The organism is Mesorhizobium sp. ORM8.1, assembly GCF_053005525.2.
In genome coordinates this window covers 5750951-5805516 of the sequence record NZ_CM132600.1, presented here as the reverse complement: position 1 = coordinate 5805516, position 54566 = coordinate 5750951, and the positions used below count along the sequence as shown (strand labels likewise).

The window sequence follows — 54566 nt, the reverse complement described above, 5'->3', positions numbered from 1 at the left end:
CTCCGCGTCATCAAATGACTGACCTCAATCCGATCAGGCACAGGGCGGCTCAGTGCCGCCTTTTTTGTTGGGCCCATAATGGGCCCAAAACGTTTTGGGCCGAGGGCACTTTTTCTCAATGAAATCAAAAGTCATGGTGGGCCCGGAGGGACTCGAACCCCCAACCAAGCGGTTATGAGCCGCCGGCTCTAACCATTGAGCTACAGGCCCCACGCGGGCTGGCTTAGTGTTTTTCGCTTCGCCGCACAAGACTTTCGAAAGCGCTGGCGGCAAATGCCAAAATCAGCCCATATTCGCACCGTAGAGCGGCCTGCGCCCATAAGGCGCAGACCAGGTCCGGGCTCTCGCGCCGTGCTGCCGGCGAACGGCCGTTTTCAGGTCGAGGCAGATGGCAGGGTGGCGGATCGCAGACATCGAGGAGTTTTCATGACCAGACATCTTTTGCCCATCGCGCTCGCTGCCGCGGTCGCGTTTCCAGCGCTGGCTAGCGCTGCCGACACGCAGCCCCCGCCCCGCATCATCGTCTCGGGCGAAGGCGAAGCGACTGTGGCGCCCGACATGGCGATCCTGTCGCTTAGCGTCATGCGCGAGGCAAAGACTGCGCGCGCGGCGCTCGATGCCAACAACGACGCCATGGCGGCGGTGATCGCGGCGATGAAGGCGGCCGGCATCGCCGACAAGGACCTGCAGACCGCCGGCATCCAGATCAACCCGCGCTACAACTACACCAACAAGGCCGACGGCAGCCAGGAAGCCGAGCTCGTCGCCTATCAGGTGACGAACACGCTGTCGGTGCGCGTACGCAATGTCGACAAAACCGGCGACATCCTCGACAAGGCCGTCTCGCTCGGTGTCAACCAGGGCGGCGGCATCGCCTTCACCAATGACGATCCGAAGGCGACGATCACCGAGGCGCGCAAGAAGGCTGTGGCCGACGCCATCGCCAAGGCCAAGACGCTCGCCGAGGCCGCCGGCGTCAGCCTTGGCAAGGTGCTCGAGATCACCGATCAGAACATTTCGCCGGCGCCAATGCCGATGAACGCCAAGGCATTCGACGGCGCCCGCGCGGCGGTGCCGGTCCAGGCCGGCGAAAATTCCTACAATGTGCAGGTCACCGTCACTTTCGAGCTGAAGTGACCCTTGGCCCCGCCGGTCAGCAACAAAAACCCCGGAGGTCCGGGGTTTTTCGAGCCGCACGCTTCAATTGCTTGAGGGGGCTCAACTAGTCAGGATTGATCTTCGCAGAAGATCATATCCATAGGCGATCCTCGCAGAAGATCGTCCTTTCTTGTGATCTTCGCAGAAGATCACATCCATAGGCGATCCTTGCAGAGGATCATCCCTCTTGCCGATTGAGCTCAGCGATAGATGATCGGGCAGCCGCGCTCGTTGGCGAACACCACCACGACGCGGTCGCCATCCTGGCGGCCGGCCACCTTTACGGTGCGGCGGTTGATGTCGACGATGCGGGCGCGATGCAGGCCCATACGCTCGGCCTTGTCGAGAGCGCGGTCCGGCGAGCAACCGCGCCAGTCGCGATCACGGTCGCGACGCCAGTCGCGGCGATAACCGTCGTCGTCGCCGGTGTAGACACCGAAGCGCGGATCATGCTTGTCGCCAAAGCCGAGATAGAGGCTGTCCGCATGGGCCGCGGTGAGCGTGCCAAGCCCGACAAGAGCCGAAAGGGCCGCCGTCTTGATCGTGTTCAACATCGTCTTCTCTCTCTTGTTGCGGGCTCTCGCCCTTCGAACCAATGGTCTGGAGAATGCCCTTTCCTGTCTGAACTATTTGCGAACCGGCCGTTCATGTCCGGTTCATCCGGCAGGAAAATGAAAATTCCCCGCGCCCATTCGCTTCAAACTTCGACTGCCTAACGCGGCAAACACGCTGACGCTTTCCGTAAGAGCTCGCTGTCAAAATGCGAGCCGGCCATGATTCGTTATCAAAATGCGAGCCCGTCTCGGTCGTCGTCAAAATGCGAACCGGTTACGGTTCGTCGTCAGGATGCGAACCGTTACGGTTCGTCATCCAATATATAGTCAAAATAGTCGTCCGGCTCGGCGAGATCGGTTTCCTTGGCCTTCACGCGGCCTTGCATCGAAATTCCGGCTTCGTGCACGGTCTGCGCGCTTCCCGAGACCAGCTTGTGCCACCAATATAGATCGTGGCCCTCGGCAACCAGCCGGTAGGCGCAGGTCTTGGGCAGCCAGGTGATAGTGCGCACATTCTGCGGCGTCAGCCCGACGCAATCGGGCACACGCGCCAGGCGGTTGGCATAGTCGGAGCAACGGCAATTGTCGGCGTCGAACAGCCGGCAGCCGACGCTTGTCCAGAAGATCTCGCCCGTATCCTCGTCCTCAAGTTTCGACAGGCAGCATTTGCCGCAGCCGTCGCAAAGCGACTCCCACTCGGCCGGGGTCATCGCCTCGAGCGTCTTTGTTTTCCAGAAGGGCGCTGTCATACCCTGGATTTGGCCCCGCGGCGCGTCCTGGTCAAGCACTGCTGTCATAGTGACCCGGTATCAACATTAGAAAAACACCAAATCGCCTTCAAAAGGCCGGCCGGGCATCCTTGGTTGCCGTCAATGCCTTGCAAACGGAACCAATTGCGGTTGATGAAAGTTTGGGCAGGGATGGGACCCCACAAGGAGAATCTAATATGAAACGCCAACCTCGGATTCTGGCGGGTACGGCAATCGGCTTGCTTATGGCATCCGCCCCGTTGGGCGCGTACCCGCTGCAGGGGAGTGCTGCTTTCGGGACTTCGCACGGCGCGCCGCTGATCCTAGCGCAGGCAAATTGCGCTGAAGGTCAGTCGGCGGAGGAATGCGCTCAAGCCGGCCAGCAGGGGGAGCCGAGCAGCCGCGCAAGAAGAAGCGCGAACAGCAGCAGCAGACCCAATCCGCTCCGGCGGCAGAGCAGGCAGCGCCGGCCGAACCCGAGCAAAAGCCGCGCAAGAAGCGGCAGGTTGAGCAGGCCGAGGCGCCGGCCGACCAGGGTGCCGCGCCTGCGACCGAGGAGCAGCAGCCGCGCAAGAAGAAGCGGGAGCAGCAGATCCAAGCGGCACCCGCTGATGAGGCCGCCCCAGCCAACAACGACCAGCAGCAGGGCGGCCAGGGACGCAAGAAGCACAAGCAGGAGCAACAGCAGATCGAGGCGGCGCCCGCCGATCAGGGCGCCGCGCCTGCGACTGACGAACAGCAACAGCGCAAGAAGAAGCGCAACCAGCAGCAGATCGAAGCAGCACCTGCCGACCAGCAGCAGCCTGCCGAGCAGGTCGCGCCTGCTGGCGGTGACCAGCAGCAAGGCAATCAGGGCCGCAAGAAGCGCAAGCACGATCAGCAGCAGCAGACCGAAGGCGCGCCCGCCGAGCAGGCCACGCCGACCGAGCAGACCGCGCCCGCCAATGACAACGGACAAGGCGCCAATCAGGGCAAGAAGAAGCATCGCCAGAACCAGCAGGGCGAGCAGCAACCTGCCGGCCAGACCCCGGCGACTGAACCGGCGCAAAAAACAGCACCCGCGGGCGAACCGGTGCCGCAAGCCGAGCCGTTGCAGAATGGCCAGCAACCGGCCCAGGGTGAGCAGCCTCAGGACAAAAAGAAGCGCGGCAAGAAGCCGATCACTGCCGAACAGCCGGCAAATGGTGAGCAGCCCGCAACCGGCGAACAACCCAAGACCGGTGAACCGACAAAGACCGGCCAACAGCCCGCCACTGGCGAGCAGCCAGCCAACGGCAACCAGCCCGCCAACAACAACCAGCCGGCCAAGGGCGGCAATGCGGCGCAAGGCGAGACCGCAAATCCGAACGAGGCGCCCATCCTCGACAGCCAGAAGGATGCCGAGCGCAAGCATCGTGGCGGCCGCAACAACAATGGCAGCCAGAACGGCGGCGCCCAGAACGACAATGGCCAGGCCGGCAACGGAGCGGCCGGCAGCGGCCAAAATGGCAATCAGGCCGGACAACAAAGTGGACAGCAGGCGCAGAAGCCGGCCCCGGTCGACCAAGGCCCGCCGCCCACCGACGACAAGTCGGCCCAGCAGGCGATCAGGCCCGAAAAGATCGTCCCCGTGGACGAGGAGAAGGGCAAGCGGATCGACCGCACGCCCGAAGACTTTGCGCGCGATCGCCGGCGGCCAAAGGGCGCCGACGTGCTGAAGCAGTTCGGCGACCGCGTCATCATCCAGTTCAACAACCAGACGTTCGTGGAGAGCAACGAGGCGCCCCGCATCACCCGCGGCGCCAAGGATGTCTACTACGAGGACCTGTCAGGCGGCCGCACGCGCGAAACGGTCGAACGCGGCAACGGCGTTCGCGTCGTCACCATCCGCAACCGCTATGGCGACGTCATCCAGCGCTCGCGCGTCATGCCGGATGGCCGCGAGTATATCCTCAGCTATGTCGACGAGCAGCAGGATCGGGATGACGGCGATTGGCGTGATCCCGGCGACGACCTGCCGCCGATGCGGCTGACGATCCCGCGGCGTGACTACATCCTCGATTCCGAGGATGTGGAGAGCGACGACGATTACTACAATTTCCTCGAGCAGCCGCCGGTGGAAAAGGTGCAGCGTCTTTATTCGATCGACGAGGTTAAGCGCTCGGCGCGCGTGCGCGACATCGCGCGGCGCATCGATCTCGACACGCTGAACTTCGACTTCGGCTCGGCGACGATCTCCGATACCGAGGTGCAGAAGCTCGACGGCGTCGCCAACGCCATGGAGAAGCTGCTCAAGAAGAACCCGGCAGAAACCTTCCTGATCGAAGGTCACACCGACGCGGTGGGCACGCCCGACGCAAACCTTGCCCTGTCGGATCGGCGTGCGGAATCGGTGGCCGAAGCGCTCACCAATGCCTTCGGCATCCCGGCCGAGAACCTCACCACACAAGGCTATGGCGAGGAGTACCTGAAGGTGAACACGCAGGCGCCGAACCGTGAAAACCGGCGCGTCGCCATCCGCCGCATCACTTCGCTGGTGGCGCCGGTGGCGAACAACAGCGAGCAGTGATGCGTGTTTGATTTCAAAGGCCTGACCGGGTTTTTGGAATCATCGCAAAAGCCAAGGCCCGTCCCTTGCCGGACGGGCCTTTCTTTCCTGGCTCAAGAAGATTTGTCCTGTCGATTAGGGTCTGCTCATTGAATCGCCGCATTGCGACACCCAGATTCTGCACAGGGCGTTCCCTGCCCTGTCCCGACTCCAGCGGGACACACTGAGCCCCGCCGGTCCCTCTCCGGCGGGGTTTTTTGTGGTTGTGTGCGTCAAGTTCTGCAAAATTGGGGCGGCCACGATGCTGGTCATGCGGCTTGGCGCAGCGCGAGCTTCTTGTGCTCGCGCAGGTCGTCCATGTTGATGTAGCGGTTGGCCTCCATCCAGTTTTCGTTGGTTTCGACGGCCAATGCCCTGACCAGGCGCAGGCAGCTTTCGGCATTGGGGAAGATGCGCACGACATAGGTGCGGCGCCTGATCTCCTCGTTGAGCCGTTCGAGCATGTTGGTGGACTTCAGGTGCTTGTGGTGCTGGCGCGGCAGCCGGAAGAAGGTCAGCGTCTGTTCTATGGCTTCTTCCGCCCAGCTGGTCAGCCGCGGGTAGCGGGCGGACCATTTGGACAGCCATGCGGCGAGATCGGCCCTTGCCTCGGCGAGATCGCGCCGGTCGTAGAGCCATCTGAGCTCCTGCAGACAATCGTCGCCATGCTTCCTCGGCAGGTGATCGAGCGCGTTCCTGAGGAAGTGGACGTAGCAGCGTTGCCATGCCGCTTCCGGGATCACCTCACCGATCGCCGCCACGAGGCCGGCATGGTCGTCGGAGACGACCAGCTCGACACCCTTGAGGCCGCGCGCCTTCAGCGAGACGAGAAAGTCTTTCCAGGCCGAACGGCTCTCGCGATTGGCCATCTCCACAGCCAGGATCTGGCGCCTTCCGTCCCAGTCGATGCCGACAGCGATCAGCACCGCCTGGCTCATGACGACGCCGGCTTCACGCACCTTCTCATAGCGCGCGTCGAGGATGAGGTAAGGGAACGGCTCTTGAAGGGGGCGCCTGGCAAAGGCAGCGAGGCTCTCGTCCAGCCGCTTGTTGATGGCCGAGATCGACGAGGCCGAAAACGCATGACCGCACAGCTCCTCGGTGATCGCCTTCACCTTCCTGGTCGACACACCCTGCACATACATCTCGGCCAGCGTCGCCACCAAGGCTCGCTCCGAACGCTGGTAGCGCTCGAACAATTCGGTCGAGAAGCGCCCCGAGCGGTCCTGCGGAACCCGCAGCTCAAGCTTGCCGACACGCGTGACAAGGGTGCGGCCATAGTAGCCCGAGCGGTAGCCCAGCCGCTCCGGCGTGCGTTCGCTTTTCGAAGCACCAAGCGCCTCGTCCATCTCGGCCTCGAGCACCTCCTGCATCACCGCGCGGATCACTTCGTGCAGTCCATCCGGGTTCGAAAGCAGAATGTCTTTGACGGCAGCGCTGGCGGTCTTACTTTCAATCTTGGTCATGGTGGCGTTCCTTCGCGGGAATCGGTGACGTGAACAATCACCAGCCTGCCATGACCGCCCCCTCTCAGCGAATTTGCAGAACTCTCAGCACACTACCTTTTTTGTCTTGATGCTATGCGCATTTTGCATCAACAGATGGATTACCCAAGGCACCTTTAAAACGCTCGCGTTATCTTCGTATCGGAATTGGCGAACACCTCGTCCGGCACAAAAAAGTCGCCGGCCAGCGGCCCGGTCGCACCGGGCGCGTAGATCGAGAAATCGGTCACGCCTTCGGCGTGCAGCACTTCCTCGTCGATGTAGAAATTGCCGGTCGCGTCGCGCGACGGACGCAGGAAGATCGCATGCGCGGCGTCAGCCATGATGTCGGGCGACCGGCTCATCGCCGCCACCGTGGCGCCGCCCAGCAGATTGCGCACCGCCGCGGTGTCGATCGTCGAGATCGGCCACAGCGAATTGACCGCGATGCCGTCTCTGGCGAACTCCGCGCTCATGCCCAGCGTGCACATCGACATGCCGAACTTGGCCATCGTGTAGGCGACATGGTTCTTGAACCATTTGGCTTTCATGTCGAGCGGCGGCGCCAGATTCAGGATATGAGGATTATTGGCCAACTTCAGGTGCGGAATACACATTTTGGAAACCAGGAAGGTGCCGCGCGTGTTGATCTGATGCATCAGATCGTAGCGCTTCATGTCGGTTTCCAGCGTGCCCGTAAGTTGGATGGCGCTGGCATTGTTGACGCAGATATCGATGCCGCCGAACCGTTCGACGGTCCTGGCAACCGCGTCGGCGACCTGCGCCTCTTCGCGGATGTCGCACAGCATCGGCAGCGCCTTGCCGCCGGCCTGCTCGATCTCCTGTGCCGCCGTGTAGATGGTGCCTGGCAGTTTCGGATGCGGCTCGGCGGTCTTGGCCGCGATGGTCACATTGGCGCCGTCGCGCGCAGCGCGCAGTGCGATCGCGAGCCCAATGCCGCGCGATCCGCCCGAAATGAACAGCGTCTTTCCCTTGAGCGACATTTTTCCTCCACTTGCATTCTGCATTCTGCTCTCCGCGCGATCCTTGCCCGCGCCGTGGCGGGATACAAGAGCTTGCGGCGGGAAGCCGTGGTGACGCTGCGTAGACTCGTTGACCGAGCGTGTCCGGTTGAATTCAATTGACGCGCAGTATATATTCTATACAAAAAGGTGGAATATAGAAATGGCGCTTTCGATCAAAAATATGGAAGTCGAGCAGTTGGCGCGCGAACTCGCCCGTCGGCGCAGCGTGTCGGTGACTGAGGCTATTCGTCAGAGCCTAGAACGCGAAGTGGCGCGCGAACGGCTGGTGCCTCGCGAAGAAACCAATGATCTGTTCCGGCGGTTGATGGCGATTGCCGAAAGTGCCCGAAAAATTCCCGGACGGAAAAATGCAATGACCGACAATGAAATCCTCGGTTACGATGAGTTCGGAATCCCCACGAAATGATCATCGATTCCTCGGCCTTGGTCGCCATTCTGCGTCTCGAGCCGGGCTACGAACGTTTCGTGCTCGCAATCACGCAGGCGAAGAAACGACTGCTGCCAGCGCCAATCTTTCTTGAAACAACAATGGTCCTGGCCGGCGGCCAGGAGGATGAAATTCTGGATCGTCTTGACGACTTCCTGCGTAACGCCTCAATCGAGACCGTCGCCTTCACAACCGACCACGCAGCCGTCGCCCGCCAAGCCTTCCTTCGTTATGGCAAGGGCCGACATCCTGCGGCGCTGAACTTCGGCGATTGCATTGCCTATGCCACGGCACGGCTGGAGGCCATGCCGCTGCTCTTCAAGGGCGATGATTTCCGGCTGACAGACATCGAAGCGGCGGTGTGATCGACATTACACCAGCACCAGACCCTGCCGCATGGCAATCGCAATGGCGTCGGTGCGGTTGGAGGCGCCGAGCTTGATCAGGATCGCGGCGACGTGGAACTTTGCCGTGTGCACCGAGATGTTGAGCCGCCGCGCGATCACCTTGTTCGGCGCGCCTTCGGCAAGCAGCGCCAGAACTTCCGCCTCGCGCGGCGACAGGGCGGGCCGGGCAGGCGCGTCGTCCGGCGCGTCCTCGTCGGCGAGATCGCCATGGAAATCGCCATGCGCAACCGTCGAAGGCCCTGCCCTGCCGACCCGGTAACCTGACGCGGCCAGGCGCACCGCGGCGGCGATCAATTGGCCGTCGGCGGAAGCCGGCAAAACGGCAAGCACGTTAGCCGCGACTATTTCGCCGCCCGCACGCCGCGAGAGCAGCACAATCGGCGTCGACGGGCCAGCGATCCTGGCTTCAAGCGCGGCCTCGTCGATCACGGCGACATCCGTGCTCTGGCCACCATCGCTTCCCGCCATGACCGGCAGCAGATCGTCGCTCGCCGCGAGCTGGTCAGCCAGTTGCTCGGCGCGCTGGGCATCGCCCAGCGCGACAAGCACCGTCAACCGGTGGCTTGCCGGCTCCAATCTGGCGATCGTCTGTGCTGCCGTAATGGCCATCGGCCCTCTCAACTCAGCGGCTTTTCGCCGATGGTGATCGAGACGTCGCGCAGTGCGCCGCCGCTCGAAATACCAAGCGTGACTGTCGCGCCGGCGCTGTCCGGTCCAAGCTTGCGGATCAGCTCGCGCGGACCGCGCACGGCCTCGCCGTTCCAGGCGACGATGATGTCGCCGACATGCAGGCCGGCGGCCTTGGCCGGGCCGTTGTCGTCGAGGCTCATGACCATGGCGCCATGGGTGTCGCCGTTGCGGATCGGGTGCAGTCCAGCGCCGAGATAGCCGCGCGCGACATGGCCCTTCTCGCGCAGTGTCGCCACCGCCCGTTCGATCGTCTCATAGGGCATGACCAGTGCCCGCCGGCGCGGTCCGAACAACAGCATGCCAATCAGGCCGCCCTTGGCGTCGAGCACCGGACCGCCCTCGAAACGGCCGCCGGTGGCGATGGCGAGGTTGATGCGCCGGTCGATGGTGCCGCCGCGCATCGAGCGCCATGCCGGCCCGACCTCGCCGACCGTGCCGAACACGGCAAGTGCCGTGCCATCGCTGTTGCCCGTGGCGATCGCCAGATTGCCGGGCCGTACCGTGCCGGCCTGAGCGAGTTGCGGCAGACCTGCCGGTGTCGAAGCCGGTTTCAGAAGGGCAACGCCTGTCGAAGGATCGCGGCCGACGAGCTCGGCCTTGACCGTCTCGCCGGAAGCCAGTGTCAGCTCGATCTCTTCACCGGCTTCGACCGCCTCCTCGGCGGTAACGAAGTAACCGTCGCGCCAGTGGAAGGCGCTGGCGGTGCGATGGTGATGCGTCGCAAAACTCGCCACCGCCGGCGCGGCGGTTGCCGCGACGTCCGCGATGGCGTCGGAAAAAGCAGTTAGATTGAAGTCGCTCATATCAAATATCTCCTGGGTTCGGTGACCCAGATATCGCTCCATGTCGCGCCCGCGGGTACTCGCCTGACGGCTAGTCGGTGGCATGACTGGCCACTTGGTCAGGTCGCGGCGCCCACAGCCGCTCCGCACATATAGTCATCATTCCACATGGGAACACGCAGATGGCCTTTGCCGCCGAGAAACTCCAATCCGATGATACCTTGCTCGACGCTTACTCCTCGAGTGTCGCTGACGCCGTCGATCGCATCGGCCCGGCCGTATGCCGCATCGAGCGCATCGGCGCCGGCGGCCATGGCTCGGGCTTCGTCATTGCGCAGGACGGACTGGTCGTCACCAACTTCCACGTCGTCGGCGATGCACGCGCCGTGCGCGTCACCACGCCGGACGGCGTAGCCCGCGAAGGCCGCGTTCTCGGTCGCGATCCCGACACCGACATCGCCTTGGTGCGCGCCGACGGCAATTTCGCCGATGTCGCGCCGCTCGGCGATTCCAAGCGCCTGCGCCGTGGCCAGATCGCGATCGCCATCGGCAATCCGTTGGGGTTCGAATGGACGGTGACCGCCGGCGTGGTCTCCGCGCTCGGCCGCTCGATGCGTGCTTCGACCGGGCGGCTGATCGACGACGTCATCCAGACCGACGCGGCGCTGAACCCAGGCAATTCCGGCGGCCCGCTGGTGTCGTCGGCCGGCGAGGTGATCGGCGTCAACACTGCCATGATCCATGGCGCGCAAGGCATCGCTTTCGCGGTCGCCTCCAACACCGCCAACTTCGTCATCTCCGAGATCATCCGCTTCGGCCGCGTGCGGCGCGCCTTTATCGGCGTCTCCGCCGACACGACCAACCTGCCGCGCCGGGCGGCACTGCTGTCGCAGGTCACCACCAACACGGCGGTGCGCCTGCGCAGCGTCGAAAGGACGGCCCCGCCGCGAAGGCCGGCCTGAAGGAAGGCGACATTATCGCGGCAATAGACGGCCGCCCGGTCACCGGGGTCGATGATCTCGTGCGGATGCTGGATGCCGAGCATATCAGCCGCGAGACGCTGTGCACGGTCGTGCGCAGGACGGGCGTCAGCCAGGTCGCGGTGACGCCGGTGGCGCGGGCGGGGTGATTATGGCTCAATCCCGCCCGAACCCTCGGCATATTGCGCCAAAAATTCCTCGCTCGGCGGGATCGGCTTGATAACATCGATCAGCACGCCATTGGGGTCCTTGGTGATGAAATGACGCTGGCCAAAGGGCTCGTCGCGCAGCGAGCGCAGGATCGGCAGCCCGGCCCCAACGACGCGCTCATAAACCGCATCGGGGTCGCGGACCTCGAAATTGATCAGCAGACCCGAAGTCCGCCCCCGTCCCTCCTCCGGGATCGTCTCATGATCGCCCTGGACGATGCCCAGATTGACGCGCCTGTCCTCAGCCGAGCGCAGATGCACATACCAGTCGCTCTCAAACAGCGGCTCGAAACGGAAGTGGTTGACATAGAAGGCCGCCGTGCCGGCGACATCACCGGTCATTAGCACCGGGTAATAGCTCGTCGTCCTCATCTTTCTTTCTCCGGTTCCATAACATACAGTCTGTATGCAAATGCGAATAACATACAGGCTGCATGTATGCAACACGACTCCGGACGCCGCTCAAACCGCGATCGCACCGAAGCCACGCTCGCCGATTTGATCCGCGCCGCGCGAAAGCTGTTTACGGAAAAATCCTATGCAGAGACCGGCACGCCGGAGATCGTCGCCGAAGCCGGCGTGACGCGCGGCGCGCTCTATCATCACTTCACCGACAAGCAGGCGCTGTTCGCGGCGGTCGTCGAGCAGGAGGCCGCGGCTGTGGCTGCAGAGATCGATCATGCCTCGCCTCCGTCACTATCGGCGCGTGACGCGCTGATTGCCGGATCGGACGCCTATCTGGCGGCAATGCGGCTCCCCGGCCGCACCCGCCTCCTACTGCTAGACGGTCCCGCCGTGCTCGGCCGCGCCGCCATGGACGAGATCGACAACCGCCACGGCAACCGCTCGCTGCGCGAGGGCCTTGTCGCGGCGATGCGGGCGCAAGCGATGACCAGATTGCCGGCCGAGGCGCTGACGGCCTTGCTGGCCGCAGCCTTCGACCGCGCGGCCCTTGCCATCGAAGCTGGCGCGCCGGCTGAGGATTACCGCGCGGTGCTGATCGCCCTTATGGACGGCTTGTCTCCGGCCCCTCTTCCGTCCACACGCCCGACTCCATCTCGTTGAAGCTGCCGAGCTGCCGCCTGAACTCGTCGATCAGCCAGGACGCCGCCGGCTTGGGGCTGCGGTCGGTGCGGTGCATGGCATAGAGCGGCGAGCGCACCTCGCGATAGGGTTCGAGATCGAGCTCGACCAGCCGGCCGCTGGCGAGGTCTTCGGCAATCAGCCAGCGCGGCAGGCCGCCCCAGCCGAGACCTTCTCGCATCAGGGCGTGCTTGGTACGCACGTCTGTCAGCCGCCAGGTGCGGTAGGCGAAGACGCCATAGTCGCGCCCGCGCGTGCGCTCCGACTGGTCGGTGACGACGAGCTGGATATGCTCGCGAAGATCCTCGACCGCGATAGGGCCCGGCAGTTTCGCCAGCGGGTGGTCAGGCGCTGCCGCCGGCACGATCGAGGTGAAGCCGATGCGCAGCAGATTGACATCGGCATCGCCTATCAGCCCGCCGAAGCCCAGATCCGACAGGCCATTGGCGACCTGATCGACGATCAGGCCGAGCGAGCCGATATAAAGGCGCAGCATCACCGCCGGAAACTGGGCCTCGAAGGCCTTGAGCACCCGCACCAGCGCCGGCGATGGCAGCGCCACGTCGACCGATACTGTCACTTCCGCCTCCAGTCCTTGCCGATAGCCGTCGGCGCGCGAGCGGATGCGCTGCAGCACGCCCATCATGCCCCGTGCGTCCTCCAGCATCGCCTTGCCGACATCGGTCAGCTGCGGCTCGCGCACGCCTTCGCGCTCGAACAGTTTCAGGCCGAGCTGCGCCTCCAGATTGGCGATGCCGTAGCTCACCACCGATTGCGCCCGGTTGAGCTTGCGGCCGGCAGCCGAGAAGCTGCCCGTGTCGGCCACCGCAATGAGTATCTGAAGCTGGTCGAGCGTCGGATTGGGCTGCATGATCAATCAACTCTATAGATGGATTTCATGCAAATTATACCAGTTTTCCAGATAGGCCGACAATCCCATATTGACGGGGAAGTTCAAATCCAACCCCAAGGGGACCGCCATGTCTATTCTTCTTGTTACGTCAAGCCCGCGCGGCGCAGCTTCGCACTCGACCCGCGTCGCCACCGATCTTGCCCAGAAGCTGGTTGCCGCCGATCCGTCGAACACGCTTGTCGTGCGCGATCTGGTCGCCAATCCGCTGCCGCATATCGACCCTGATTACGCCACCGGCATCTACACGCCGGCCGAAGCGCGTTCGCCGCGCCAGGCTGAAGTCGTCGGCGTTTCCGACGCCGTGCTCGACGAGCTTTTCGCCGCCGACACCGTGATCCTGGCCACCGGCTTCATCAACTTCAACATCTCCTCGACGTTGAAGTCCTGGGTCGACCACATCGCCCGTTCCGGCAAGAGCTTCGCCTATGGTGAGGGCGGCCCGAAGGGCTTGGTCAACGGCAAGAAGGTCTATATCGTGCTGGCGTCCGGCGGCATCTATTCCGAGGGCGCCGCGGTTCAACTGGACCATGCCATTCCTTATCTGCGCAGCGTGCTCGGCTTCCTCGGCATGACCGATGTCGAGGTGATCCGCATCGAAGGCGTCAGCATGGGCGCTGACGCCATCACCGCCGCGCTGGCTAAGGCGACCGCAAAGGTCGACGCCATCGCCGCCGCAACTGCAGATCAGGTCGCTATCGCGGCGTAAATTTCGACTGGCAGACTGAAAGGCAGACGTCAAGGGCGTCTGCCTTAAGCCGCCTCTCTATAAGGGTGGCAGCACCACTGCGAGATGGCGAGACCAATTTCGTCCGCTATTTGGCCAATTCCGTTGGCATCACCGTGGCCTCGGTCGCCTTGATCCTTCCCTGTGGCACGCTCGCCGGCTACGCCACAGCCCGTTATCGGTTCCGGCTAAGCTCGATTGTTCGACAGCTATCTCGGGCTGATCCCGGTCTACGTCGCGATGGGCATCCCGTCAGCTGTCTTCATCATGACCGGCTTCCTGCGCACACTGCTGCGCGAACTGGAAGAATCCGCGCGCATAGACGGCGCCAGCGAGTTCCGCATCATGCGCTCCATCATGCTGCCGCTGGCGCGTCCGGCATTGGTGATAGTGGCAATCCAGAACGCGGTGCCGATCTGGAACGACCTTTTCTTCCCGCTGGTCCTGATCACATCCGACAATTTGAAGACACTGCCGCAGGGGTTGACCGTGTTCGTCGGCGAGTTCACCACAGACTGGGGTGTGCTGTTCACCGGCCTGACACTGGCGGCGCTGCCCATTACGCTGGTTTATATCGTGCTGTCGAAACAGTTCATTTCCGGCATCACGCAAGGCGCGGTCAAATAGGCACCACCAGATAGCGAACGCATTGAGGCATCACCAAGTGGCAAACCAGAACAAGATCATCATCACCTGCGCGGTCACCGGCTCGATTCATACGCCGTCGATGTCGTCGCATTTGCCGGTTACAGCCGAGCAGATTGCCACAGCCGCCATCGAAGCGGCCGAGGCTGGCGCCGCCATCGTCCATCTGCATGCTCGCAATCCGCTCGATGGACGCCCCGACCAGTCGACGGAGGCCTTCGCTCCCTTCCTGCAAGTCATCAAGCAGCGCTCCAACTGCGTCGTCAACATCACCACCGGCGGCGCCGCGACGATGAGCGTGGAAGAGCGCGTCAGGCCAGCAAAGGTCTTTGCGCCCGAAGTCGCGTCGCTCAACATGGGGTCGATGAATTTCGCCCTGTTCCCAATGCTGGAACGCTTCAAGACCTTCCAGCATGACTGGGAACAACCTTATCTCGAATCCTCGCGCGACCGGATCTTCCGCAACACGTTTGGCGATATCGAGCACATTTTGCGTACCTGCGCCGACAACGGCACCCGTTTCGAGATCGAGTGCTACGACATCGGCCATCTCTACACATTGGCGCATTTCGTCGACCGCGGCTTGGTGAAGGCGCCGTTCTTCGTCCAGAGCGTGTTCGGCATTCTTGGCGGCATCGGTACGCACCCGGAAGATGTTGCCCATATGAAGCGCACAGCCGACCGGCTGTTCGGCAGCGACTATCACTGGTCGGTGCTGGGCGCCGGCCGCCATCAGTTGCCGATCGCCACACAGGCGATCGCATTGGGCGGCAATGTGCGCGTCGGCCTGGAGGACTCGCTCTGGATCGGCAAGGGCAAGCTCGCCCGTTCCAGCGCCGAGCAGGTGACCAAGGTGAGGCAGATCATCGAAGGCTTCGGCGCCTCGATCACCACGCCCGACGAAGCGCGGCAGATCCTGCAGCTTAAAGGCGGCGACAAGGTCGGATTCTGATCGATCAGGAAGCGAGGCCGGGGCTGCGGTAATCCGGCTTCCTGGGCTGTCAGCCGAAAATTCTTTCGCCCTGCTCATCGACCAGTTGGATGCCCTTCTTGATCGAGATGTCGACGGCATCGTCGAGGCCGGCGAAACGATCGGCGCGGATGAAGCGATGTTCCTTCATGACGCCGTCAACTTCCTTCGAGACGACGCCGCAGGTCTGGTACTGGCCTTCGGCCTTGTAGGGCGTGGCGCTGATCAGGAATCCCTTGTGCTCGACCTGCTTTTCCGGCTTGGCGCTGCCGGTCTCCGTTGCCTCGCCACCGCCGCCGCCAAAAAGCCGTTTCAGAAAAGACATCGCTTAAAAACTCCATTCCATGCGAACGCTTGTAAATCGCGTTCTGTGTTCACGCAGGTTTGGTCCTAGCATGCGCGAATGCGCCGCCGCGTTCCAGTCCCCTCACGAAAACGCCGACCAGAAGCTCGATCTGCTGCCAGATTTCGTCGGCCTGACGGCTGTCCGATTTGGCGACGTAGCCGCTGGTGACGATGCCATGCACGCTTGACCACAAAGCGCGGGCGGCGAGCGCGCGACGATCGTCGTCGAGCTCGAAGTTGCCTGCCTTCAGCACACCGGCGACGATGTCGAACAGTTCGTCGAGCCGCGCCTGGTAGGAATCGGGACCCGGCCGCGTGGCGCGGCTGCGGTTGAAGGCTAGCAACGCCGGCCAGCTGCCAGGATGCGCCTCGACGAACCGCACATAGGCGCCGGCCATTGCCAGGATGCGATGTTCGACATCGCTCACCCCTTGCCTTTCGAGATCGGCCATCGCCGTGAGACCCGCGACACCCAGCCGGTCGAGGAGCCGCATGTTGACGGCGCGGTGCACCTCGTCAAGATCGGCAAACAGATTATAGACGGATCCGACCGAGATGCCGGCCTGCTCGGCGATGGTGCGCGCCTTCAGATTGTCCATGCCGCCCTCGTTGAGCAGCGTCTCGGCAATGACGAGAACCTTCTCGCTCATTTCTTCCTTGTTCAGTGCCATGCGCATTCCTGTCCTTGCGCCGCAAGCCGGCGTTGCCTGGCTTCGGAGCTTCCATGTTCTCGCATTTACCATGCCCGGGGCTTCGTGAACAGCGTTCAAAATAGTTCTTGAACAATGTTCATCTCCTGCTATGTTGGCGTTGTGAACATTGTTCACATCAACAGGAGAGACACCATGCTTAGCCTGATCAAGACATTGCTGGACGGCGCCAGCGCCCGGGCCGAGGACAATCTGAAGGACCGTTTTGCCATCGACCTTCTGGCGCAGCGCATCCGCGACGCGGAGGCTAGCCTCGCCGCCGCCAAGCAGACGCTCGGCTCGCTGATCGTGCGCCAGCGTGCCGAGCAAGCAAGCCTCGACCAGCTCGAACGCCGCATCGCCGATCTGGAGACCCGCACGCTGAGCGCGCTTTCGGCCAACAACCAGGCGCTTGCCGAAGGTGGCGCGACGGCAATTGCCGAACTCGAGAACGAGCGCGAGGTCCGCCGTGCGACCGTAAAGAGACTTGGCGAAAAGACGCTGCGGATGCGCCTGTCCGTCGAGCAGGCGCACTGCCGCATCGTCGATCTCAACCAGGGCATGATCTCGGCCAGAGCCATCGATGCCGAACGCAAGGCGCAATCTCGCCTCAACCGTTCGATCGGCCGCACCGCAAGCATCAACGAGGCGGAAGAGCTGCTCGCCCGCATCAAGGGCAGCAGCGATCCGTTCGAGGAGGCCGGCATCCTCGACGAGATCGACGGCGAGTTGCGTCACGAGGCGATCCGCGACCGGCTTGCCGAAGCCGGCCACGGGCCGTCGGTGAAGGTGCGCGCCAAGGATGTGCTCGAGCGCCTGAAGACCATCAGCTGAAAACCAGCCTTTGCAAACCTGACTTCCATCAAGCCCGACACCATCAAACCAACGGAGAACACCAATGAACGCCAACCAGACCTACATCATGTTCAACACCGCCTCGGTCGGTGCCGCCTATTTCATGCTCGGCCTGTCGCTGTGGCTGGCCCCGGTCGACCTGGCGACCAAGGGCTACTGGGCCATGGGCATCCTGCTCCTGACCGGCAGCCTGGTAAACCTGGTCAAGTACCGCACCGACGAACGCATCTCCGCCGAGACCACCGCCAAGATCGAGAAGGCGCGCAATGAAAAGCTGATCAGCGAATATGTCGGCAAGGAATGACGCCATCCGCATCAGCTCCAACAAAATAGCCCGGGTCTCCCCGGGCTCAGACCGCTGACAAACCCCGTCGATTTTCGGCGGGGTTTTGTTTTTGCGGATTGATTTGGCTCAGCAAATTTGTGTCGGGAGGAGATGTCAGGAGACAGCTGGCGGCGATGGGCCTCAGGCGAGGCTCGGTTTGAGCTTTGGCCAGAGGCTGATTGCGATCTTTTTCATGTTCTGGGCGGCGGCTGCGATCAGGCACTGGCAGGCGACACGAGTTCGCCCTCGGAAGCGGGCGTAGCGGTGGCCAAAGAGCTGCTTGGCATCGGCGAAGGAGCGCTCGACCGTCTCCTTGCGGCGCCGGTAGATGGCCTTGCCCCAAGCCGTGAGCCGGTTGGCGTCGACCCGCTCGCGGGCATCTTGCCAGACATGGCGCGTGATCGTGCGCTCGGCCTTGGCGTTTGATGTGCAGGAGGCCAGCAGCGGACAGTCGCGGCAGATGGCTGGATCGCTCCTGTAATGGCGATAGCCACTGCGTTCGGTGGTGACGTAGGTGAGCAGCTGGCCCTGCGGGCAACGATAGCCGTCCGCCTCCGGTTCATAGACGAAGTTGCTCTTTCTCATCTTGCCAGGCTTTGGCGGGGTCGGGTTGCGATAGCCGATGACGCCGCTGATGTTCCTGTCCTCCAGGCCCTTGGCGATGCCCGGCGTGGCATAGCCGGCATCCAGCCCCGCCGCCGCCACGGTGAAGCCGAAGCGCTTAACCTGACGGTCGAGCCGGCCTAGATAGACGATCGAGTCATGCACGTTGGCCGGCGTGGCGTATGTGTCGGTGATGATGCCGCAGCGCCCATCCACCGTGCGGTGATCGAGGTAGAAGAAGCCCTTCGGCTTGCCCTCGCGCACCATGTAGCCGGCATCCGGATCGGCGCGCGAGATCTTGGTCTGCTTCTGCGCAGGCTTGCGCTCCTTGGCCTTCAGCGGCTTTTGGCCATGCAGCGTCCGTTCCGCCTCGATGGCGCGGTCCAGATCGGCCCAGTAGTCGGCGCGCGACTTGGCCACCATGGCAAGGTCGTACTTGCCCTTGTTGGCGTTGGCCTTCAGATGTGTGCTGTCGGTATAGAGCACCGTCCCGTCCACCAGCCCCACCCCGATCGCCTGTTCGACGATGCGGTCGAAGATCGCTTGCGCGACCGTCTCGTCTTGATAGCGACGGCGTCGGTTCTGCGACAGCGTCGAGGCATCGAACACCTTGTCGGTCAGCTTCAGCCGCAGGAACTAGCGATAGGCGACATTGACCTCGATCTCGCGCACCAACTGCCGCTCCGAGCGCACCCCGAACAGGTAGCCGATGAACAGCGCCTTGAACATCAAGGTCGGGTCGAGCGGCGGCCGACCATTGTCGGCACAGTACAAGGGCGCTGTCAGATCGTGGATGAAGGAAAAGTCGATCGCTCGATCGATCTTGCGCAACAAGTGATCAGCCGGAACCAGCTGATCCAACGTTACCATCTCAAGCGCGGTCTGTTCAGGGGCGGGTCGCTTCAACATGACCCAGTGAATCAAAAACCCCCGGCAAATGCCAGGGGTTTGTCAGCAGTCTGAGGGCGGGTCTCCCCGGGCTATTTTACGTATCGCGAAGTGCCGCCCGCCTCAGCGGGGCGTCAGCGCTTCCAGCGCCTCGGCGGCAGCTTCGAGAATGGCGATCGCCTCGGCCTGCTTTTCAGCCGGGGCATCGACGATGTCGCCGAGCGCCGCGCGCAGTCGGTGACGGATGGCACGGAATTCGTCACGTGTTTCCGAGCGCTCGCCGCGCCCACCGCGACCGCCGCGCCGATCCTCGCCATCGTCGTTCCAGCCGAACCAGTCGCGCGCCTTGGCCATCTTGCGGCCGAAGCGTTCGAGGTGTTCGAGCACGCCGTCGATCATCTCGCGATTGTCGGCAAGATGCGCCTGCCCCGCCTCGGTGATCGAAAACACCTTCTTGTTGCCTTCGCTCGACGAGACGGCATAGCCGGCCTCTTCCAGGAAGGTCAGCGTCGGGTAGACCACGCCCGGGCTCGGGCTGTAGATGCCGCTGGTGCGCTCCTCGAGCGCCTTGATGATGTCGTAGCCGTGGCGCGGCGCCTCGGCCAGCAGCGACAGCGTGATCAGCTTGAGATCGCCGTCGGCCAGCATGCGTCCGGCGCGGAAGAAGTCGCCGGGGCCGCCGCGTCCACCGCCCCTGCCGCCATGGCCGAACGGGCCGAAACCGCCGCCGCGGCCGCCGAATTTACCGGCCATATGCATGAACATGCGCTCGCCGAAATGATTGTGCCCGAAATGATTGTCCTTGTGCATTGATTGCTCCTTGAGTTGTATCTTACGATATATCTTAATTAGGCATTCGCGCTGCTGAGGTCAAGATATATCTTACGATGTATCTGAGTGTCGCGCCAGAGGCTTGGTTCGCCTGCCTCGCGCGCACCGGTTCACGAACGCGTGCTGTCCCGAAACAAACAGCGCGCGCGATACGAAATCCGAGCAAGGCTCTTCAACGGGGCCGCAGGGAGGTGACGCCATGACGGCAGGAACAGAGGGCAGAACGGCGCTGGTGCTGGCAGGCGGCGGTAGCTTCGGCGCCGTGCAAGTCGGCATGCTGAAGGCACTGGTCGCGGCTGGTGTCACCGCCGACCTTGTCGTCGGCTCCAGTGTCGGCGCCATCAACGGTGCCTGTTATGCCGCCGCCGCTACGGTGGAGAACATCGCGCGGCTGGAGACCCTGTGGCGCGGCATCACCCGCAACGACGTCTTCCCCATGAGTTGGCGCTCGATGCTCGGTTTCGCGGCGCGGCGCGACTTCTTGTCCGCCTCGCATGGCATCCGCAACCTGATCGATCGCAACCTGCCCTATCGCAATCTCGAGGATGCGCCGATCCCGATCCACATCATCGCCACCGATCTCTTTTCCGGCGAGGCGGTGATCCTATCGAAGGGCAATGCCGCCGATGCCATTGCCGCAAGTTGCGCCATTCCGGTGGCGTTCGCGCCGGTGCGTGTCGGCGAGCGGCTGCTAATCGACGGCGCCGTTACCTCGAACACTCCGGTCCGTGTCGCCGTTGGCCTCGGCGCGCGCCGTCTGATCGTCCTGCCGACCGGATTTTCCTGCAATCTGCACACGCCGCCGCAAGGCGCCGTCGCCAATGGCCTGCACGCGCTGACGCTGTTGATCGCTAGGCAACTGGTTCGGGAGTTGGACACGCTGGCAAGCGACATCGACTACGCGATCGTGCCGTCGCTCTGTCCGCTGGCAGGCTCGGCTTACGATTTCACACGCACCGCCGCGCTGATTGACGACGCCGAAAGATCGACGCTGGTCTGGATCGAGGCCGGTGGATTGTCGAAGCGCGTGGTTCCGGATCAGCTGCGCCCCCATTCGCATCGCTAGGCCGCTACCAGCGGCCCTTGCGCCGGTTCCAAGCATAGAGCAGATCGGCGAAGCGATCGTAGGCAAACCGCGTCAGCGGCAAGGCAACCGGATTGCCGAACAGCGTCGCCAACCAGCCTTCGCCCGGCGTTGCTTTCCATACGGCAATCGCGACATCGGCGCCGACCAGCAGCCGGCCCTGATCGTCAATGGCATGCAGGCGGCGGCGAATGTCTTCCAGCGAGGCGCCGAAGGCGGAAAGCGTTTCGGGCTCGAAATTGATGTCGCGAAATTCGATGCGACCGGCCTTGACCGCCTCGATCAGCCGCCGCTTCTGGTGGTTGATGCCGGCGTCGCACACCGGGCAGCGTGTGTTGTACCAGACGGTCAGCAACGGCTTGGCCATCGCATGACTATTGGCCTGTGCCATGCAATCCGCAATGCGACCTACTGGCCGGGCGCCTGCCGAGAACTCATCTCAGCGAACTGATGATCTCGCGATAAGCGACTTCCGGGAAAGCTTTCAGCGTTCTTGTCCGCACGTCGCCGCCGGCGGCCAGCATCAGCGTGAAGCGGGCAAACACCGCATCGTCGGGCGCCTCGACCACCGCGACGATGTCGCATTCGCCCAAGGTGAGATAGAACGCCTTGAACGAGCCGCCCATATCCGCGAGCTGCTTCTTGGCGGCATCGAGCCGCTTCGGCGACTCGCGCACGTTCCTGGCGCCCTGCTCCGTCCAGTTGATCAACAGGATGTAGGTGGTCATGGTTCGCCTCCTTCCAAGCCGCGCAGACCGGGGCCTCGGCATCCGGGTTGTCGCCCGGAAAATGCATCTGAGATGAAATTATCCTCCTGAGGCGAACATCCCGCAAGGACCACCGCGCCGCGAGCTTCGCGCCGGGCATCGCGAAGGCGGCGGCATGGCGACGACCGCAAGCGACCGGGGCGGCATCATCGTCAGGAGCGCGGCTGAACGTGCCGCTGTAGGAGCAGCCGCTTGAAATGAAGAAGGGCGCCTTGATGGGCGCCCTTGATCTCTGCAATCGGGAAGTGTCAACTGTCGAGGAAGCTTCGCAGCTTACGGCTCCGGCTCGGATGCTTGAGCTTGCGCAGCGCCTTGGCTTCGATCTGGCGGATACGCTCGCGGGTGACCGAGAACTGTTGGCCGACCTCTTCCAGCGTGTGGTCGGTGTTCATGCCGATGCCGAAGCGCATGCGAAGCACACGTTCCTCGCGCGGCGTCAGCGAGGCCAGCACGCGCGTGGTGGTCTCGCGCAGATTGGCCTGGATCGCCGCGTCGATCGGCAGGATCGCCATCTTGTCCTCGATGAAATCGCCCAGATGCGAATCCTCCTCGTCACCGACCGGCGTTTCGAGCGAGATCGGCTCCTTGGCGATCTTCAGCACCTTGCGCACTTTTTCGAGCGGCATGGCGAGCTTTTCGGCCAGTTCTTCCGGCGTCGGCTCGCGGCCGATCTCGTGCAGCATCTGGCGCGAGGTGCGCACGATCTTGTTGATCGTCTCGATCATGTGCACCGGGATGCGGATGGTGCGCGCCTGGTCGGCGATCGAACGGGTGATCGCCTGCCGGATCCACCATGTCGCGTAGGTCGAGAACTTGTAGCCGCGGCGGTATTCGAATTTGTCGACCGCCTTCATCAGGCCGATATTGCCTTCCTGGATCAGGTCGAGGAACTGCAGGCCACGGTTGGTGTATTTCTTGGCAATCGAGATGACCAGACGCAGGTTCGCCTCGACCATTTCCTTCTTGGCGATCGCGGCCTCGCGCTCGCCCTTCTGGACCTGGTTGACGATCTTGCGGAATTCCAGGATCGAGATCGCCGTCTCGGTGGCGAGGTTCTGGATCTCGGCGCGCAGCTCCTTGATCGTGTCCTTCTCGTTCTTGGTGAATTCCTTCCAGCCGCGCGACGTCAGATTGGCGATCGAGCGCATCCAGTTCGGATCGAGCTCCGAGCCCTGGTACTCCTTGAGGAACTCCTCGCGGCGCACGCCATAGCTTTCGGCGAGCCGCAACAGCTTGCCTTCGTTCTGCACCAGGCGCTTGTTGATGTCGTAGAGCTGCTCGACCAGCGCCTCGATGCGCGCGGCGTTGAGCGACAGCGACTTCACCGCCTTGATCAGCTGATCCTTCAGCTCCTTCAGCCGGCGGTCCTGGCTGGGCGAAAGCGTGCCGGCCGCGGCCAGGCGGTTCTCGACCTGCTGGTCCTGCAGCTTCCTGAGCTTCTTGTAGGTGTCAGCAATGACGTCGAGCGTCTCCATCACCTGGGGGCGGAGTTCGGCTTCCATCGCCGCCAGCGACAGGCTCGCCTCGTCCTCGTCGTCTTCCTCTTCCTCCAGCCCGCGCATGTCGCCGCCGACATTGGTGATGTCGTCTTCTTCATCGCGCTGGGCCGCGCGTCCGCGCGGCTTCTCTTCGGGCTTGGGCGCTTCCTCGATGCGCTCGACGACCGGCGCCTGCTTGGCCTCGGGGCCGGCATAGGTCGCTTCGAGGTCGATGATCTCGCGCAGCAGGATCTTGGATTCGTTGAGTTCGTCGCGCCAGATGATGATGGCCTGGAAAGTCAGCGGGCTTTCGCACAAGCCGGCAATCATCGTCTCGCGGCCGGCCTCGATGCGCTTGGCGATGGCGATTTCGCCCTCGCGCGACAGAAGCTCGACCGAGCCCATCTCGCGCAGATACATGCGCACTGGATCGTCGGTACGGTCGGTCGGCTCTTTCTTGGTGGTCGTGGCCGCGACGGCCGTGCCGGTCTGCTCGGCAAGCTCGTTGGCGTCTTCCTCGGCGTCGGCGGGCGTTTCGGCCTCGGCCTCCTCACCGACCTCGTCGTCCTCGACGACATTGATGCCCATGTCGCTGAGCATCGCATTGATGTCTTCGATGCGGTCCGGGTCGGTCTCTTCCGAAGGCAGCACCGCGTTCAATTCGTCGAGCGTGACATAGCCGCGTTTCTTCGCGGCCTTGATCATCTTCTTGACAGCATCGTCGGAAAGGTCGAGCAGAGGCCCATCGGTGGTGCCTTCGCGTTCGGTCTCGACCTCTTCCTTTTCCTTTGTCGCCATTCTTTGTCGTCTCCAAGCGGCCGAATATCGAAGCCGCGTAAACTGCCGGACCGGTTATGCCGGATGCGTCCGCACCAGAACGCTTTCTACCGACCCGGCATCATCTCTTTTGTCTGATGCATCTCATTGCCCCAAAACCTGTTTCCACTTTTGGGCGACATGCATTAAGTCCAGATTAACCCTGATATCTGGGGCAGGCCCTTTGCCTGTCCAGTCATCGCCTGTGCCCCAAATCGCTCGATTTCCGCCGACGCCGGGACCCGGTTAACGTTTCGAATCGTCCTGATTCCGCCAATCTGCCAGAAGGTCAAGCGCCTCTCGCATGATTCGCATGAAAAAAGCGAATCAATTACCCGACTTAGAGGCGTCGATTCGACGCGCTGCACATTTCCACTTCGCTTCCAATGGCAATGCCGGCCTAGACTCGACCAACCCTGCCCGAGGACACGCCGAACCCTTCGATCAGCGCTTCCGTTGCCTGCACATCTTTGAATTGCGCTTGAATCTCGACGAGATGCCGGAAGTTTTCATCCGAAGGGTCTGCATCGAGCGCCGCCTGCGCCTGTTTCAGCTCTCTATGTAAGGTGCGGGCGCTGCGCTGCAAGTGCAGCGCCTGGTTGAAGGCGTCGCGGGCATCGTCAAGTGCTGCCGTTTCCAACGCCGGCCATTGCCGCGCGCGCTTGATCAGCTCCACCGCCCGTTCCCAGATGCCGCCGCAGCCAGCCCGCTCGATGGTCGCGATGACCGAGGCGCGCTCGTTGGCCGCGTCGTGCGCCATCGCGTCGAGGATGGCGGCATGCAATCGCCCCAGATCCGAGTTGGCAAGATCGAGGAATTCGACATGGGCGAAATTCTCGTCGATCAGCGCCGGATGGTTGACCAGCGCCACGATGATCGTTGCTTCGCGCACGGACATCCCCTCGCCGCCGCGCTTGACCAACGCCGACTGGCCGAGGCTTTCGCTGATCGCCAGTCGGCCGCTGCCAGCCTTGGCGAACTGCCCACCGGGCGCTGGCTTGCCCTTGCCGCGCTCACCTTGTCGGCCGCCATCCTGGCGGCCCTGCCCGGCGCCGCGCTGGGAACCGAAGAAGCTCAGCTCCCGTTCGCGCATTGCCTGCTGGTAGTGATAGCGCGTGCTTTCGTCGCGGATGCGACTGGTCAACTCGCGCAGCGTCTTTCCCAGCTCCGCCCGCCGCTCCGGCGTGTCGAAGACGCCGCCGGCGGTTTCGCGCATCCACAACAAATCGACCAGCGGCCGCGCATCGGCAAGCACGGCACGGAACGCATCCGGCCCTTCGGCCTTGACCAGATCATCAGGGTCCTTGCCTTCCGGCAGCAGCGCAAAACGCGCCGAGCGCCCGGCCTGCACCGAAGGCAGTGCCAGATCCGCGGCCCGCCATGCCGCTTTCAGCCCGGCCTTGTCGCCGTCGAAGCACAGCATCGGCTCGGGCGCCATGCGCCAAAGCAATTCCAACTGGTTTTCGGTGAGCGCGGTGCCGAGCGGCGCCACTACATTCTCGAAGCCGGCCTGCGCCAACGCGATGACGTCCATATAGCCTTCGACGGCAATCACCGTGCCGCCTTTTGCCAAGGCTTTGCGGGCGCGGGCGAAATTATAGAGCACGTTGCCCTTGTGAAAGAGTTCGGTGTCGGGCGAGTTCATGTATTTGGCCAGCGCATCGGGGGCCAGCGCGCGGCCGCCAAAGGCGATGATCTTGCCGCGCGAGATCCGGGATCGGAAACATGATGCGGTCGCGGAACCAGTCGTAGGAGACCGGGATGTCGTCGCCATGCCGGACCAGACCGCAGGCCTCGATGTCGGCCTTCGGCACGCCCTTGGCGGCAAGATGTTCCTTGAGCGCGTTACGGCTGTCGGGCGCGTAGCCCAGCCGGAACGACTGCTGCGTTGCCGGCGTCAGTCCGCGGTCGCGCAGATAGGCGCGGGCCTTGGCGCCCTCTGGCCCTTGCAAGCGCTCCTGGAAGAAGGCGGTTGCCATCTCCATGACGTCGGTCAGGCTGGCGCGTTCCTTCTCGCGCCGTTCCTCCCGCTCGTCGCGCACCGGCATCGGTACGCCGGCCATGTCGGCGATCTTCTCGACCGCCTCGGGAAAGCTCATGCCGTCGAGTTCGGTGAGGAACTTGAAATGGTCGCCCGACACATCGCAGCCGAAGCAGTGGTAGCGGCCCTTCTTGTCCTCGCAATGGAAAGACGGGCTCTTCTCGCCATGGAACGGGCAGCAGGCCCAATAGTCGCCGCGCGAGGCGTTGGTCTTCTTGCGATCCCACGCGACGCGCTGACCAATGACCGATGAAATCGGCACGCGGTCGCGGATCTCGTCGAGGAAGGTGGGCGGAAAGCGCATCGGGAAAGCTCGTTTGGCCTCCATATAATCATGCCGCTCGGGCGCGACGACTCTTAAAGGAAACGATACCCGCTTTTCACAGACAAAAAGAAGGCGGCCGAGCGGCCGCCTTCTCCTGGATTCCAGATTGTCGCCGGCTTACTGCGCGGCGATCGCGCCGAAGATGATGCCGGAGAGGATGCTGACCAGCACATAATCATTGCCGACGCGGATCCATTCCTGGCCGGGGCCGGGCCGGCGCAGGCCATGACGGTTCCAGTCGCGAACCGCCTGGTGGCGCTTCCAGTCGGAATAGCGCTGGCCGTTGCGCCAATTGTTGCGCCGGTTATCGCGCTTGACGATGACCTTCTTCTTGACGACGCGCTTCTTCATGTCCCGATGCGTGCCGGGTTTCTGCCAGTCGACCTGGGTGTAATTCGACTTCGGCGCGCTCGGCTGGGCAAGCGGCGCGGCCTGGCCCGAAAAGGCCGAGGCGGCCAGCAACGAGGCGGTGACGGCGGAAAGTATGAGACGCTTCATGGTCGGTGCTCCTTGGTTGTCGATAGCCAGGGGAATAGCCGCCAGGGGATGAACTGAAACTGAACAAGCGCATTACAATTCTGTAATGGATTCCGATACTTGCGCGGGCTCTTTTCACCTTGCCTTCAGATCGCGCCTGACGATCGCCCGGCACCGGGACATCATGACGCCGGGCGTCGCCCCATGGCGCACGCAACCAATGCGCCTTGCATTCATTTCCGACATGCACCGTCGAGCGCAGACGATCATCACATCAGAAAAATCTATTATCCGGCTAATGTTAATTGGTATATTTCCGCATATTGAAATGACAGAGATTCGCACCCCCTTTCTTGCCGTCGAGGCCGCCTTGCGAGGCCGGCCGTGAGCGGCTCCGTCGTCCTGCTGCACCTTGCCGGCGCGGTGGCGCTGATGCTGTTTGCCACCCGCATGGTCAAAACCGGCGTCGAGCGCGCCTATGGCGACGTGCTGCGCCACAAGCTGCGCGCCACCATGCGCAATCCGATCATGGCGGTGCTCGCCGGCACTGGCCTGGCCATCGCATTGCAGAGCTCCACGGCGGTTACCTTGCTGGTCGGGTCGTTCGCCGGTTCCGGCATCGTCTCGGGCGCCGCCGGCCAGTTGGCCGTGCGCGGCGCCGAAATCGGCTCGGCGCTGGTGGTCAAGCTCTTGACCTTCGATCTCACCTTGCTGGTGCCGCTTTGCCTGATCACCGGCACGGTGATGTTCATGGCCACCGAGCGCCGCGACTGGCGCCAGACCGGCCGCATCCTGGTCGGCATCGGCCTTTTGATCCTGTCGCTGGAAATGATCGGTCAGGCCTCCGAGCCGCTGCGCAACAGCCAGCTCATGCCCGTGATCATCAATTACTTCTCCAGCGATTCCATCACCGCTTACCTGCTGGCGGCGCTGATCACCTGGCTGTTCCAGTCGAGCATCGCGGCTGTCCTTTTGATGGCAACGCTCGCCGGTCGCGGCCTGATCAGCCCGGAACTCGGCGTGGTCCTCATCCTCGGCGTCAATCTGGGTTCCTCGATCATCGCGCCGATGCTTACCCGCTCGGCCGGACCCGCTGTGCGCGTGGTCCCGATCGGCAATCTCCTGATGCGCGGGCTGGGCTCGCTGGTCATGCTGATCTTGTTCATGATCGTGCGGCCGCATGTCAGCTTCCTCGGCGCGACGGCCGCCGATCAGATCGTCAACGCCCATATCCTGTTCAACGTCATCATCCTGCTCGCCGGCCTGCCGCTGGCCGGTTTCGTCTACCGTGCTTCGGAAAAGATCGTGGCGCTCGGCGCCAAGACGGAGCCGGCGGCCGCACTCGACATCGTGGAACTGTCGGCGCTGAACGAAAGCGCGCTCGATGTGCCGAGCCAGGCGCTGGCCAACGCAACCCGAGAGGTGGTGCGGGTGTGCGAGACGGTCGAGATCATGCTGAAGCGCATCATCGAGCTCTACGAGGACGCCGATAGCGCCAAGATCAAGGCGCTGGCTGCCCTCGACGACCGCGTCGACCGCAAGCATGCGGCCATAAAGCTCTATCTGGCCAAGGTCACCAAGAACCCGCTGACCGAGGACGAGGCACTGCGCTGCCAGGAACTGATCGGCGCCTGCGTCAAGCTCGAACAGGTCGGCGACATCATCGTGCGCAACATGCTGGTGCATGTGAAGAAGAAGTTCGACCGCGGGCTGGAGTTCACCGACGAGGGCTGGAGCGAATTGTGCGCCTTCCACAGCTCGGTGCTGGCCAATGCACGACTTGCCTTCAATGTCCTGGTCTCGCGGGATCCCGAAACCGCTTGCCAACTGGTGCTGGAAAAGGACCGGCTGCGCGATCGCGAGAAGGAAACCAGCGCCAGCCATTTCGTACGCCTGCGCGATGGCACCGCCAAAAGCGTCGAAACCAGTTCGATCCATCTCGACACCATTCGCGACCTGAAGCAGATCAATTCGTTGCTGGCATCGATGGCCTATCCCGTCCTGGAAGAGCGCGGCCTGCTCGGCGGCTCGCGGCTGAAGGCAAGCTAGGCATCAATCAGGACGGGCGACCACCCAAATTAGTCTTTGCGCATCCTCGCTTCCGTCGGCTATGGATCGCGTAAAGACCTGCTGGGAGGACGATCGGTCGATGGATACCCATTCGCGCAGCTTCGCCAAGGCGCTTTCCTGGCGCGTCACTGGCACGATCGACACGATGATCATCTCGCTGGTAGTGACCGGCAGCATCAAGCTGGCCGCCGCCATCGGCGCCACCGAAGTCGTCACCAAATCGCTGCTTTACTATCTGCATGAGCGCGCCTGGCTGAAGATCCCTTACGGACGCAGGACGGCCACGTAAGGCCATCGCTCAAGAAAAGCTAAAGCGGCATCGACAATTTCTGCATTGCCGATCGCGGCCAGGCGTGGTTTGAGGCGGGCATTCCTCTCGGTCTTTTTGACTCATGCTGCCGCTGATTGCCCTCTTCCTTGCCGCCTTCGCTTTCGGCACCACAGAGTTCGTCATCGCCGGCGTTCTGCCGGAGGTAGCGCAAGGCCTTGACGTTTCAGTGCCGACCGCCGGCTACCTCGTTTCCGGCTATGCCTGCGGCATCGCGATCGGCGGGCCGCTTCTGGCGCTCGCCACCAGCAAGGTCTCGCGAAAAACCTTGCTGCTCGGCCTTGCGGTTGCTTTCACCCTTGGACAGGCAGCCTGTGCGCTGGCGCCCGATTTCACCTCGATGCTACTGCTGCGTGTCGCGATTGCCGTTGCGCATGGATGCTATTTCGGCGTCGCCATGGTTGTTGCCGTCAGCCTGGTGCGCGAGGACCAGCGCGGCCGCGCGGTGGCTGTCATCCTGTCAGGCCTCACCGTCTCCAACATCATCGGCGTGCCCGCCGGCACCGCGATCGGTGCCCTTGGGGCTGGCGCGCGACCTTCTGGGTGATGGGTGGGCTGGGCATCGTCGCCATCGTCGCCATGCTTTCGCTGTTGCCACGCACCGCCGGCGCCACCAGTCGGCCCGCCGGGCTGGCGCGCGAGGTGCGCGTGCTGGGACGCCAGCAGGTCTGGACGTCGCTTATCCTTATGCTGATGCTGATGATCGGCCAGTTCGGGCTCTTCACCTACATCACGCCGACATTGCTGGAAGTCACCGGCCTCGACGAGAGCCTGATCCCCTGGGTGCTGCTGCTCAACGGCGTCGGCGCCACGATCGGCGTTTTTGCCGGCGGCAAGCTCTCCGACTGGAAGCTGATGCCGTCCTTGATCACCATGCTTGCCCTGCAGGCGGTGATGCTGGCCGTCATCTATACCGTCGCTCCCTATCCGGTGCCGATGATCGCGGCCATCGTCATCTGGGGCGGCCTCAACTTCGCCATCGGCGCGCCGATCCAGACCCGCATCCTGACCTGGACGGCGGACGCCTCGAACCTCGCTTCGTCGCTGATCCCGTCCGGCTTCAATGTCGGCATCGCGTTGGCCGCCTCGCTGGGCGCGGCAATGCTCAACGCCGGCCTCGGCTACCGCAGCCTGCCGCTGGCCGGCGTGATCGCCATGCTGGTGGCGGTCGTGGTGGCCGTCGCCTCGCAAGCCTGGGAATGGCGCAGCCGCGCGATGCCGCCGATGCCGGCGGCGGCGGAATAACGCTATAGATCGATCCGGAACAGCAAACTCTCCGCGCCACCATAGGCCGCGATCTTGGCGAACCGCCCGACCGGCCTGCCACCATTGGCAAGCACCACCTTTTGCGAGGCGGGATTGTCGAGATCGGTGGTTAGCTCGACATAGTCGAGACCGACCGTTCTCGCCTCCGCCAGCATCAGTCGCAATGCCTCGGTGGCATAGCCGCGGCCCCGTTTCCACGGCACCACCGCATAGCCGATATGGCCAAGCACGTGCGCCGGCAATTCCGACGTACCTCTCTGCCAGCGCAACCCGATCGAGCCGGCGGCCTCGCCGTCCCAGATCCAGCGCCGGAAGCTCGGCAGCCGCGCAACCTTGGTGCCGTCGGGCAAGGCGATTGGCGGCCCTTTCGCTTCTGGATCGTCAAGGCCGGCGAGGAAGGCGACCGGGTCCTCTTCGATCGCCGCAAGCTGCTCGCGCGTCGCTTCGAGAAGCCGCACATTGTCGGGCGACCAGCCGCTTTCCAGCGCGGCTTTGTAGGACGGCAAATGTCGGAGCGCGGGCTTGACGATCTCGATCATGGTTTTCCCTTGGCGAGACCAGCGGACATAGCCGCCGCAAGGATGGCACACAAGCCGGTGTTGCCAGGCAGCGTCGCGTCCCACTCTCCAAAAGACGTTGCTAAACTAGAAGTGTTTCGCCGGTGGATGCGAGGCCTTCTATAATCTATGGGTGATTCATGGCGGGTGATTCATGGCGCCAGACAACGCTTCGACAGGAGGGGCAAACCGGTGCGGCTGAAATCTGTTCCTTTGGGCGCGGCCATCTTTTGTCTTATCGCCGGGCTGGCGGTCCTGACGGTTTCCGTCAGCTCGTTCGCCGCGTTGCGGCCATCGAGCATGCCGGACTGGCTGCAGCGCCATGTCGGCGATGGCGCAGGCCAGATTTCACAAGTCGTGCTGGAGCGGGCGCGCGCGCTCTACCAGAAGAAAGTGAGCGAGGGCTCGGTCAAGAATCCCTGCTATTTCGCCATGGATGCGACACGTCCCGGCGACCTCGGCAACAGCGTGCTTGGCCAGCGTTACTACATCGTGTGCGAAGCCAAGCAGGTCTTCCGCGCGGTCTCCTCGGGCCATGGCGGCGGCCGCAACCTGAAAGGCGTCGCCGATTTCTCCAATGGCAGGCGCTGCGCCAAGAACTTCGGCAATGCGATGGATTCCGAGCTGACCGCGGGCGGCGCCTATATGACCGCCGAGTTAAAAACCTCGTTCAAGGGCTATTATCACGTCGGCGCACAGGATGCGGTGTTCATGCGCACCTTCATCCAGTTCGACGGTGAAGGCGAAGCGGCGAACGCCAGGCAGCGCGTGATCGGCGGGCATCCGGCGGCCATCTTGAAGGGCGTGTGCATGCGCAAGAGCCCGCAAAGCTCTTACGCCGACCATGACGGCTTGGTGCCGTTCGGCAAGCTGGTGGATTATGCCGGCGGTCGCAGCAATGGCTGCACCAGTTGGTCGCCCGCCGATGCCGAGCAGATCATCCCGATGGTCAAGAACAACCCGACGACGCTCTACATCTACCCGGGTCGCGCGATATCGCCGCCGTCGCGCGCGCCAAGGCCGCAGGCCAGTCGCTGTCAGGCGCAGGCCTCTATTGGAATGCGTCGTGCCTGAGCGAAATCGGCGCCCCGAAATTCTGGCCGAAAAAGACGCTGGAGCCGATCATCGCGCAATACAAGAAGGATCATCCTGCACCGCCGCCGCAGCCGGTGCCGATCTGCAAATAGCCACTACTGCAGCAGCCCCTTGATGATGGCGCTTGCCTTGGCGAAGTCCATCTGTCCGGCATATTTCTGCTTGAGCGAGCCGATCACCTTGCCCATGTCTTTCTGACTGGCGGCACCGGTCGCCGTGATGGCTTCGCGCGCGGCGGCGGTTATTGCGGCATCGTCGAGCTGCTTCGGCAGGAATTCGAGAATGACCTCCATCTCGGCGCGCTCCTTGGCCGCCAGTTCGGGCCGCTTGCCGTCCTCGAAGGCCTTCGCCGATTCCTCGCGCTGCTTCACCATCTTGGAAAGGATCTGCAAGACTTCGTCATCGCCGGCCGGCGGTTTGCCAGCGCCACGATTGACGATGTCGCGGTCATGGATGGCGGCCTGGATCAGCCGCAGCGTCGGCAGGCGCTGTTTATCCTGCGCCTTCATCGCGCTCTTCATGGATTCGGCGATTTTCTCGCGCATCGTGTTTCTCCTTCGAAATGCGGCGGACAATAGCTTTGCCCGCCGCGTGACGCAAACTCCGACAAAGCGCTGATTTTGCTGGACGAAAGCAAATCAGCTGTGGCTTGAGGCCACCGCATTGACCGCCTCGGCGCCTTCCCCTATGTACTCGGTCCTGCATAAGACAATGAAACCGACGCGTGGGAGCTGAAAAATCCGGCTCGCCCGCCTTGCCGCGCAAACGGTCCTGCGGACCGCTTGAAGCGCCTGACAGGAGTGCCGCCATGGCCACGACCACCGCCCCCTGGGCCACCGAAAAGCCGACCGCCCTTCTGGTGCTCGCCGACGGCACGGTGATCGAAGGCCGCGGCCTCGGCGCTACGGGATCGGCGGTGGCGGAAGTGTGCTTCAACACAGCGCTTACCGGTTACGAGGAAATCCTCACCGACCCTTCCTATGCCGGCCAGATCGTCACCTTCACCTTCCCGCATATCGGCAATGTCGGCACCAATGACGAGGACATCGAGGATCTCAATCCCGCTGCCCGCGCCGGCGCCGTCGGCGCCATCTTCAAGGCCAATGTCACCGCGCCCTCGAGTTACCGCGCCGCCGGTCACCTCGACCAATGGCTGAAGCGGCGCGGCATCGTCGCGCTGTCCGGCATCGACACCCGCGCCCTGACCGTGCTGATCCGCGAAAAGGGCATGCCGAACGCCGTCATCGCGCATGCACCGGACGGCGTCTTCGACATCGAGGACCTGAAGCGGCGGGCGGCAGCCTGGTCGGGCCTGATCGGCCTCGATCTCGCCAAGGAGGTTACCTCGGGCCAGTCCTCCGTCTGGCGCGAGACGCCCTGGGTCTGGAATGAAGGCTATGGCGAACAGGCCGAGTTGTCGATGCATGTCGTGGCCATCGACTATGGCGTGAAGCGCAACATCCTGCGCCTTCTGGCCGGCCTCGGCGCGAAAGTCACAATCGTGCCGGCCAAGACCGGCGCGGACGAAATCCTGGCCATGCGGCCGGACGGCATTTTCCTCTCCAACGGCCCCGGCGACCCGGAGGCGACCGGCGACTATGCCGTGCCGGTGATCCAGGACATCCTGAAGACCGACATCCCGGTGTTCGGCATCTGCCTCGGACATCAGATGCTGGCGCTGGCGCTCGGCGGCAAGACCGCCAAAATGCACCAGGGCCATCACGGCGCCAACCATCCGGTCAAGGATCACACCACCGGCAAGGTCGAGATCGTCTCGATGAACCACGGCTTCGCCGTCGATGCCGACTCGCTGCCGGAGGGCGTCGAAGAGACACATGTCTCGCTGTTCGACGGCTCCAATTGCGGCATCGCGCTCACCGGCCGTCCGGTGTTCTCGGTCCAGCATCATCCCGAGGCCTCGCCTGGCCCGCAGGATTCGCACTATCTGTTTCGCCGCTTCGTCAATCTGATCCGCGAGAAGCGCGGCGAGCAAGCACTGGCCGAACGGGCCTGACCAGAACGTTTCACCGTTTCACGGAAACGGCGAACCGCTCCACTTCCTTTGCTTGGACGCAATCCGGACGGAAAACCGTTACACACTTTTCCTGGAATTGCTTACGCTACCGGCCGGCCTTCGCTGGCTTCCAGGATGGCGAACCATTGCTGGCGGTCGAGGCTGATCTCCAACGCCTTGACCATACCTTCTAGCCGTTCCGGCTTCATCGTGCCCAGCACCGGTATCAACTGCGCCGGGTGGCGCAGCAGCCAGGCAATGGCGACGGCAGCCAGATCGCCGACGCCAAGCTCGGCGGCAACGGCAGCAAGTGCCGCCCGCACCTTGGCCTCGCGTCCCTCCTGGCTGGTGAACAGCGAACCTCCGCCCAGCGGCGACCAGATTATCGGCGCATAGGAAAGCCGTTGCGCGTGATCGAGGCTGCCATCGGTCAGCGGCGATGTCTTCAGCACCGACATTTCGATCTGGTTGGTGGCGAGCGCGAAGGGCAGCCGCGAGGCCAGGAGATCGAACTGCGACGGCGTGAAATTGGAAACACCGGCCGCCCTCACCTTGCCGGCCTTCACCAATGCGGCAAGGGCAGCCGCCGTCTCATCGGCATCCATCAGCGTATCCGGCCGGTGCAGCAACAGAAGGTCGAGATAATCGGTGCCGAGATTGGCGAGCGAGCGCTCGACGGATGCCGCAATATGGCCGGCGCTTGTGTCGTAGTGCTTGAGACGGTTTTGCGGCCGGTTGTTCGAGGTCAGCATGATATCGCATTTCGAGATCAGCTCGATCTCGTCGCGCTTGCCTTTCCAGCGTGCCAGTCCGGCGCCGAAGGCCGCCTCCACCTCATAGTTTCCATAGATGTCGGCGTGGTCAAAGCTGGTCAGGCCGAGGTCGACCGCCGTGCCGATGAGGCGTGCGACCTGATTGGCATCGGGAGGGACGCTTGCATCGAGCAATCGCCACGCGCCGAAAACCAGGCGCGACAGCGACAGCCCGTCGCCGGTCAAGGTGATGCGGCTGTCACGGCTCATGTTTGTGCCCCGTCTTCCGCCACCTTGGCGGTTTCGTTGCGCAACCCCGCCGGCCTGGTCACCTTGGTGACGAAGACGACCAGCGCCAGCGCAAGGAAGATGGCGCCGACCAGATAGGGCGCGCCCCCGAACACGACAGGCGCTGTCGGGCCGGTGAACCAGGAGAAGATCCCCGTATAGAGCAACGGCGTGATGATCGAGGTGATCGAGAAGATCGAGGTCATCGCGCCTTGCAACTCGCCTTGCGCCGAGGGCGGCACCTTGGCGGCCGCGAGGCTGCGCAGCGGCGGGTCGGCCAGCGCCTCGAGGCAACCGGCGACGATCACCGCATAGACCATCCAGCCTTGCGTGGCGAACGCATACCCGAAGGCGCTGAGCGCGGTGAAGGTAAGGCCGATCACCGCCGTCTTCCATTCGCCGAGCGCCGGGATGACCTTGGGCAGCACCGTCGCCATGATGATCGCGCCGCATAGGCCGAAGGCGCCGAGCGAGAAGCCGATCTGCTGCTGGTCCCAGCCATAGCGATAGGTGGAGACGAAGGACCAGACCGCCGGATACATCATGTGGCCGAGCGTCATCAGGAAGAAGACGAGCCCGATCCAGCCGATGCCCTGGTAGTTGCGCATCTGCATGAGTGTGCCGACGGGGTTCGCCCGCTTCCATTCGAAGCGGCGGCGATGCTGCTGGTCCAGGGTTTCGGGCAGGAAGACCATCGCGATCAGGAAATTGACGAAGGCAAGCCCGGCGGCAAAGTAGAAGGGTACGCGCGGCCCGAACGTGCCCAAAAGTCCGCCCAGCACCGGGCCGATGACGAAGCCGACGCCGAAGGCGATGCCGAGCAGGCCAAAATTCTTGGCCCGGTTCTCGTCATTCGAAATGTCGGCGATGAAGGCCGACGTCGTCGAGTAGCTGGCTCCCGAAATACCGGCCAGCACCCGGCCGATGAACAGCATCGGGTAGGACCAGGCGACGGCGCAGATCAAATTGTCTATCGAGAAGGTCAGCACCGAGGCAAGCAGGATCGGCCGGCGCCCGAAACGGTCGCTCAGGCCACCCATGATCGGCGCGAAGAAGAATTGCATGGCCGCATAGACGAAGAACAGCCAGCCGCCCTCGATCGCCGCCTGGCTGACGCCGACGCCGCTCAGTTCCCTGAGATAGGCCGGCAGCACCGGCATGATGATGCCGAAGCCGATGATATCCAGCAAAAGCGTGGTGAAAACGAGCGCAAGGCCCCGCCTGGCGGTCTTGGGATCGATCATGATGATAAGCTCCTCGGGCCGCCCGCCGGCAAAGGCGGGACCGACCTTATAGGCGAGGTTATCCGCAGGAACAATACGCGAACGAAGGCAACCATCTGATCCTGACATCACTTGCCAGGATCATTCGCCGCCGATCGCCGTTGCGCGAGAACCGGAAGCGCCGCCTCAGAGCGGACCGGTCATCGTGTTGCAATCGGTCAGCTTGCCGCTCTTGAAGCCACGCGCCAGCCATGTCTGCCGTTGCTGCGAGGTGCCATGGTTGAAGCTCTCCGGCACGACATAGCCCTGCATCTTCTTCTGCAGCGTGTCGTCGCCGATCTGCTTGGCGGCATTGAGCGCGCTTTCGATGTCGCCCTGCTCCAAAATACCCTTTTGCTGGGTGAAATGCGCCCACACCCCGGCGAAGCAATCGGCCTGAAGCTCGATGCGCACCGACAGCTGGTTGGCGTCGGCCTCGCTCAAGCCTTGCCGCATCTGGTTGAACTTGGCCATGATGCCGGTGAGGTTCTGCACGTGATGGCCGACCTCATGCGCGACCACATAGGCGCGCGCGAATTCGCCGGAAGCGCCGAACTGCTGGTCGAGCTGCTGGAAGAAGGTCATGTCGAGATAGACCTTGTGGTCGCCCGGGCAATAGAACGGCCCGGCCGCCGCCGAAGCGAAACCGCAGGCCGAGCGGACCTGGCCGCTGAACAGGACGAGCTTGGGATCCTCATAGGTCAACCCTTGAGATTTGAAAATGCCCGTCCAGGTGTCTTCGGTATCGGCAAGCACTGTCGCCACGAACTGCTTCATCTCGTCATTGGCGGGCGTGCCGGTGCTGTCCTGCGAGCCGCTGCTGTCGGTGATCTGGCCGCCGCCACCCGGCACCAGGCCGCCGCTGCCGTCACCCAGGATCTGCGATGGATCGAAGCCGAAATACCATCCGGCCAGCACGACCAGGATAACCAGAATGATGCTGCCGCCGCCACCGGTACGGCCACCGATGGGAAGGCGGAACTGGCCGCCGCCACCCAATCCGCCGCCGCCGCTGCTGTCGCTGCGGTCATCCTCGATGTTGTCGCTCTGACGACGGCCTCTCCAAAGCATGGCAACTCCTCACACTGCGTATGTCCTGGAGCCGGCGACTGCCCCCTTCCAGACAATTATCGCAACGGGTAGCCCGAGTCACAGAATTTTTCGCGCCCGGTGGCCCGCCAGCCGCTGAGAGCACGATGCGTATCAGCGCTGCGTCATCGCCCGGCGGAACGCGTCCAGCGTTTCGGCGCTGACATGGTGCTCGATGCCTTCGGCGTCGATGCGCGCCGTCTCGGCGCTGACGCCAAGCGAGCGCAGGAAAGCTTCCACCGTCTGATGGCGGATACGGCTTTCCTCGGCGACCTTGCGGCCGGCCTCGGTCAGGAACACGCCGCGATAGGGCTTTCTCGAAACCAGACCGTCGGCGCACAGCCGGGTCAGCATCTTGGCAACGGTCGGCTGCGCCACGCCGAGCCGCGCCGCGATGTCGACCTGGCGCGCCTCGTTACCGTCTTCGATGAGATCGGCGATCAGCTCGACATAGTCCTCGACCAGCGCGCTGCGGCGCGCTTGGCGCTGCTGCCGAAACCCTTCCGAATGGACATCGGCATCGGGCAGCGGCTCACGCGGAACTGGTCTGTTCTTCAGCGCCAATACGCGCTCCTCCTCAGGAGTTTGGCCGTTGCTGCTTTATAGCACGGGCTCTGATTCTTCAGGCCGTTTATTTGCATTCCCCCACAGGCGCAACCGGCGTTTCGAGATCGCCGCTTTCACAGGCTGTTCGCAGCGCTGGATAAAAAGCACTGACAATGAAATATAGCCTATTGCATAATGTTGAGCCATGGCATAGCTTAGGAGAACATCGCACAGTCTCGCGGAAAGCCCTTCCATGTCAGAAGTAGAAGCCACAGCCCCCAGGTCCTCATGGCGGTTCGCCAGGCGGGACGAGGACGACCTGCCCAGCCTGCGCGAAGTCAATTCCACCATCGCGGTGCCGAGCTCGGGTGTCTGGTTCCGCAGGCTGTTCGCCTTCATGGGGCCGGGCTACATGGTCTCGGTCGGCTACATGGATCCGGGCAACTGGGCGACCGATCTCGCCGGCGGCGCGCAGTTCGGCTACACGCTGCTGTTCATCATCATGCTGTCGAACCTGATGGCGATCCTGCTGCAGGCGCTGGCCGCCCGCCTCGGCATCGCCACCGGCCGCGACCTCGCCCAGGCCTGCCGCGCCTATTATCCGCGCCCGGTCAATTTGATGCTGTGGATCGCCTGTGAACTGGCGATCATCGCTTGCGACCTTGCCGAAGTGATCGGCACCGCAATCGCGCTGCAGCTGCTGTTCGGCATTCCGCTGATCGGCGGCGCCATGCTCACCGCGCTCGACGCCTTCCTCGTGCTGCTCTTGATGAACAAGGGTTTTCGCTATCTCGAAGCCTTCGTCATCGCGCTTTTGATCATCATCTTCGGCTGCTTTGCCATCCAGATCTTCGTCGCTGCTCCGCCGACCGGGACGATCCTGCATTCGATGTTCGTGCCGTCATCGGAAATCGTCACCAACCCGGCGATGCTCTACATCGCTATCGGTATCATCGGCGCCACGGTGATGCCGCACAATCTCTACCTCCACTCCTCAATCGTACAGACCCGCGCCTATGAGCGCACAGATGCGGGAAAACGCGACGCCATCAAATGGGCAACGACGGACTCCACCATCGCCCTGATGCTGGCTTTGTTCGTCAACGCCGCCATCCTGATCGTGTCGGCGGTGGCCTTCCACGGCACCGGACATCAGGACGTCGCCGAGATCGGCCAGGCCTTCGAGCTGTTGTCGCCGCTCCTGGGCTTGAGCATTGCCTCGATCCTGTTCGCCGTCGCGCTGCTTGCCTCCGGCCTGAACTCGACGGTGACCGCCACGCTTGCCGGTCAGATCGTCATGGAGGGTTTTCTACGCCTGCGCATCCCGCAATGGGCGCGACGCCTCCTGACCCGCGGCCTTGCCATTGTCCCCGTCGTGGTCGTCACCGCGCTCTATGGCGAAAAGGGCACCGGCCAGCTGCTGGTCTTCAGCCAGGTGGTGCTGTCGATGCAATTGCCCTTCGCCGTCGTCCCGCTGGTGCAGTTCGTGTCCGACAAGAAGAAGATGGGCAATCTCGCCATCCCGCGCGGTGTGGCCGCACTTGCCTGGGTGGTCGCGGCCATCATCCTGGTGCTCAATTTCAAGCTGCTCTACGACGCGATGTTCGGCGTCGGCTAAGCCGGCGCGACAAAACGGTAATCCGCGCTATCTTCCTCGCGATGAGCAAGGTCGAAGACGCCAGAAAGTTCTACGCGCGGCTGATGGCCGCCAACGCCGCCTCGCCGGACCCGCGTCTTGAAGCTGTCTTCGCCAGCGTGCCGCGCGAGGACTTTCTCGGCCCCGGGCCTTGGACCGTCGTCGCCGGCGACGGCAGGATCGAGACGCCGAGTGCCGATCCCAGCCATATCTACCAGAACGTGCTGGTGGCGCTCGATGCCGACAAAGGCATCAACAATGGCGAGCCGATGCTGCATGCCATGTGGCTCGGCAAGGTAGAGCCCAAGCCGGGCGAGGCCGTCACCCATATCGGCGCCGGCACCGGCTATTACACCGCGCTGCTGGCGAGGCTGGTCGAGCCGGACGGTCAGGTCACGGCCTTCGAGATCGAGGCTGATCTTGCAGTGCGCGCCAGGGCGAACCTTGTCCAATATGGCAACGTCGAAGTCATCCAGGCCGACGCCGTCGCCACGGCACTGCCGCTATCCGACGTCATCTATGTCAATGCCGGCGTCGTTGCGCCTCCGGCCTCCTGGCTAAAGGCGCTGAAGCCCGGCGGCCGCCTGATCTTCCCCTGGCGTCCGTCCGAAACCGTCGGCCTCGCGGTTCTCGTCACCCGCTTGAGCAACGGCTTTGCCTGCCGGCCCTTCATGGGCTCCTGGTTCATCCCCTGCGTCGGCGCCTCCGTCGCTGGTTCCGAAGCAAAGATCCCTACCCGAGAGCGCGCGGCACGCACGCGATCGATCTGGCTCAATGAGAGCAAGGCGCCGGACCGCACGGCAACCGCCATGCTCGGCGACGTCTGGTTCTCGTCACGCGGCATCCGCGATGACGCTAAGCGTCATCCAAGGTGACGGCGGCCGCTGAAAATTTTCGGACTGCTGTCGAATAGTGGCCGCTTCGTTCGTCGTTACCTTGAAATCCGGCCGTGACGGCGCGGATCAACAACGGAGAAGAAAGATGCGAAAGATCATCGCCGCCACCTTCGTCAGCCTCGACGGCGTCATGCAAGCACCGGGCGGTCCGGAAGAGGATCCGGTCGGCGGCTTCAAATTCGGCGGCTGGACCTTCCATTACTTCGATGAAGTCGCTGTCGTGGCTATGCAAGACCTGTTTTCCAAACCCTTCGCGCTGCTGCTCGGCCGCAGGACCTACGACATCTTCGCCGCCTATTGGCCGTATCAGAAGGATCCGATCGGCGATGTCTTCAACCCCGCGATCAAATACGTGGCGACGCACCGTCCGGATTCGCTGACCTGGGAGAACACCCGGTCGCTTGGACCCGACATCGTCGCAAGGCTTAAGGAACTGAAGCAGGAAGACGGGCCCGACCTGCTCATCCAGGGGTCGGCCAGCCTGATCCAGACCTTGCTCGCCAATGGGTTGATCGACGAGATCCGGCTGATGATCTTCCCGCTGTTGCTGGGCAAGGGCAAGCGGCTGTTCAGCAATAGTGCGACGCCAGCCGCCCTCAAGCTCACTAAGTCGCTGACGTCCACCACCGGCGTCATCATGGCGACTTACGAGCGCGCCGGCGAAATCCAGGTCGGCTCCTTTGCCATGCAGGAGCCATCCGAAGCCGAGCTCGAGCGGCGCAGGAATTGGAAGTAAGACTATCGGAGTTGGCGCCAAGCTGGAACACCCCTCATCCGACCGAGCTTCGCTCGGCCACCTTCTCCCACAAGGGGAGAAGGGGGAGCCTGGCGCATACGGCTCGGCCAACCTCCAACGTCGATGATTGGCAGGGCCATTCGCGCTCTCTTTCCTTCTCCCCTTGTGGGAGAAGGTGGATCGGCGCGCAGCGCCGAGACGGATGAGGGGTGCTCCAGCGAAGTGAGACGATCCTCAAGCCGCCACCGGCCGCCGCGCCAGCCCATCGCGTATGTGCCGCGCGAATTCCTGCGCCGCCGGGCCGACGCCATACCTCGGCAAATGCAAATTGATGGCAAAATTCGGCAGTGGCGGCAGGCCAGCATCGAACGGCAGGATGTCGAGATCGGCCGGAACCATCGACGCCAGCCACGTCGTGACAGCAAGGTCGGAGCGCACCGTTGCCGTCGTCGCGTCGATGTTGCCGTTCTCGAACACGGTGCGCCAGTCGAGCCCATGCTCGCCGAGTGCGGCCAGCACCACTGGGCGGAAGGCGCAAGTGTCGGCGACGATCGACACCGGCAAGGGCCGTTTCAGGCGCGCCGAGCCGCCCCTCGCCCCGACCCACACCAACCGGTCGACGAGCAGGCATTCACCGGCGGTCGGACCGACGCGCTCTTCGATCACGGCAAGGTCGATCGTGCCTGCCGCCAACGCCGCGGCAAGCTCCGGCGAGGAGGCGCAGACCAGCGAAATCTCCACCTGCGGATAGGCCTCGGCATAGGCCTTCAGCACAGGCGCAAGCAGCGTGCCGACAAGATCGTAGGGCACGCCGATCCGGACCTGCCCGGCGACGGTCCTGCCCTTGATCTCGGCCAGGATCTCGTCGTTGAGCCGCAAAAGGCGCTTGCCCTTGTCGAGCAGGCGCTCGCCGGCGCGCGTCAGCTTCAAGCCGCGCCTGTCGCGCTCGAACAGCACCTGCCCGAGCATTTCCTCCAGCCGCTTGATCTGCTGGCTGACGGCGCCTTGCGTCAAATGAAGCGCGTTGGCGGCGGCCGTCATGCTGGCCTTGTCGGCTGTCGTGACAAAGGTGCGGATAAGGGTGGTGTCGAGATCGCGGATCATGGCCTGCATTATATTCCCTAATGCATACCATATCAAACATTGCATTTACTGATGTGTGACCGAGCCTAAGATGCGGCCTTCGATAAGGAATGCCTCATGCTTCAGCCTATCCTGCCGCTCATCTTGTTTGCCTTCGTGGCCACGGCCACGCCCGGCATCGCCACGACACTCTCAACCGCCTCAGGTGCGCAATTCGGTTTTCGCCGCTCGGTCCCGCTGATGATCGGCAGTGCGGCCGGCCTCGCCACGGTCACCGGTGCCTCGGCGGCGGGGCTGGCCGGCCTGTTGCTTGCCGTGCCGTCGCTGCAGCTTGCCATGAAGATCGCCGGTTCGCTCTATCTGCTTTGGCTGGCGCTCAAGATCGGTCGCGCCGGGCCGCCCAACCTCGATGTGGCGATGTCCGGGCCCAACAGCTTTTTCGGCGGCGCCGGCATCCAGTGGATGAACCCCAAGGGCTGGGCGATGGGATTGGGCGCCGCGGCCTCGTTCGCGGCCCTTGCCGACGGTCCCGGCCAACTCGCTTTGCTGCTCGGCTCGACCTTCGGTCTCACCGCCGCTGTCTCGCTGTCGCTGTGGTGCATGGCCGGCATGGTGCTGGCACGGCTGCTCAAGACCGAATGGCAATGGCGCGCGCTCAACATCGTGCTGGCCCTGGTGCTGGCGGCGTCGATCATCCCGATGTGGCGGACGCATTAGAGCAATTCCAGGAAAAGTGTGAAACGGTTTTCCGTCCGGAATTGCGTCAAAACAAAGAGGTGGAGCGCTTCGCCGTTTCCGTGAAACGGTGAAACGCTCTAGAAGCGGCGGCCTTGCAGAACCCGGGTTTCTTGCCCCCGCCAGAGCGGGGACAGAGGTGGCTTCAAACCCCGTAGCGTGCCGCCGGCTTGTCGGCATGCAGGCTGCCGAAGAAGGCTTGCCGGGCGCCGAGGAACGTGTCCAGCTTGGCCGCATCGGCAAGTGCGGGCACGGTGACGGCTTCGCCCCTGGCCAGCCCGACAAGAGCTGCATCGACCATGTCGTCGGCGGTCATGACGATTTCCTTCGGAAGCTGGTCGATATCGCCTCCGGAGACTTCCCAGAAATCGGTTCGGGTCGCGCCCGGCAGCACGGCCTGCGCCGTCACATTGGTGCCCGCGACCTCGCGGTGCAGGGCTTCGGTGAAGTTGACGACGTAAGCCTTGGTGCCGCTGTAGATGCCGCCGAAAGAGGTGTCGAATGCGAGCACCGAGGCGATGTTGACGATGGCGCCGCGGTTGCGCGCCAAAAGCCCCGGCAGCACGGCACGGGTCAGACGCGTCAAGGCGATGACGTTGACCTTGATCATGCGCTCGGCCACATCGGCGTCTGCCGTCGCCACCACTGGCGCGCCACCAAGGCCGGCATTGTTGACCAGCAATGTTACGCTCTCATCGGCGGCGATCGCCTGCCCGACACGACGCACATCGGCGTCGTCGGAAAGGTCGGCGGCAATCACCTTGACCTTGCTGCCATAGGCATAAGCCAGCTTGTCGGCCAGTTCCTGCAGCCGGTCGGCGCGCCGCGCCACCAGCACCAGATCGTAGCCCTGCCCGGCCAGCCGGTCGGCATAGACGGCGCCGATGCCCGACGAAGCGCCGGTGACGACGGCGGTGCCCTTATTGTCCTTCATGCTCATAGTCCTGTTCCTTTGTCTTGCTGATCCGTAGCCGGCCCAGCGGAGCCGGTTGGATATCCGCGCGTAGGGTCGAATTCTAATTAGTGGCATATGCCACTTTCTGGGAAGTAGGCATATGCCACTATCTTGTCAACGGCGGCGGCGGAAACTATTTCTTTGGCGGGCCGGCTGCGCTTTTTGCCGGCAAGGAGTCGTAATGAGCAAAACTGCGATGCCGGGATTTAGCCCTTGCAACAATGCCACGCTGCGCCGCGCCGCGCGCAAGCTCGGCCGCTTCTATGATGATGTGATCTCGCCTTCGGGACTGAAGGGCACGCAATACGGCCTGCTCTATCAGATCCATGTCGGCGACGAGCCGGCGATGGGCGCCATTGCCGAAGCAATGATCATGGACCTGTCGGCGCTCGGCCACACGCTGAAACCACTTGTACGCGATGGCTATGTCGAGACCTTCGCCGATAAGGACGACCGCCGCATCAAGCGCATGCGGCTGACGCCGCAGGGCAATGCCAAGCTCGAAGAAGCGACGAAATTGTGGAGCATGGCGCAGCAGCGCTTCGAGGAGATCTTTGGCAAGGACCGGGCGGCAACGCTGCGCATCGCGCTGGATGAAGTCGCCGACATGGAATTCGAAATACCGGCGGCCACTCTTTCAAGCTGAAAGGCCGGCCGCCGATCGGTTCTGTGGGCGTCCTATTCCGCCGGCATGGCGACTGGTCGCGCCAGCGCCCGGCCGGCAAGCACGACACCCAGGCCGATGATCGGGAACACGGCGGCGACGAGGCCGAGATCGGCCGGGACGCCGAAGCGCAGCACCGCGGCGCCGACAACGGCGCCCAGCGCGACGCCGAGATAAAGCGCCGAGGCGTTGAGCGACAGCACGATCGGTGCCGCGTCAGGCGCTATCTTGATGATGCGGCTGGCCTGCGCCGGCGGGAAGGCCCAGCCGACGATGCCCCACGGCACCATCATGGCCATCAGCGCCGGTCCGGCGATCGAATGCGGCAGGAAGGTCGGGATCAGCGAGAAGGTGACCAGCATGGCGGCGGACAGCCCCAGCGACCAGCAGACGGTGCGAGTGGCGCCGAAGCGATCGGCCGCCTGGCCGCCGGCGATGTTGCCGATGACGGCGCCGACGCCGAAGGCGAGCAGCATGCCGGGCAGCGCCAGCGGGCTCAAGCCGCCGCCTTCGATAGCCAGAGGCGCGATGAAGGCGAAGACGGTGAAGGCGCCGATCAGGGCGAAGACCGTCGTCAGCAGGATCGGCATGACGCCGGGGCGTACGGCCGCGGCCAGCCTAGCACGCAACGGCAGCTTGGTGCCGATGATGCCGCGCGGCAGCCGCCACCACAGGATCGCCCCAGAGAGCGCGCCGAGTCCGGCAATGGCATAGAAGGTGCCGCGCCAGCCGGCAAACGCCGCGACCAGCGCGCCGAGCGGGGCGCCGACGGCGACCGCCACCGTTGTGCCGCCGACGACGACGGCAATGGCGCGCGCCCGGTGGTGGTCATCGACCAGCGCCACCGCCGTGCCTTGCGCGGTGGCGGCGAACAGGCCGGAAGACAGCGCCATGACGACGCGGGCAATCAGCAGCAGTTCGAAGGACGAGCTCAGCGCCGCGACGATGTTGCCGATGACGAAGAACACCAGCGTAAACAGGATGACGCGGCGCCGGTCCCATTCGCCGGTCAGCGTCGCCAGGATCGGCGTGCCGATAGCATAGGCGAGCGCAAAGGCGGTGATCAACGAACCGGCGAGCGGCACGGAAATGCCCGCATCCGTCGCGATATCGGGAAGAAGGCTGGAGATGACGAAGCCTTCGGTCGAGATCGCAAACGATCCGAGCGCAAGCCAGAAGATCCGCTTGTCCATGGTCACGTGTCCTTAGTTCAAAAGTTATTGAACAATTGGACATAACAGGGCATGATGTCAATTGAACCAGGGAAAAATAGCTGAACCCTGCTGACAGCCCTGTGTCAGGACGGACTCGGGAACCGCCATGCCGTGTGCACCGGCTGAAGGAGGAGATGCGTTGAAGTTGGCTGCGTTTGTGCTTAATTCTGGGTCATGACCTTGCCCCATCCAGCCACTGACCAGATCAGCCTGCCGATTGTGCTTGCCGTGCTCGGCGACCCGACCAGGCTTGCCATCGTGCGCTATCTCGCCAGCAAGGAAGGCGTGCCGCTGAACTGCAGCAAGTTCCTCGATCTCGGCTCCAAGACCAACCTCAGCTACCACCTCGCAAAATTGCGCGAGGCGGGCGTCACCCGCGCCGAAGTGGTCGGCACCAGCCGACTGATCACGCTGCGCCGCGACGACCTCGACAACCGCTTTCCCGGCCTGCTCGACAGCGTGATCGCGGCTGCCGATGGCGATCCCGCATTGCCCATGGTCGGCACCACCGCTGAAATCGACGCTTGATGCGCATTGCCGTTATCGGCGACATCCATGGCAATGTGCTCGCCTTGGATGCCGTTCTCGATGATCTTGGGCGGCGCGGTGGCGCCGATATCACGATCAATCTTGGCGATTGCGTTTCCGGGCCGCTCTGGCCGCGCGAGACGATGGAACGGCTGCAGGCGCTCAACCTGCCGACGGTACGCGGCAACCACGACCGCCGTGTGGCGCAGGACCCGGCCGATAAAACCATGTGGCCGTCCGACCGCCACGCCCAGGAGCAACTGACCACCGAACAGCGCCAAGCATTGTCGGCCTTGCTGACTCAGGAGATCGTGCCCGGCGTCATCGCCTTCCACGCTAGGCCCGACCATGACGAGAAATACCTCGCCGATGCCATCGTCGATGGCCAGTTGGTGCGCGCGCCCCTCGCGACGATCCGGCGGCGACTGAAGTCGCTCGATCCAGCCTGTAGCGTGGTGCTTTGCGGCCACAGCCACCGCAGCGAGTTGATTGCAATCCCTGGCGGGCCGATCATCTTCAACCCCGGCAGCGTGGGTTGTCCCGCCTATGACGATGACACACCGCCGGCGCATGTCTCCGAGCAAGGCACGCCGCATGCGCGCTACGGCATTGTCGAATTCCAGGCAGAGGGCCGCCCCAGCCGCTTCGAAAGCATCGCCGTGACCTATGACCACGAAGCCGCGGCCAGGCAGGCCGAAGCGGTCGGACGGCCGGAATGGGCGCACGCGCTGCGGACAGGTTTCATGAAGGCCAAGGACTGAGCGAAGCTCATGTCCCGATTGGGCAAATCCGATGAGCGAAGTTTAGGTTGAACATGTACGCGCCACCACACGGGAATTTTTTGCGGATGACATGGCGCCGTCTCGTCCCCTATAAAACCGCTTCGGCGGCCGCCACGGCCTGCCGCTACGGAAATCTGTCGCCCACGGCCAGGTGATGAGGCGCAAACTGACGCTCCGCAAGACGCTGCTGATTGCCGCCCCGCTGCTTCTCGCGGCGCTGCCGGTCGTGGCCGAGGAAGCGCCGGGACCGATCGTTTCGATCGTCAGCGGCCTGGCGCCCGACGATCTGCTCAACATCCGCGCCACCGCCTCGGCGCTCGGCAAGACCGAGGCGCGCCTGCCGAGCGGCACGAGTGTGAAGAATTACGGCTGCAACACTTTCGACGGCTATCCCTGGTGCAAGGTCGAGGACCTGAAGAACCCCAACCTCATCGGCTGGGCGCCGGCGCGCTACCTTACTCCCAACAATCCGGCCACGGTCCCGGAAGATCAGATTGCTCCTGCGGCAAACGTCGACCCGGCCAATGCAGCGCCCGTTGAACAGACGATGATCGCCAGCGTCGCGGCGACCGAACCGGGCACGGCTTCGCGGATCCCGGTAAGCCCGGCGCCGCAGGCTTCGGTCTCGCCGCCCACCGACCTTTCGGCCCGGCTGGGCGGCGGCGATCGCGGCAAACCGGTTTCGGCCGCCGATATCGGCAAGACCGCCATGCAGGACGCCGTCGGCCTGGCCTATGCCGCCACCGACAATCCCGCGACCAGCGAAATTCCCTGTGCCCGCTATGTCGGCCAGCCGATGACGCGCTGCGCGGTGGCGGTCGTGCGCGGCGACAAAGGCAAAGCCGAGGTCACGATAGACTGGCCGGACGGCGGTACGCGCGTCATTTCCTTCAATGGCGGCCAACCCGCCGGCGCGGATTCGACCGGCGAGTTCCGCTTCACCCGCGAAGGCAGCCTCAACATGATCCGCGTCGGCGTGTCGGAACGGTTTGAGATTACGGATCAGCTGGCGTTGGGGAACTGAACGAGGGGAATACGGCAGTAGGGCAGTAAGGCAATATGGAAGAGAGCCCTACTCCCCTACTCCCCTACTCCCCTACTCCCCTACTCCCCTACTCCCCTACTCCCCTACTCCCCTACTCCCCTACTCCCCTACTGCCCGCATTTTCGGGGTTACATCTCCCAAAACTCTTCCCTATAAGGCCCTCCTAGCCTGATACCAGAATCGCAAGCACAACCGGCCGGGTCTTCCCGTCCCGGTTTTTCGTGTAAGCCGCTCGCCGAACGGATTTTCGAATATGCCAAGACGCACCGACATCAAGTCGATCCTGATCATCGGGGCCGGCCCCATCGTCATCGGCCAGGCCTGCGAATTCGACTATTCCGGCACGCAGGCCTGCAAGGCGCTGAAGGAAGAGGGTTTTCGCGTCATCCTCGTCAATTCCAACCCGGCCACGATCATGACCGACCCGGAGCTGGCCGACGCCACCTATATCGAACCGATCACGCCCGAGGTTGTCGCCAAGATCATCGCCAAGGAGCGGCCCGACGCGCTGCTGCCGACCATGGGCGGCCAGACCGCGCTCAACACCGCACTTTCGCTGCGCCGCATGGGCGTGCTCGAGCGTTACAATGTCGAGATGATCGGCGCCGACGCGCATGCCATCGACAAGGCCGAGGACCGCGCGCTCTTCCGCGAGGCGATGAGCAAGATCGGCTTGGAAACGCCGAAGTCGATGCTGGCCAATGCCACCGACGTCAAGAACGCCGACCGCAAGACGCATGAGGCCGAGCGCGCCGCCGTCAAGGCCGAAGCCCCCGCCGATCTCGATGCCGCGCTCGACGCGCTGGAAACCCGCTGGAACCTCGGCGAAGGCGACCGCAAGCAGCGCTATATCAGCCATGGCATGGCGATCGCCGCCCAAGCCCTCGACCATGTCGGCCTGCCGGCCATCATCCGCCCGTCCTTCACCATGGGCGGCACCGGCGGCGGCATCGCCTACAACCGCGCCGAATTCTACGACATCGTCCAGTCCGGCCTCGACGCCTCGCCGACCACCGAAGTGCTGATCGAGGAAAGCGTGCTCGGCTGGAAGGAGTATGAGATGGAGGTCGTCCGCGACAAAGCGGACAATTGCATCATCATCTGCTCGATCGAGAACCTCGACCCGATGGGCGTGCATACCGGCGATTCCATCACCGTGGCGCCGGCGCTGACGCTGACCGACAAAGAATACCAGATGATGCGCAACGCCTCGATCGCGGTGCTGCGCGAGATCGGCGTCGAGACCGGCGGTTCCAACGTGCAGTTCGCCGTCAACCCGGCCGACGGCCGCCTGGTGGTGATCGAGATGAACCCGCGCGTCTCGCGCTCGTCGGCACTTGCCTCCAAGGCCACCGGCTTCCCGATCGCCAAGGTCGCGGCCAAGCTCGCCGTCGGCTACACGCTGGACGAGCTGGAGAACGACATCACCGGCGGCGCGACGCCGGCCTCCTTCGAGCCGACCATCGACTACGTCGTCACCAAGATCCCGCGCTTTGCGTTTGAAAAGTTCCCGGGCGCAGAGCCGGTGCTGACCACCGCCATGAAGTCGGTCGGCGAAGTGATGGCCATCGGCCGCACTTTTCAGGAATCGCTGCAGAAGGCCCTGCGTGGACTAGAGACCGGCCTGACGGGCCTCGACGAGATCGAGATCCCCGGCCTCGGGTCCGCCAACCATGCCGACGACCGCAACGCCATCCGCGCCGCGCTTGGCACGCCGACGCCGGACCGGCTGCGCATGGTGGCGCAGGCGATCCGCATGGGCACGTCGCTCGAGGACGTGCACGCCATGTGCAAGATCGATCCGTGGTTCCTCGAGCAGATCGCCGGCATCGTCGCCATGGAAGCGCGCATCCGCGAGCACGGCATCCCGCAAGACGCGGTCAATCTGCGCATGCTGAAGGCGATGGGTTTTTCGGACGCCCGCCTCGCCTCATTGACGAAGACCGATGCCGAAGTGATTCAGAAGGTTCGCGAAAAACTCGACGTGCATCCGGTCTACAAGCGCATCGACACCTGCGCTGCCGAATTCGCCTCGCCGACTGCCTATATGTATTCGACCTACGAAGTGCCGTTCGTTGGCCAGCTCGCCAACGAGGCGCGGGTCTCCTCACGCAAGAAGGTGGTCATCCTCGGCGGCGGTCCGAACCGCATCGGCCAGGGCATCGAGTTCGACTATTGCTGCTGCCATGCTGCGTTTGCGCTGCGCGACGCCGGCTATGAAGCGATCATGATCAACTGCAACCCGGAGACGGTGTCGACCGACTACGACACCTCCGACCGGCTCTATTTCGACCCGCTGACGGCAGAGGACGTGCTGGAGATCCTGCGCGCCGAGCAGGCCTCGGGCGAGCTGGTCGGCGTCATCGTCCAGTTCGGCGGCCAGACGCCGCTGAAGCTGGCGGACGCGCTGGAGAAAGCCGGCATCCCGATCCTCGGCACCTCGCCCGACATGATCGATCTGGCCGAAGACCGCGATCGCTTCCAGAAGCTCTTGCACAAGCTCAACCTCAGCCAGCCGAAGAACGGCATCGCCTATTCGGTCGAGCAGGCCCGCCTCGTCGCCGGCGAGCTCGGCTTCCCGCTGGTGGTGCGCCCGTCCTATGTTCTCGGCGGCCGCGCCATGCAGATCATCCATGACGAGGGCATGCTGCAGAGCTACCTGCTCGACACCGTGCCTGGCCTGGTGCCGGAGGACATCAAGCAGAAATACCCCAACGACAAGACCGGCCAGATCAACACGCTGCTGGGAAAAAACCCGCTGCTGTTCGACACCTATCTCAGCGGCGCCATCGAGGTCGACGTCGATTGCCTGTGCGACGGCAAAGCGACCTTCGTCTCCGGTATCCTGGAGCACATCGAGGAGGCCGGCATCCATTCGGGCGACAGCGCCTGCTCGCTGCCCGTCCACTCGCTGCACCCGGATCTCGTCGACGAGCTGGAGCGCCAGACGGCGGCGCTGGCCCGCGCGCTCAATGTCGGCGGGTTGATGAACGTGCAATACGCCATCAAGGACGGCACGGTCTATGTGCTGGAGGTCAACCCGCGTGCCTCGCGCACCGTGCCCTTCGTCGCCAAGACCATCGGCCGCCCGATCGCGAAAATCGCTGCCCGCATCATGGCCGGCGAGACGCTGGAAGACGCCTTCGCCCATTACGGCGCAATGCCCGATCCGCGCAATCCCGGCCACATCGCGGTCAAGGAAGCCGTCTTCCCCTTCGCCCGTTTCCCCGGCGTCGACATATTGCTCGGCCCGGAAATGCGCTCGACCGGCGAGGTCATGGGCCTCGACCGCGATTTCGCGCTGGCCTTCGCCAAGAGCCAGTTAGGGGCCGGTGTCGACCTGCCGCGCTCCGGCACGCTGTTCGTCTCGGTGCGCGACGAGGACAAGAAAGGCATCCTGCCCGCGGTCAAGCGCCTCGCCGGCCAGGGCTTCAAGGTCCTCGCCACCTCCGGCACCGCCCGCTTCCTCGCCGAAAACGGCGTCGACGCGCAGAAGATCAACAAGGTGCTGGAAGGCCGCCCCCACATCGAAGACGCCATCCGCAACCGCCAGGTCCAGATCGTCTTCAACACGACCGATGGCCAGAAAGCGGTGTCGGACTCAAAGTCGCTGCGCCGGGCGACCCTGATGCAGAAGGTGCCGTACTACACGACGCTGTCGGGGGCTGCGGCGGTGGCGGAGGCGATTGCGGCGTTGAGGGCGGGGAGTTTGGAAGTGAGGCCGCTGCAGGAGTATTTTGCTTGAGGAAAATCTTTCCTTGTCCCCTACTGCCCCTTGACGGCTGTAGCTTGCCTCGAACAGGAGGCTTTAAGCAATTCATCTTTGTGGACAGATGTAACCGCCTTTCACGCATCTATTTTCCCCAGTCAATTTTCAAGTTAACGTTCGCAGAGAACAACAGGGGAGCAGCCTTTAAATGGCCGCGGTGTACCTCGTTGGGATGGAGCGAGGTAAAGTATATGAACATCGAAAATATCGCTGGCTTCACTCTCACAAACATCGGCAAAATAAGTGTGATATTGGGAAAGAACGGATGCGGTAAGAGCCATTTAATGAAAGCTATAGAGCAGACGATACAGGGCCAAAATGGCTTTGGTAATATAAGGTACATAAGCCCCGAAAGGGGTGGGGCAATCGTTTACGAAGCGGGGGTGGATCAGGCTATTTTCAATAACCAAGGCTGGATGAATGAAAATAGGCGTAAAAATCAATCTGAAAATTTTCGTCAACAGAGCGCTGCTTTATTTAGGCAGCTTGAGCTAGTTACGTTAAGAATCATAGAGAAAGATCATAGGCGTCCTGGATATGTAACGAAGACATTCGATGACGTTGTGGAAAAGATAAATACCCTATTAGATCGAATTAAAATTGAAAGATCGACGTCAAGAATATTCCTAATAAAGGATATAGAAACAGGGGCGAGCTATCTGCATCCAGTATTAGCAGCGGAGAGTCAGAGATCCTTTCTCTGGGAATTGAATTTTTGGCATTCGTCGCCGAGGCGAAAGGTGGTATAACGAACATACTTTTTGTAGATGAGCCAGATGTTCACCTGCATCCGGATTTGCAAGATCGCTTAGCCAAATTTATCGTAGCAATCACCAAAGACGCACCGGTTAATATAATTCTTGCTACCCACAGCACTTCATTTCTTTCTAGTTTGGCTTCGGAGGCACAGGTAACAGTATCATTTATGAAAAGAGGCGATAAGAATCTTAATTTCAAAAATATATCTGAAGTTGATAAGAAAATATTACCGATTTTTGGGGCGCATCCTCTATCCAATGTTTTCAACGCATCTCCGATACTTCTGATTGAAGGCGAGGATGACGAGAGAATCTGGCAACAGGCGATACGATCGTCTCAGGGATCGCTCCGGCTTCATCCTTGCACCGTTGATGGAATCGCGAACTTTGTGAATTTTGAGTCTGAGGTGAACAACATCATCGGATCGGTCTACGACAAAGCCAAGGCCTTCTCGCTGAGAGATCGGGACCTGCAACCAGAAGCGATAGAGGATGTTGGGGCTGTTATACGAATGCGACTCGCATGCCGGGCTGCCGAGAACCTACTACTTGGCAATGACGTGTTGGCAGGCGTCGGTCTCAGCTGGGATGATATGACGGCTCGTATAATCACTTGGCTCGAAACAAACGAAGCTCATCAGTATCACGCTAATGTTCAAGCGTTTGTCAACGATGGCCTTAACCGTAAGGATCACGATCTAAAGTCCATTCGCAACATTCTTGTGGGTTTGATTTCGAACAAACCTTGGGAGGTTCTTGTCGGACAAACAATCGCTATGTTGGCAGTTAATCCGCCCGCAGCAGATGCGCCAATTTCTCCAGATAGTCTGGCTGATTATCTTGGTGAAAAATTAAGGGCGCACATTTTGAGATTCGCTCAGCCTCAAGCCGCCTAAACAGGGCGCGTCAGTTTCACTAAGCCCTTACATGGTGGCGTCGGATCCTTGTGCCGGCGTTGCGAGCCGACTTTCCATGGAGCGCTGTCACCAACGAGCAATTGACCGTAAGGTGGTGGTCGTCGCTGTTCTTATCGAAAGTCGAGCCGTAGCCCGCCCGGAGCGACGCTTCGCTGACATTCCTACCAGTGCTGGTTCGAGCACGCCCCTCACGCCACCGCCACGCACTCAATCTCAATATCAAACTCCATCGGCCAAGACGCCACCGGCACGAAACTGCGCGCCGGCGGGTTCACGCTGAAATACCGCGCATAGACCCGGTTGATGACATTGTAGAAGCCGGAATTGACGGCGTAGATGCGCACCATCACCACCTTGTCCAGCGAAGTGCCGGCCGCTTCCAGGCAGTGTTTCAGCGCCTTCAGCGACGCGTCGGTCTGGGTTTCGATGTCGCCGCGCACCATCTCGCCGGTCACCATGTCCACCGGCGGCGTCGCCGAGATGAAGACGAAGCCGTTGGCGCGCACCGCCGTCGAGCACGGCAGGCCGAGCGCGCGTACCTTGGCCGACATGACGGGTACTTCGATGACTTCCTTGTCCATGGTGGTCCTCCGTTTGTTTGGAACAGGGGCTAGTGCTGTCGTTTTTATGAAGAGGACCCCCACCCCTAACCCCTCCCCACAAGGGGAGG

Annotated in this window: 52 protein-coding genes, 1 tRNA gene and 5 pseudogenes (1 of these 58 cut by a window edge); 30 read left to right on the top strand and 28 right to left on the bottom strand. The window is 62.9% G+C overall.

Annotation, left to right across the window (positions count from 1 at the left end):
• Nucleotides 1-18 carry the end of a tyrosine-type recombinase/integrase gene (locus ACVDG8_RS29110; RefSeq protein WP_447251531.1) on the top strand. Its footprint begins 1173 nt before the window's first position, so only the last 18 of its 1191 coding nucleotides appear in the window; its start codon lies beyond the left edge, outside the window; its stop codon occupies nt 16-18.
• Between the two features lie 116 nt (nt 19-134).
• On the opposite strand, the gene ACVDG8_RS29105 is transcribed toward ACVDG8_RS29110, so the two are convergent.
• Nucleotides 135-210 (bottom strand) — tRNA-Ile (locus tag ACVDG8_RS29105).
• Nucleotides 211-426: 216 nt separating this feature from the next.
• Between ACVDG8_RS29105 and ACVDG8_RS29100 the strand changes: the two genes are divergently transcribed.
• Nucleotides 427-1137, top strand: coding sequence for an SIMPL domain-containing protein (locus ACVDG8_RS29100; protein ID WP_447251530.1), 711 nt, complete (start codon nt 427-429; stop codon nt 1135-1137).
• A gap of 221 nt (nt 1138-1358) precedes the next feature.
• Here the strand turns inward: ACVDG8_RS29100 and ACVDG8_RS29095 are convergent, their stop codons facing one another.
• Nucleotides 1359-1712 carry a hypothetical protein gene (locus ACVDG8_RS29095; protein WP_447251529.1) on the bottom strand — a complete coding sequence of 118 codons (354 nt, stop codon included), beginning with the start codon at nt 1710-1712 and terminating at the stop codon, nt 1359-1361.
• A 302-nt stretch (nt 1713-2014) separates the two neighbouring features.
• Nucleotides 2015-2461, bottom strand: coding sequence for a YcgN family cysteine cluster protein (locus tag ACVDG8_RS29090; RefSeq protein ID WP_447257127.1), 447 nt, complete (start codon nt 2459-2461; stop codon nt 2015-2017).
• A 364-nt stretch (nt 2462-2825) separates the two neighbouring features.
• Here ACVDG8_RS29090 and ACVDG8_RS29085 point away from each other — a divergent pair, with 364 nt between their 5' ends.
• Entirely contained in the window at nt 2826-5009 is a 2184-nt protein-coding gene (locus ACVDG8_RS29085) for an OmpA family protein (RefSeq protein WP_455707328.1), read from the top strand.
• Between the two features lie 287 nt (nt 5010-5296).
• Here ACVDG8_RS29085 and ACVDG8_RS29080 read toward each other — a convergent pair whose 3' ends face one another.
• The gene (locus ACVDG8_RS29080; RefSeq protein ID WP_447251155.1) at nt 5297-6493 is read right to left on the bottom strand and encodes an IS256 family transposase; all 1197 of its coding nucleotides are present in this window, start codon (nt 6491-6493) and stop codon (nt 5297-5299) included.
• 155 nt (nt 6494-6648) lie between these two features.
• Nucleotides 6649-7515 (bottom strand): SDR family oxidoreductase, encoded by an 867-nt coding sequence (locus ACVDG8_RS29075; protein WP_447257126.1) that lies wholly within the window; start codon nt 7513-7515, stop codon nt 6649-6651.
• Between the two features lie 181 nt (nt 7516-7696).
• Here ACVDG8_RS29075 and ACVDG8_RS29070 point away from each other — a divergent pair, with 181 nt between their 5' ends.
• Complete coding sequence (locus ACVDG8_RS29070; protein WP_447251526.1) at nt 7697-7963, top strand: type II toxin-antitoxin system VapB family antitoxin; 267 nt, start codon at nt 7697-7699, stop codon at nt 7961-7963.
• On the top strand, nt 7960-8349 hold the full coding sequence (locus tag ACVDG8_RS29065) for a type II toxin-antitoxin system VapC family toxin (RefSeq protein WP_447251525.1): 390 nt from the start codon (nt 7960-7962) through the stop codon (nt 8347-8349). Before ACVDG8_RS29070 ends, ACVDG8_RS29065 begins: the two co-directional genes overlap by 4 nt.
• Nucleotides 8350-8355: 6 nt before the next feature.
• Here ACVDG8_RS29065 and ACVDG8_RS29060 read toward each other — a convergent pair whose 3' ends face one another.
• Both ACVDG8_RS29060 and ACVDG8_RS29055 read right to left on the bottom strand, forming a co-directional pair.
• A complete protein-coding gene (locus ACVDG8_RS29060; RefSeq protein ID WP_447251524.1) occupies nt 8356-9000 on the bottom strand; it encodes a response regulator transcription factor in 645 nt (214 codons plus the stop codon).
• A gap of 8 nt (nt 9001-9008) precedes the next feature.
• Complete coding sequence (locus ACVDG8_RS29055) at nt 9009-9884, bottom strand: S1C family serine protease (protein WP_447251523.1); 876 nt, start codon at nt 9882-9884, stop codon at nt 9009-9011.
• Nucleotides 9885-10045: 161 nt separating this feature from the next.
• On the opposite strand from ACVDG8_RS29055, the pseudogene ACVDG8_RS29050 reads away from it, so the two are divergent.
• Nucleotides 10046-10992, top strand: a pseudogene (locus tag ACVDG8_RS29050) (S1C family serine protease).
• On the opposite strand, the gene ACVDG8_RS29045 reads toward ACVDG8_RS29050, so the two are convergent.
• On the bottom strand, nt 10993-11424 hold the full coding sequence (locus ACVDG8_RS29045) for a VOC family protein (protein WP_447251521.1): 432 nt from the start codon (nt 11422-11424) through the stop codon (nt 10993-10995).
• Between the two features lie 66 nt (nt 11425-11490).
• On the opposite strand from ACVDG8_RS29045, the gene ACVDG8_RS29040 reads away from it, so the two are divergent.
• Nucleotides 11491-12117, top strand: coding sequence for a helix-turn-helix domain-containing protein (locus ACVDG8_RS29040; protein ID WP_447251520.1), 627 nt, complete (start codon nt 11491-11493; stop codon nt 12115-12117).
• Here ACVDG8_RS29040 and ACVDG8_RS29035 read toward each other — a convergent pair.
• A complete protein-coding gene (locus tag ACVDG8_RS29035; protein ID WP_447251519.1) occupies nt 12059-13006 on the bottom strand; it encodes a LysR family transcriptional regulator in 948 nt (315 codons plus the stop codon). The genes ACVDG8_RS29040 and ACVDG8_RS29035 overlap by 59 nt on opposite strands.
• Nucleotides 13007-13115: 109 nt before the next feature.
• On the opposite strand from ACVDG8_RS29035, the gene ACVDG8_RS29030 reads away from it, so the two are divergent.
• From ACVDG8_RS29030 to ACVDG8_RS29020, 3 genes are all read left to right on the top strand, one after another.
• Entirely contained in the window at nt 13116-13754 is a 639-nt protein-coding gene (locus ACVDG8_RS29030; RefSeq protein WP_447251518.1) for an FMN-dependent NADH-azoreductase, read from the top strand.
• Nucleotides 13755-13970: 216 nt separating this feature from the next.
• On the top strand, nt 13971-14399 hold the full coding sequence (locus ACVDG8_RS29025; protein ID WP_447251517.1) for a carbohydrate ABC transporter permease: 429 nt from the start codon (nt 13971-13973) through the stop codon (nt 14397-14399).
• A 37-nt stretch (nt 14400-14436) separates the two neighbouring features.
• On the top strand, nt 14437-15369 hold the full coding sequence (locus tag ACVDG8_RS29020; RefSeq protein ID WP_447251516.1) for a 3-keto-5-aminohexanoate cleavage protein: 933 nt from the start codon (nt 14437-14439) through the stop codon (nt 15367-15369).
• A gap of 49 nt (nt 15370-15418) precedes the next feature.
• Here ACVDG8_RS29020 and ACVDG8_RS29015 read toward each other — a convergent pair whose 3' ends face one another.
• Together ACVDG8_RS29015 and ACVDG8_RS29010 are read right to left on the bottom strand one after the other, a co-directional pair.
• Entirely contained in the window at nt 15419-15712 is a 294-nt protein-coding gene (locus tag ACVDG8_RS29015; protein ID WP_447251515.1) for an HlyU family transcriptional regulator, read from the bottom strand.
• A 49-nt stretch (nt 15713-15761) separates the two neighbouring features.
• The gene (locus ACVDG8_RS29010; protein ID WP_447251514.1) at nt 15762-16403 is read right to left on the bottom strand and encodes a TetR/AcrR family transcriptional regulator; all 642 of its coding nucleotides are present in this window, start codon (nt 16401-16403) and stop codon (nt 15762-15764) included.
• A 174-nt stretch (nt 16404-16577) separates the two neighbouring features.
• Here ACVDG8_RS29010 and ACVDG8_RS29005 point away from each other — a divergent pair, with 174 nt between their 5' ends.
• On the top strand, nt 16578-17255 hold the full coding sequence (locus ACVDG8_RS29005; RefSeq protein WP_447251513.1) for a PspA/IM30 family protein: 678 nt from the start codon (nt 16578-16580) through the stop codon (nt 17253-17255).
• 64 nt (nt 17256-17319) lie between these two features.
• Nucleotides 17320-17580: a YiaA/YiaB family inner membrane protein gene (locus tag ACVDG8_RS29000; RefSeq protein WP_027054810.1), complete on the top strand. Its 261-nt coding sequence runs from the start codon at nt 17320-17322 to the stop codon at nt 17578-17580.
• Nucleotides 17581-17742: 162 nt separating this feature from the next.
• Here the strand turns inward: ACVDG8_RS29000 and ACVDG8_RS28995 are convergent.
• Both ACVDG8_RS28995 and ACVDG8_RS28990 read right to left on the bottom strand, forming a co-directional pair.
• A pseudogene (locus ACVDG8_RS28995) lies at nt 17743-19113 on the bottom strand (IS1182 family transposase).
• A 102-nt stretch (nt 19114-19215) separates the two neighbouring features.
• On the bottom strand, nt 19216-19902 hold the full coding sequence (locus tag ACVDG8_RS28990; protein ID WP_447251512.1) for a PadR family transcriptional regulator: 687 nt from the start codon (nt 19900-19902) through the stop codon (nt 19216-19218).
• A 220-nt stretch (nt 19903-20122) separates the two neighbouring features.
• Between ACVDG8_RS28990 and ACVDG8_RS28985 the strand changes: the two genes are divergently transcribed.
• A complete protein-coding gene (locus ACVDG8_RS28985) occupies nt 20123-20989 on the top strand; it encodes a patatin-like phospholipase family protein (protein WP_447251511.1) in 867 nt (288 codons plus the stop codon).
• 4 nt (nt 20990-20993) lie between these two features.
• On the opposite strand, the gene ACVDG8_RS28980 is transcribed toward ACVDG8_RS28985, so the two are convergent.
• From ACVDG8_RS28980 to ACVDG8_RS28960, 5 genes and pseudogenes are all read right to left on the bottom strand, one after another.
• Entirely contained in the window at nt 20994-21374 is a 381-nt protein-coding gene (locus ACVDG8_RS28980; RefSeq protein WP_447257125.1) for a thiol-disulfide oxidoreductase DCC family protein, read from the bottom strand.
• A gap of 67 nt (nt 21375-21441) precedes the next feature.
• Nucleotides 21442-21735, bottom strand: a complete 294-nt coding sequence (locus ACVDG8_RS28975; protein WP_447251510.1) for a GYD domain-containing protein — start codon at nt 21733-21735, stop codon at nt 21442-21444.
• Between the two features lie 287 nt (nt 21736-22022).
• Nucleotides 22023-24050, bottom strand: a complete 2028-nt coding sequence (rpoD, locus tag ACVDG8_RS28970) for an RNA polymerase sigma factor RpoD (protein WP_455707327.1) — start codon at nt 24048-24050, stop codon at nt 22023-22025.
• Nucleotides 24051-24468: 418 nt separating this feature from the next.
• A pseudogene (gene dnaG, locus ACVDG8_RS28965) lies at nt 24469-26413 on the bottom strand (DNA primase).
• A gap of 138 nt (nt 26414-26551) precedes the next feature.
• Nucleotides 26552-26932 (bottom strand): RcnB family protein, encoded by a 381-nt coding sequence (locus ACVDG8_RS28960; protein ID WP_447251507.1) that lies wholly within the window; start codon nt 26930-26932, stop codon nt 26552-26554.
• Nucleotides 26933-27017: 85 nt separating this feature from the next.
• Here ACVDG8_RS28960 and ACVDG8_RS28955 point away from each other — a divergent pair, with 85 nt between their 5' ends.
• From ACVDG8_RS28955 to ACVDG8_RS28940, 4 genes and pseudogenes are all read left to right on the top strand, one after another.
• Nucleotides 27018-27299, top strand: a complete 282-nt coding sequence (locus ACVDG8_RS28955) for a hypothetical protein (protein WP_447251506.1) — start codon at nt 27018-27020, stop codon at nt 27297-27299.
• Entirely contained in the window at nt 27296-28960 is a 1665-nt protein-coding gene (locus ACVDG8_RS28950) for a Na/Pi cotransporter family protein (protein WP_447251505.1), read from the top strand. Before ACVDG8_RS28955 ends, ACVDG8_RS28950 begins: the two co-directional genes overlap by 4 nt.
• Before the next feature lie 100 nt (nt 28961-29060).
• Nucleotides 29061-29270 carry a DUF2061 domain-containing protein gene (locus ACVDG8_RS28945; protein WP_447251504.1) on the top strand — a complete coding sequence of 70 codons (210 nt, stop codon included), beginning with the start codon at nt 29061-29063 and terminating at the stop codon, nt 29268-29270.
• A 103-nt stretch (nt 29271-29373) separates the two neighbouring features.
• A pseudogene (locus ACVDG8_RS28940) lies at nt 29374-30554 on the top strand (MFS transporter).
• Nucleotides 30555-30556: 2 nt separating this feature from the next.
• On the opposite strand, the gene ACVDG8_RS28935 reads toward ACVDG8_RS28940, so the two are convergent.
• Complete coding sequence (locus tag ACVDG8_RS28935; RefSeq protein WP_447251502.1) at nt 30557-31114, bottom strand: GNAT family N-acetyltransferase; 558 nt, start codon at nt 31112-31114, stop codon at nt 30557-30559.
• A gap of 210 nt (nt 31115-31324) precedes the next feature.
• Here ACVDG8_RS28935 and ACVDG8_RS28930 point away from each other — a divergent pair.
• Nucleotides 31325-32319, top strand: a pseudogene (locus ACVDG8_RS28930) (hypothetical protein).
• A 3-nt stretch (nt 32320-32322) separates the two neighbouring features.
• Here ACVDG8_RS28930 and ACVDG8_RS28925 read toward each other — a convergent pair.
• Nucleotides 32323-32772 carry a GatB/YqeY domain-containing protein gene (locus ACVDG8_RS28925; protein ID WP_447251500.1) on the bottom strand — a complete coding sequence of 150 codons (450 nt, stop codon included), beginning with the start codon at nt 32770-32772 and terminating at the stop codon, nt 32323-32325.
• Nucleotides 32773-33035: 263 nt separating this feature from the next.
• Here ACVDG8_RS28925 and carA point away from each other — a divergent pair, with 263 nt between their 5' ends.
• A complete protein-coding gene (gene carA, locus ACVDG8_RS28920; RefSeq protein WP_447251499.1) occupies nt 33036-34241 on the top strand; it encodes a glutamine-hydrolyzing carbamoyl-phosphate synthase small subunit in 1206 nt (401 codons plus the stop codon).
• A gap of 101 nt (nt 34242-34342) precedes the next feature.
• Here the strand turns inward: carA and ACVDG8_RS28915 are convergent, their stop codons facing one another.
• The 4 genes from ACVDG8_RS28915 to mntR form a co-directional block, all read right to left on the bottom strand.
• Nucleotides 34343-35263, bottom strand: a complete 921-nt coding sequence (locus tag ACVDG8_RS28915) for an aldo/keto reductase (protein WP_447251498.1) — start codon at nt 35261-35263, stop codon at nt 34343-34345.
• On the bottom strand, nt 35260-36525 hold the full coding sequence (locus tag ACVDG8_RS28910; RefSeq protein ID WP_455707326.1) for a TCR/Tet family MFS transporter: 1266 nt from the start codon (nt 36523-36525) through the stop codon (nt 35260-35262). Before ACVDG8_RS28910 ends, ACVDG8_RS28915 begins: the two co-directional genes overlap by 4 nt.
• Before the next feature lie 165 nt (nt 36526-36690).
• Complete coding sequence (gene ypfJ / locus ACVDG8_RS28905) at nt 36691-37614, bottom strand: KPN_02809 family neutral zinc metallopeptidase (RefSeq protein ID WP_447251496.1); 924 nt, start codon at nt 37612-37614, stop codon at nt 36691-36693.
• A gap of 132 nt (nt 37615-37746) precedes the next feature.
• Nucleotides 37747-38196, bottom strand: a complete 450-nt coding sequence (mntR, locus tag ACVDG8_RS28900; protein ID WP_447251495.1) for a manganese-binding transcriptional regulator MntR — start codon at nt 38194-38196, stop codon at nt 37747-37749.
• Between the two features lie 235 nt (nt 38197-38431).
• Between mntR and ACVDG8_RS28895 the strand changes: the two genes are divergently transcribed.
• The 3 genes from ACVDG8_RS28895 to ACVDG8_RS28885 all read left to right on the top strand — a co-directional run bounded on the left by ACVDG8_RS28895 (nt 38432) and on the right by ACVDG8_RS28885 (nt 41446).
• Nucleotides 38432-39796 carry an Nramp family divalent metal transporter gene (locus tag ACVDG8_RS28895; protein ID WP_447251494.1) on the top strand — a complete coding sequence of 455 codons (1365 nt, stop codon included), beginning with the start codon at nt 38432-38434 and terminating at the stop codon, nt 39794-39796.
• Nucleotides 39797-39837: 41 nt separating this feature from the next.
• A complete protein-coding gene (locus tag ACVDG8_RS28890; RefSeq protein WP_447251493.1) occupies nt 39838-40689 on the top strand; it encodes a protein-L-isoaspartate O-methyltransferase family protein in 852 nt (283 codons plus the stop codon).
• Nucleotides 40690-40795: 106 nt separating this feature from the next.
• The gene (locus tag ACVDG8_RS28885) at nt 40796-41446 is read left to right on the top strand and encodes a dihydrofolate reductase family protein (protein ID WP_447251492.1); all 651 of its coding nucleotides are present in this window, start codon (nt 40796-40798) and stop codon (nt 41444-41446) included.
• 234 nt (nt 41447-41680) lie between these two features.
• Here the strand turns inward: ACVDG8_RS28885 and ACVDG8_RS28880 are convergent, their stop codons facing one another.
• Complete coding sequence (locus tag ACVDG8_RS28880; protein WP_447257124.1) at nt 41681-42550, bottom strand: LysR family transcriptional regulator; 870 nt, start codon at nt 42548-42550, stop codon at nt 41681-41683.
• A 96-nt stretch (nt 42551-42646) separates the two neighbouring features.
• On the opposite strand from ACVDG8_RS28880, the gene ACVDG8_RS28875 reads away from it, so the two are divergent.
• Nucleotides 42647-43246, top strand: a complete 600-nt coding sequence (locus ACVDG8_RS28875) for a LysE family translocator (RefSeq protein WP_447251491.1) — start codon at nt 42647-42649, stop codon at nt 43244-43246.
• A 163-nt stretch (nt 43247-43409) separates the two neighbouring features.
• On the opposite strand, the gene ACVDG8_RS28870 is transcribed toward ACVDG8_RS28875, so the two are convergent.
• Nucleotides 43410-44204, bottom strand: coding sequence for an SDR family NAD(P)-dependent oxidoreductase (locus tag ACVDG8_RS28870; protein ID WP_447251490.1), 795 nt, complete (start codon nt 44202-44204; stop codon nt 43410-43412).
• Nucleotides 44205-44400: 196 nt separating this feature from the next.
• Here ACVDG8_RS28870 and ACVDG8_RS28865 point away from each other — a divergent pair, with 196 nt between their 5' ends.
• Entirely contained in the window at nt 44401-44865 is a 465-nt protein-coding gene (locus ACVDG8_RS28865) for a MarR family winged helix-turn-helix transcriptional regulator (protein WP_447251489.1), read from the top strand.
• Nucleotides 44866-44897: 32 nt separating this feature from the next.
• Here ACVDG8_RS28865 and ACVDG8_RS28860 read toward each other — a convergent pair whose 3' ends face one another.
• Nucleotides 44898-46076, bottom strand: a complete 1179-nt coding sequence (locus tag ACVDG8_RS28860; RefSeq protein ID WP_447251488.1) for an MFS transporter — start codon at nt 46074-46076, stop codon at nt 44898-44900.
• Between the two features lie 195 nt (nt 46077-46271).
• Here ACVDG8_RS28860 and ACVDG8_RS28855 point away from each other — a divergent pair, with 195 nt between their 5' ends.
• The 6 genes from ACVDG8_RS28855 to ACVDG8_RS28830 all read left to right on the top strand — a co-directional run bounded on the left by ACVDG8_RS28855 (nt 46272) and on the right by ACVDG8_RS28830 (nt 53875).
• Nucleotides 46272-46625, top strand: a complete 354-nt coding sequence (locus ACVDG8_RS28855; protein ID WP_447251487.1) for an ArsR/SmtB family transcription factor — start codon at nt 46272-46274, stop codon at nt 46623-46625.
• Complete coding sequence (locus ACVDG8_RS28850; protein WP_447251486.1) at nt 46625-47386, top strand: metallophosphoesterase family protein; 762 nt, start codon at nt 46625-46627, stop codon at nt 47384-47386. The genes ACVDG8_RS28855 and ACVDG8_RS28850 overlap by 1 nt, the downstream gene beginning before the upstream one ends.
• A gap of 175 nt (nt 47387-47561) precedes the next feature.
• Nucleotides 47562-48431 (top strand): SH3 domain-containing protein, encoded by an 870-nt coding sequence (locus tag ACVDG8_RS28845; protein WP_447251485.1) that lies wholly within the window; start codon nt 47562-47564, stop codon nt 48429-48431.
• Between the two features lie 274 nt (nt 48432-48705).
• Nucleotides 48706-52197, top strand: a complete 3492-nt coding sequence (gene carB, locus ACVDG8_RS28840) for a carbamoyl-phosphate synthase large subunit (protein WP_447251484.1) — start codon at nt 48706-48708, stop codon at nt 52195-52197.
• Nucleotides 52198-52412: 215 nt separating this feature from the next.
• Nucleotides 52413-52970 carry a hypothetical protein gene (locus ACVDG8_RS28835; protein WP_455707325.1) on the top strand — a complete coding sequence of 186 codons (558 nt, stop codon included), beginning with the start codon at nt 52413-52415 and terminating at the stop codon, nt 52968-52970.
• Complete coding sequence (locus ACVDG8_RS28830) at nt 52892-53875, top strand: AAA family ATPase (protein ID WP_455707867.1); 984 nt, start codon at nt 52892-52894, stop codon at nt 53873-53875. Before ACVDG8_RS28835 ends, ACVDG8_RS28830 begins: the two co-directional genes overlap by 79 nt.
• A 209-nt stretch (nt 53876-54084) precedes the next feature.
• Here the strand turns inward: ACVDG8_RS28830 and ACVDG8_RS28825 are convergent, their stop codons facing one another.
• A complete protein-coding gene (locus tag ACVDG8_RS28825) occupies nt 54085-54477 on the bottom strand; it encodes a Rid family hydrolase (RefSeq protein ID WP_447251482.1) in 393 nt (130 codons plus the stop codon).
• Nucleotides 54478-54566 lie beyond the last annotated feature (89 nt).

Bases quoted from the DNA above. Each gene is read 5' to 3' on its own strand.
- ACVDG8_RS29100 (WP_447251530.1), top strand. From the start codon at position 427: ATGACCAGACATCTTTTGCCCATCGCGCTCGCTGCCGCGGTCGCGTTT.
- ACVDG8_RS28945 (WP_447251504.1), top strand. From the start codon at position 29,061: ATGGATACCCATTCGCGCAGCTTCGCCAAGGCGCTTTCCTGGCGCGTC.
- ACVDG8_RS28925 (WP_447251500.1), bottom strand. From the start codon at position 32,772: ATGCGCGAGAAAATCGCCGAATCCATGAAGAGCGCGATGAAGGCGCAG.
- rpoD (WP_455707327.1), bottom strand. From the start codon at position 24,050: ATGGCGACAAAGGAAAAGGAAGAGGTCGAGACCGAACGCGAAGGCACC.
- carA (WP_447251499.1), top strand. From the start codon at position 33,036: ATGGCCACGACCACCGCCCCCTGGGCCACCGAAAAGCCGACCGCCCTT.
- ACVDG8_RS28960 (WP_447251507.1), bottom strand. From the start codon at position 26,932: ATGAAGCGTCTCATACTTTCCGCCGTCACCGCCTCGTTGCTGGCCGCC.
- ACVDG8_RS28935 (WP_447251502.1), bottom strand. From the start codon at position 31,114: ATGATCGAGATCGTCAAGCCCGCGCTCCGACATTTGCCGTCCTACAAA.
- ACVDG8_RS28845 (WP_447251485.1), top strand. From the start codon at position 47,562: ATGAGGCGCAAACTGACGCTCCGCAAGACGCTGCTGATTGCCGCCCCG.
- ACVDG8_RS28855 (WP_447251487.1), top strand. From the start codon at position 46,272: ATGACCTTGCCCCATCCAGCCACTGACCAGATCAGCCTGCCGATTGTG.
- ACVDG8_RS29070 (WP_447251526.1), top strand. From the start codon at position 7,697: ATGGCGCTTTCGATCAAAAATATGGAAGTCGAGCAGTTGGCGCGCGAA.
- carB (WP_447251484.1), top strand. From the start codon at position 48,706: ATGCCAAGACGCACCGACATCAAGTCGATCCTGATCATCGGGGCCGGC.
- ACVDG8_RS29095 (WP_447251529.1), bottom strand. From the start codon at position 1,712: ATGTTGAACACGATCAAGACGGCGGCCCTTTCGGCTCTTGTCGGGCTT.
- ACVDG8_RS28895 (WP_447251494.1), top strand. From the start codon at position 38,432: ATGTCAGAAGTAGAAGCCACAGCCCCCAGGTCCTCATGGCGGTTCGCC.
- ACVDG8_RS29085 (WP_455707328.1), top strand. From the start codon at position 2,826: ATGCGCTCAAGCCGGCCAGCAGGGGGAGCCGAGCAGCCGCGCAAGAAG.
- ACVDG8_RS29040 (WP_447251520.1), top strand. From the start codon at position 11,491: ATGCAACACGACTCCGGACGCCGCTCAAACCGCGATCGCACCGAAGCC.
- ACVDG8_RS28860 (WP_447251488.1), bottom strand. From the start codon at position 46,076: ATGGACAAGCGGATCTTCTGGCTTGCGCTCGGATCGTTTGCGATCTCG.
- ACVDG8_RS28850 (WP_447251486.1), top strand. From the start codon at position 46,625: ATGCGCATTGCCGTTATCGGCGACATCCATGGCAATGTGCTCGCCTTG.
- ACVDG8_RS28985 (WP_447251511.1), top strand. From the start codon at position 20,123: ATGACGGCAGGAACAGAGGGCAGAACGGCGCTGGTGCTGGCAGGCGGC.
- ACVDG8_RS29075 (WP_447257126.1), bottom strand. From the start codon at position 7,515: ATGTCGCTCAAGGGAAAGACGCTGTTCATTTCGGGCGGATCGCGCGGC.
- ACVDG8_RS28870 (WP_447251490.1), bottom strand. From the start codon at position 44,204: ATGAGCATGAAGGACAATAAGGGCACCGCCGTCGTCACCGGCGCTTCG.
- ACVDG8_RS29055 (WP_447251523.1), bottom strand. From the start codon at position 9,884: ATGAGCGACTTCAATCTAACTGCTTTTTCCGACGCCATCGCGGACGTC.
- ACVDG8_RS28875 (WP_447251491.1), top strand. From the start codon at position 42,647: ATGCTTCAGCCTATCCTGCCGCTCATCTTGTTTGCCTTCGTGGCCACG.
- ACVDG8_RS29030 (WP_447251518.1), top strand. From the start codon at position 13,116: ATGTCTATTCTTCTTGTTACGTCAAGCCCGCGCGGCGCAGCTTCGCAC.
- ACVDG8_RS29060 (WP_447251524.1), bottom strand. From the start codon at position 9,000: ATGGCCATTACGGCAGCACAGACGATCGCCAGATTGGAGCCGGCAAGC.
- ACVDG8_RS28915 (WP_447251498.1), bottom strand. From the start codon at position 35,263: ATGAGCCGTGACAGCCGCATCACCTTGACCGGCGACGGGCTGTCGCTG.
- ACVDG8_RS28980 (WP_447257125.1), bottom strand. From the start codon at position 21,374: ATGGCCAAGCCGTTGCTGACCGTCTGGTACAACACACGCTGCCCGGTG.
- ACVDG8_RS28865 (WP_447251489.1), top strand. From the start codon at position 44,401: ATGAGCAAAACTGCGATGCCGGGATTTAGCCCTTGCAACAATGCCACG.
- ACVDG8_RS29090 (WP_447257127.1), bottom strand. From the start codon at position 2,461: ATGACAGCGCCCTTCTGGAAAACAAAGACGCTCGAGGCGATGACCCCG.
- ACVDG8_RS29065 (WP_447251525.1), top strand. From the start codon at position 7,960: ATGATCATCGATTCCTCGGCCTTGGTCGCCATTCTGCGTCTCGAGCCG.
- ACVDG8_RS29080 (WP_447251155.1), bottom strand. From the start codon at position 6,493: ATGACCAAGATTGAAAGTAAGACCGCCAGCGCTGCCGTCAAAGACATT.
- ACVDG8_RS29005 (WP_447251513.1), top strand. From the start codon at position 16,578: ATGCTTAGCCTGATCAAGACATTGCTGGACGGCGCCAGCGCCCGGGCC.
- ypfJ (WP_447251496.1), bottom strand. From the start codon at position 37,614: ATGCTTTGGAGAGGCCGTCGTCAGAGCGACAACATCGAGGATGACCGC.
- ACVDG8_RS29045 (WP_447251521.1), bottom strand. From the start codon at position 11,424: ATGAGGACGACGAGCTATTACCCGGTGCTAATGACCGGTGATGTCGCC.
- ACVDG8_RS28910 (WP_455707326.1), bottom strand. From the start codon at position 36,525: ATGATCGATCCCAAGACCGCCAGGCGGGGCCTTGCGCTCGTTTTCACC.
- ACVDG8_RS28955 (WP_447251506.1), top strand. From the start codon at position 27,018: ATGGATTCCGATACTTGCGCGGGCTCTTTTCACCTTGCCTTCAGATCG.
- ACVDG8_RS29000 (WP_027054810.1), top strand. From the start codon at position 17,320: ATGAACGCCAACCAGACCTACATCATGTTCAACACCGCCTCGGTCGGT.
- ACVDG8_RS28990 (WP_447251512.1), bottom strand. From the start codon at position 19,902: ATGCACAAGGACAATCATTTCGGGCACAATCATTTCGGCGAGCGCATG.
- ACVDG8_RS28890 (WP_447251493.1), top strand. From the start codon at position 39,838: ATGAGCAAGGTCGAAGACGCCAGAAAGTTCTACGCGCGGCTGATGGCC.
- ACVDG8_RS28880 (WP_447257124.1), bottom strand. From the start codon at position 42,550: ATGATCCGCGATCTCGACACCACCCTTATCCGCACCTTTGTCACGACA.
- ACVDG8_RS28885 (WP_447251492.1), top strand. From the start codon at position 40,796: ATGCGAAAGATCATCGCCGCCACCTTCGTCAGCCTCGACGGCGTCATG.
- ACVDG8_RS29015 (WP_447251515.1), bottom strand. From the start codon at position 15,712: ATGTCTTTTCTGAAACGGCTTTTTGGCGGCGGCGGTGGCGAGGCAACG.
- ACVDG8_RS28835 (WP_455707325.1), top strand. From the start codon at position 52,413: ATGAACATCGAAAATATCGCTGGCTTCACTCTCACAAACATCGGCAAA.
- ACVDG8_RS28825 (WP_447251482.1), bottom strand. From the start codon at position 54,477: ATGGACAAGGAAGTCATCGAAGTACCCGTCATGTCGGCCAAGGTACGC.
- ACVDG8_RS29010 (WP_447251514.1), bottom strand. From the start codon at position 16,403: ATGGCACTGAACAAGGAAGAAATGAGCGAGAAGGTTCTCGTCATTGCC.
- ACVDG8_RS28975 (WP_447251510.1), bottom strand. From the start codon at position 21,735: ATGACCACCTACATCCTGTTGATCAACTGGACGGAGCAGGGCGCCAGG.
- ACVDG8_RS29035 (WP_447251519.1), bottom strand. From the start codon at position 13,006: ATGCAGCCCAATCCGACGCTCGACCAGCTTCAGATACTCATTGCGGTG.